Here is a 56,226-nt window from a genome sequence, read left to right on the forward strand (position 1 = left end):
ATAATCGTTGGCAAGCACACGGAGAACGATGCATTGCTCGGCGCGGTCGGCCTCGTGCTGCGCCACAACAGCCGACTGCGATGATCCGGCTTCGCATCGATCGGTGCTTTGAGACTCGTTGTTTCACATCGGTGCGCACCCGCAACACGACCAAGTCCCTCCGGCCGTTGGACTGGTTCACTCTGGCGCGTTAGAGCGTGGCTGATGATGAGCGTGCCGAGAGGTGTTATAAGGGTCGCGTGCGTTTATGGTGTTAACGGGCAAGCTTGGGAGCGGTTGTCAATGCCATATTGCTGCAGCAGGCCAAGCCCCACCCCTCGCCCGGCCGGGAAAACTGCAAGATGAAGCAGAGCGGAGTTGTCTTGCCGCACGGTGGTGGGCGGGTGGTGCCGGCTCTCGGGATCGACGTCCATGTGTGGCGGGTCGCCCTCGATGCTCCCCTTTCGCAGTCGGACCTGGCCGTGCTCAATCCAGCTGAATTGACCAGGGGCGGCCGGTTTGTTTTCGAGCAGGATCAGCGGCGCCATCTGGCAGCTCATGCCGGCTTACGCGGGGTGCTGTCCATTTACACCGGTCGGGCGCCGGGAGAGCTCGATCTGCGGCAGACCCCGCAGGGAAAGCCGTTCCTTGCTGACGGGCGCCTCTCCTTCAATCTTTCGCATTCGGGGGAGCTTGCCCTTGTGGCCGTGGCTGCCGCCGGGCAAGTCGGCGTGGATGTCGAACGCGTCGCCTCGAGGAGCGGGGAGATGTCCATTGCCCGTTCTCTGTTCGCGCCTGGCGAGATCGCACAACTTGAGTCGCTGGCGCCAGAGGCCCGCCGCCTCATGTTCTGCCGGCTTTGGACTTGTCGCGAAGCCGCGCTCAAGGCTGTCGGCGTCGGCCTCTCCGGAGAGGGACTCGAGATAGGGATGGACGGGAGCGGCGAAGCCTATATCCTTTCGCCGCCGCTGGAATTGGTTGAACCCCTCAGGCTCATTGAGTTCCGCCCAAGCGGGCACCACGTGGCCGCTGTCGCCTGGAGTGCACGCGGTCCTCAGGCCGTCGCACGCCGCTTCGATTTCGACTTGGGATTGCCTTGACGCTCCGGAACCGGATCTCGGTGACCCCTGTTGTTGGCGACGAGGATCGAGCGGACGGGTCCTCTTCAAAAGCAATCAGATCGGCTTAATAACTAGTCAAATTAGCCTAAAAAGTAGTCAGATCGGCTTAAATGACACATTTTGCGACAAAAATGCTAGGCTGGTGAATTTTGCTCTTGGACCTTCCGTTGGGACATGCACTTAAATACGCCGTGACTTAAATGCGCCGGGGGTTGGGCAATCCACGGTGTATACTAGGCGGGGGTCTGGGCATGAACATTCATCGTGGGGGCGATGCCCCTCAGCAGGTCATTGAGTCAACACAGCCAATCGCAGTTATCGGGATTGGCTGTCGGTTCCCCGGAGGGATCCAGGACGCGGACTCGTATTGGAACTTTCTCCTGGAGAAGAACTGCGGCATCGTCGATATCCCGGCAGATCGCTGGAATGTCGATGCTTTCTATGATCCGGAGCCCGATGCCCGGGGAAAGATGCGGACGCGCTGGGGTGGTTTTCTTGCCAGCGACGTTTTCGGCTTCGACCCGAGTTTCTTCGACATGTCGCCCCGCGAGGTGACAACGATGGACCCGCAGCAGCGCCTGGCGTTGCAAGTGGCCTTCGAGGCCGTGCAGGATTCCGATCTCACATTGGCCGATCTGCGCCGTGGACGCACCGGCGTGTTCATCGGCATCTCGACCAACGATTTCGCGCAGAACCTGCGCCGCGGACGTGTTGGCGGCGGCGACATCTTTGCCGGCACCGGTTCGGCGTTCTCGATCGCGGCCAACCGAATATCCCACCGTTTCGATCTGAAGGGGCCGAGTATCGCCGTCGACACGGCGTGCTCGTCGGCGCTCGTTGCCATCGACCAGGCAGTGCGCCACCTGAGCACCGGCACCTGTGAAACGGCGCTCGCCGGCGGCGTCAACTGCATGCTCGATCCAGGGCCGTTCATCGCATTCTCCAGCGCCAACATGCTCTCGCCGACCGGCGGTATCTACACCTTCGACGAAAGGGCGGACGGGTTCGTGCGCGGCGAAGGCTGCGGGTTCGTGTTGCTGAAGCTTCTCGACCGGGCAATTGCCGACGGCGACCGGATCTATGGCGTGATCCGTCATTCGATGGTCAATCAGGACGGGTATACGCCGACCCTGACGTCTCCGAGCGGGGAAGCACAGCAAGCGATGCTGGAGGCGCTGGTGGAAGGCGCCTCCATCGATCCGGCCGATGTCGACTATGTCGAGGCCCATGGAACCGGCACGCCGGTCGGCGATCCAATCGAGGCGGCTGCTATCGGCCGCGTATTCGGTGTGAATTCACGCCCAAAACCGGCCTATGTCGGATCGTTCAAGCCCAATCTCGGCCACCTCGAATCGGCGTCCGGCATTGCGGGTTTCATCAAGACGGTGCTGACGGCGGGAAAGGGCATCGTGCTGCCGAACCGGAATTTCGAGCGCCCGAATCCGAGCATTCCGTTCGACGCGCTCAACATCGCTGTGGCAACGAAGCCGACGCCGATCGACCACCACGGCCGGCCGATCCTGGCCGTCGTCAACTCCTTCGGCTTTGGCGGTACCAATGCCTCCATCGCCGTGGAAGGATGGCGGGGGTTGTCCGCCAACGCCAACCGTGCGCCAAGGCCGGTGATAGCCGGCCATCCGATAGCCGTCCCGATCTCGGCCGGCAGCACGGCGGGACTGGAACTGTGGGCCGGCCGTCTAGCCGATGCGCTGGAGCAGGGAGGCTCCCTTGCGGAGACGCCGGTCGAAGACATCACCGCCCATTTGAGCAGCGCGCGCGATAACTTCGCCCAACGGGCTGCGCTCATCGTCGAGCCGGAGCGCGCCGCGCTCCAGACCCAACTGCGCGCATTGGCTAAGGGAGCCATCGAGCAAAGCGCGGAAGGGCCAACCATCATCACCGGCAGGGCATCCAACCGTCGGCTCGCCATCGCCTTCTCGGGCCAGGGCGGCCAGTGGTGGGCCATGGCGCGCCGCCTGTTGAAGGAAGACCGTGCGTTTCGCCGAACCGCCGAGATGTTCGACGAAGTGCTGCGTCCGATGGTCGGCTGGTCGACCGTCGAGGAGATGCTGCGGGACGAGAAAAAGACCCGCATCAACGATGCCGACGTCACCCAGGCATCCATCTTCACTACGCAGATATCCCTCTACGAACGCTGGATAAAGGCCGGCGTACGGCCTGAGCTTCTGATCGGCCACAGCTTCGGCGAGGTCGCGGCCACTTACGTTTCAGGTATCATCGATATCGAGACGGCGGCTCGCATCATCGCCAAACGCGGCCTCATACCGCTGAAGAGCGAGCGGCGCGGTGCAATGGCCACGATAGGGCTGACGGTTCAGCAACTCGAACCTTTGCTCCCCGGTGACGAAAGCGTCGTCATTGCCGCCTACAACGGCCCGATCGCGCAAACGATTTCCGGCATGGAGGACGCGGTGCTTGGCGTACTGGCCAAGGTCGCGGAAGCCTATCCCGATGCGACGGCCCGCCGGATGACCATGGATTTCGGATGGCACAGCGCGCATCTGGAAGACTGCAAGGAATGGTTCCTCGGCGAACTGGGTCCGGTCGGCTGGAAAGAAGGCCGTCTGCCGATCATCTCGACCGTCACCGGCATATTCGAGACGAAATTCGACGCCGACTACTGGTGGGCCAATTTGCGCCAACCCGTCAGCTTTACCAAGGCATTGGATTTCACCCTCGATTTCGGCATCAATACTTTCCTGGAAATCGGTCCGCACCGCACGCTAACGCCGCTCATCCGAGGCATCTCGCAGGAGCGCGGCGCAGACGCCGCCGCGGTGAACTCGCTCGATCGCAAAACTGACGATTTCTGGACGCTGGCGCGGGCCGAGGGCAGCCTGCATGTTGCCGGCGTCGAATTCGACCGGCCGAAATCGTCGAGTGGCCACGTGGCCGTTCCCAAGTTACCCTGGAACAACCAGCGCCTGCTGAATACATCCGAGGAAACCAAGAGCTTCCTGTTCGAGGCACCCCGGCACGCACTGCTTGGATGGCGCGACTTCACCGCGGGGCCGTCCTGGACGAACGAAATCACGCTTAGAGGCTTCAAATTCCTGGCTGACCATCGCGTCAGCGGCGATTGCCTGTTCCCGGCCGTCGGTTACATCGAAATCATGGGGGCCGCGCTGCGCGACCATTTCGGATCTGACTCCGTGGAGCTGCGTGATTTCAAACTGTACGAAGCGCTTTCCATCGCAGAGGACGACGTCATATTGTTTACGACGACGTTCGATCCGGTCGGTAGCAGGCTGCGCATCTCCACGTTCCATCGGGGTTCGGACGACGGCTGGAGGACTCGTGCCGAAGCTTATGGCTTCAGCCACAAATATGAACTTGCACCAGCTCCCGCCGACCTCCTGCTGGATCGCCCGAACCTTGTCGAAAAGACGGAATTCTACCGTCTCGCCGAACGGCACGGGCTTGAATACGGTCCCTATTTCCAGTCGGTGAACGCACTCGACATTGTCGGCGACCGCCTAGTTGCCAGGCTGTCGAGCAAGGACCCCAACTTGTCGAAGCAGTATTTCGCCTTCCCCGGATTGCTCGACGCGGTGCTCCAGGCCGGCATCGGCCTGGCTTCGCATCGAGACGGCGTGTGGGTTCCAGGTGAATCGCTGCCGCCGGCTAATGAAGACAAGGCCCAGTATCAGTTGCGCCTGCCAACCGGCGCGCGCAAGATCCTGCTGGGCGCTCCGATGACGCCCGAGGTGATCGTCGACATCCAGCCGGGTCTCGACCCGTACTCAATGCGGTTCAGCGTATTCTCGCCGGAAGGGCAGCCGCTCATCGTTCTCGACAACCTTCAGACAAAGGCGCTGGGCAAGGTCAGGGGCAGCAGGGCCAAGCAGGGTGCCGGCTCGGGCTCCAGTGTTTTTGAGGAGCATTTCGAGAAGCAGGAAGCCAAACCCGCAGCGCCCTCATTGCGTTGCGCCCACTGGTTGGTGGTGGGTGATGGAACGCAGCGCCTCGAAACGACATTGGCTGAGTTGGTTAGCCGTGGAGCGACGGTCGAGGTCGCCAACCCGGCGCCGTTCCTGAACCTCGATGCGGATGAAGCGCTCGCCACGATCCGGGCATTCATGACCAAATCGGGTGGGAAAGGCGGCATCCTGTTCAGCGCCGCCGCCCCCGAAAAACTCGACGACAAAGCAGGCGGGGACGAGCTTCTCGCCAGGATCACGCCTATCGTCCACCAATTAATCACGCTTGGAAAAGTCATCGACCGGCTGCACAGTTCGTCCGAACCGCGGCCCGAACTGGTTGTCGTCACGTCCGGCAGCCGGCTTGTGCAAGGTGACCAGCCGATGAGCCTTTCAGGCCTGAGTGAGAGCGCCTTAATCGGCATTGCTCGCACAATGGCAAACGAGTTCAAAGGTTTGGGCATCCGTCTTATCGATGCGGATCCCACATCGCTGCACTCGGGGGTGAGCATTTCAGGTGCCGTGCTGGAGGAAACCGCAGAGACGGAATTCGTCCTGCGCGGCGCCGAACGCTACGTCCCGCGGTTGGAGCAGCTGGCTTTGCACGAAGTGGCGCCGTTGCGGCGGACGCTGGAGACGGCGCGGGATTCTTCCAACTTCGCCGCCACCATGACGGGGCCTGGTACCATCGACAACATCGTACTGCGCGAAATCGCTGATCCCGAATTGGCTTCGGACGAGGTCATGGTCGAGGTCGCCGCGGTCGGACTGAACTTCCGCGACATTATGGCGGCCACCAGCATCTTGCCGGACGAGTTGGAGAGTGACGAGGCATATTGGCGCAATCTCGGGCTGGAGTTCGCCGGCACCGTCCGCAGGGTCGGCGAACGGGTGACCAACCTCAAGCCCGGCGATCGCATCATGGGTATGGGCAAGGGCTACCTCAGGCGCTTCGCCAAGCTCCGGGCGGATCTCGCCATGCGCGTACCCGACGGCATCGATCTGATCGAGGCCGCGACCCTCCCGACAGCGTTCCTTACCGCTCACTACGCACTCAAACATATCGGCCGATTGGCACAGGACGAAATCGCGCTGATCCATCTGGCTTCGGGTGGTGTCGGCCTCGCCGCCATCCAGGTCGCGCATGATGTGGGGGCTCGAGTCTTCGGCACTGCAGGTAGCGACACAAAACGCGCCTTCCTGAAGAAATGGGGCGTGGACGAGGTCATGAATTCGCGCGCTCTCGATTTCGCCGACGAGGTGCGGTCCCTGACGCGTGGCCGCGGCGTGGACGTGGTGCTGAACGCGCTGTCTGGCAACGGCATCGACAAGAGCCTGGAGTGCCTGGCGCCCTTCGGCCGGATGGTCGAAATCGGCAAGCGCGATCTCGCCGACGACAAGCCGATCGGGCTTCGCTCGCTTTATCGCAACAACGCCTATTCGGTCATCGACCTCTCGACGCTCCCCGTGGAGAGGGAGAGCCTCTTCAGGCAATTGCTGGCGGAGGTCGAGGCAAAGGTTGCCGCCGGCGTCTACAAGCCGCTGGAGGCGACTCGCTTCCCGGCATCGCGCACGGCGGAAGCCATGCGCATGCTTTCGCGAGCGCTGCACATCGGCAAGGTGATCGTCACTTTCGACGAACCTTCCGTGGACATCGAACTTGACCTCGGCGCACAGTTCGCCGTCTCCGCTCGGGCCTCCTACCTCGTCACGGGTGGGCTCAAAGGCTTTGGCGTTGCGATCGCCGATTGGCTCAGTCAGAAAGGCGCGGGGACTATCATCCTTGCCAATCGAAGCGGTGTTCCAGATGCCGAAGCGGCTGTGGCTATCGAGATCATGGAGCAACGCGGCACGCGCATCGTTCGCGCGGCGCTGGACGTGACCGATGCTACCGCCGTTGCCAGGCTGATCGGCGAATATGCTGGGGGTGACGCTCCTCTGCGCGGCATCGTGCATGGCGCCGCAGTGATCGAGGACGCTTTCGTCTCGCAGCTCGATGCAGGCAAGATCGACCGCGTGCTGAGGCCGAAGATAGCCGGCGGGTGGAACTTGCATGTCGCCGTCGTCGAACACGATATCCCACTGGATTTCTTCGTGAATTTCTCTTCGATCGCGCAGGTTATCGGTTCGTCTGGGCAGGCCAACTACACAGCGGCCAACTCTGTTTTGAACGCAATCGCTACGTACCGCAGGGGTCGCAACCTGGCCGGCTCGTCGACCGCTTGGGGCATGATCGCCGGCAGTGGATTCGTTGCCAGGTCGGAAGCAATGACCAACTATCTCGATAGTGTCGGCATCAAGCCGGTTCAGGATTCTGAAGCGGCGGCGGCCCTGTCCTATCTCGTGCGCGCCAGATCGGAGAATCTCGGCTTTGCCAATATCGACTGGGCTGCGATCGCGCGCACGAACCCCGGCGCAGCGACGAATCCGAGGATTTCGCCGCTGCTTGGAGACAGAACCGGAGGGCGCTCTCGCATTCAGGCCGAGCTTGCAGCCGCGCCACGCGAGGCGTGGGACGACCTGCTCGCCGACATGATCCGGCGCGAAGTGGCGAAAGTCCTCAAGGTCGAGGCAAGCGCCTTGGCGGATGACCGCAAGCTCAGTGAGCTAGGTCTCGACTCCCTCTCATCATTCGAGCTGAAAAACCGCGTCGAGGCTCAGGTCGAAGTCGACATCCCTGTCGCCAAGTTCCTGCAAGCGCCGACGATCGCGGGACTGTCGCGCCTCGTCGCTTCCGCTTTCGAGGCGAAGCTGAAGGCGTCCGCCTTGCAGGTCCTGGCCGCACAATCGAGTTCCGATGGCGTTACAGCGCAGGAAGCCTTCCGGCCTCTGGGCCGCCAGGTCGATGCGATGATGCTGGATGGACGGCCTATGTCGTCGGCCGTCGCAAAGGCCGACAATCAGATCCTGGTCGAGACGAGTATTGAGCCCGGCGTGTCGCTGGCTGCGCTTGCGACAAGATTGGCGCGACTGGTCGAGAGACACGATGCGCTCCGGATGACGGGTGCGATATCGGCGTCCGGCGCCGTAGAGATCGGCTTCGAGGCTCAACCTGTTGTTGAAGTGCTTTCGCCGGGCGGTCGTTTGGGCGATGTGGCACTGCCTGGTCCGCTATGGCGGATCGGCGCGTGGCAGCGGCAGGATGGCGGTCACGACCTGCAAATCCGGGCTCATCGCGCGGCTGCCGACATGTTGTCGGTTCACCTTTTGCTCGCGCAGCTTGTGCAAGACGAAGCGGAAGCGGTCGAAGCAGCGCCTAGTTTTGCCGACTATGCGCGCGCAGTTCATCCAGTGCCCGGATCGAGCGAGTATCGTCGCGATTTCGCCTACTGGAAGGAGATCCTTCACCACGCGCCTGCGATCACACCGATCCCCGGCCGCAGTCGTGCCTCGTCTCCCGCCGGTATGGGAACGAACAGGGGCCGTGTCGGGTTGCTGGAAATTACGCTTCCCGCAGCAGCATTCGCGTCGAGATCGGAGTTGCCGTCCGCGCGCTTTCTGACCGCCTATGCCAAGGCCTTGGCAAACCGCCTCTCGCTCCAATCAATCGTCGTCGACCGCTGGTATAGCGAGCGCGGGGAGGGAGCACCAAGCGGATTGATAGGCCCCTTGGATGGGTCCTATCCGATTGTCCTGCGAGCCATGAATGAACTCGGTTACGATCTGCTGAGGAAGGTCGAGCGTGCCGACGCAAACGGCCACGCGCATCGGTCAATGGATACGTCGTCCCTGGAACTGGCGCTCGAAGAGGATCTGCGCATCCGCCATGTTTCGCTGCGCCAATTCGGCTTCGCTTTTCTCGACGGCAGCCAAGTTACGGCGCTCGCCGCCTTGGACCATCCTCTCGATGCGATCCCCGCATCCGCGCACGAGATTCAATTGTCCGCAGCGGCAAGCGACGCCGGTGTTGTCTGCCGGCTGAGCGTGGATCTCGACGTCGTCGAAGAAGCAACAGCGCGGTTGCTACTCGATCAGTTTCTGGACGAGCTTTCCTCCGAGTTCGAAACGTCAGGCCGCCTGCTGCCCACCGCAACGGGCTGGAGGCTGCGCGAGTGGTCTGGTCAGCCGAGTGGAAGCCAGGACGTCGAGCGCTCGCCGCTCGACGACGTGCCCAACGTCGAAAGAGAGATTGCTGTGACCAGCACACAACTGGGGTTACTGCGTTTCCAGGAACATCCAGACGCGACTTCGCATGCGCGTGCCGCATTCATTGTAAGCAAGGAGTTCAAGATCCGGCCGCAGATGGACGCCGATCGTCTCAGACGAGCGATCGAAACGGTCATGGCGCGCCACGAGGTGATGCGTACCCGGTTCTTCCGCAAGGGGGCTAGATACGGCGCGTATCTGGAAAGGACGCCGACCGATTTCTTCAGGGTCGAGCAAGTCGCCGACGAGGCCGAAGCGATGGAGCGCGCAACCGAACTCGCGCAGGAAGGCATAGATATCGAGGCGCCGATGTTCCGTGTCACGATCATCCGGTTCGGCTCCGAGAGCGACCTTATCGTCGCCAAGGCACATCATCTCGTCGTTGACGGCTATTCCCTCGGCCTCATCGTCGAGGAGACAGTCAAGGCTTATCTCGGGCTGCCTCTTGATCCGGTGGAAATGAGTATCGACCGGTTCATCCGGGATTTCGACCATGTCGGAAAACCCGGTTCGTTCGAGCGGCGCGACGCATTCCTGCGCAAGGTATTCGTCGAGCCCTTGCCGCAGGTTCCCAATCTCGGGCGCAAGGCGAAAGGCTGGCGGACGAATGTCAATCTGATCGATTGCAGCCTCAGCGAGGACGTGACGCTCTCGATAGCCAGCGACCAGCAGGATGCGCTGCGCAAGCGTGCCAGGGCAGCCGGCACGACGGAAACGGCCATGATCATCGCGGCCTTTGCGCAGACCATCGGGGCGCGCGGCGGCGTGGACGACATGGTGATGCAGGTTCCAGCAGCCTTGCGCCACGACCGGCGGCTGGAGAACTATGTCAATTTCGTCGCCTCGGACGTGCCCGTGCGCGTGCGGCTGTCGCGGTTCGAGACGATCGAAGCGTTAGCCGGTTCGCTCGGAGAAGGGATCGAAGAGGCTATCCATTTCGCGCCCTTCATGGATTCGAACTACTTCGGAGACGTGCATGACGATGTCGTGGCCAAGGGGTCCTATACCTCCCTCTTCGTCGCCGGCACCCAAACAGTCGACAGATGGACACGCGCCACGCAGTCGGCCCCGCTTCAAAGGGCCCATGCCAGTGGCGAGCTTGATCTCGGCATGTTCAAAGTGACGCCCCTGCCTGACATGCGACGAGAAAAACCACGTACCAGCGAGATGGATCTGCGTACCTTTCCGACCGCGAACGGTCTCGGTCTGACCTTGATATTCGACCAATTAGGCTATGACCATGCGGAAGCAGAAGATATCCTAAGGGAAGTCATCGAACGGCTGTTGGCCGGGCAACCGGCGGTCGACGCCGCCGAGCAGGCGGCGATATAGCGATGCGTCGATCCAGGATCAGCGGGGCCGGTGGAAGCCGGTGCAGGTAAAGATACGTGATTCGCTTCATCTTAATTTTGTTTGCCGTTCTGGCGGCCGTCGGGCTCTTTTCTGGTTGGTATATCTGGCCTGCTCAGGTGGAGTCCTATGTCGCCCAGCGAAGGCTGATCGCGCGTGAAATCGCCGGACCCGGCCTCCTTGGTGCAACCAACCAGGTCATCGTGACGGCACGGATCCAGGCATTCCTGGCCGACGTTCGCGTCGACCGGAATGACGAGGTGAAGACCGGCGATATCCTCGCCACGCTAAACGCGACTGAAATCGAGTATCAGCTTGCCGCCGCGGTCGCCAACGACCGGGCTGCGGCGGAGAGCGTGCGCGAGGCCGAATTGGAGCGTGACCGGCTGGCTATCGCCGCCCGTACTGCAAAGGCAGATCTGGATCGCAGGAAGAGCCTGCTCGCCAGCAAATCGATTTCTCAGGCCGAGTTCGACCTCTTCGAAGGTACCCAGAAGCAAGCCGAGGCCGCATTGGCGCGAGCGACCGCTAGCATCGAGCGCGCAAAGGCCCAGGTCGCGGCCGCCTCCGCCGAGGTCGAGCAGATACGAAGCCGTTTCGGCGAAACCTCCATACGCTCGCCTGTCAACGGGGTGGTGGTTTCCCGCAGCCGCACGGTGGGGGACCTGCTTTCTCCGGGCGTCGAACTGATGCAGATTGTCGACCCGACGTCATTGCTGGTCATGGCACGCTTCGACGAATCCGCAATGGGATCGCTTCGGCCGGGGCAAGTAGCCAAAGTCACCTTCTCATCGGATCCGCAACGACCCTACGCTGCTTCCATTGCGCGGATCGGCCGGCAGGTCGATCAAGAGACCCGCGAGTTTACGGTCGATCTTAAATTGCGTGAGGTGCCGGCGAACTGGGCTGTGGGTCAGCGTGCAAGCGTCACCATCCAAGCGGAATCGCCGTCACCAGGCATTGCGGTGCCACAGCGGTTCCTGGCGAGAAACCAGGGACGGGTGGGTGTATGGATTGCACATGACGGGCGGGCCTATTGGGCTCCTGTTTCACTGGGCTACTCCAGCGGCACCGATATCGAGATCACGCGCGGCCTAAAGGTAGGTGATGTCGTGCTCGGTCCGACAGGCCGCTTCCAGTACCAGGCGGTTAACCTCCAGGCATTGGGCAGGTGAATCTCGCGGTCAAAGATATCAGGCATAACCTGCTGAGGTTCATCCTGACCGTTTTCGGCGTCGGCCTGCTGATGGCGGCGACGATCGGCATGCTGGGCATGTATCGCGGCATCGTCTACGAAGCCTTGATCGTGATCGACGGCATTGGTGCCGACCTCTGGGTCGTCGAAGGGGGAAAGTCCGGACCGTTCGCCGAATCTTCCGCCGTTCCGGCCAATCTCGATCGCCGCGTGGCCGGTGTGGCCGGTGTGGCGGCAACGCGGCGGTTCATCCAATACAACCAGCAGTTCGAAATTGACGGGCTTCCGCTGCGCATGTCGGTCACTGGTGTGGACTATCCAAGCGACAGTGGCAGCTGGATACCGTTGATCGCCGGCCGGTACTTCCAATCAAATCGCTATGAGGCCATCGCCGACAAGACTCTCGGCCTGGTTGTGGGTGACGAGATCCGGCTTGGACGAGATAGCTATACGATTGTCGGCGTGTCGACCGGGCAGGTCGACATGGGTGGCGACGGATTGTTGTTCGTCACCATCCCGGACGCGCAGGTCATCAACCAACTGCTGCCCAGCGAGGCGATCCTCCTCAACCGTGCGGCCAAGGGCAAGACGCGCATGGGTCTCGGCGACGAGACCGGAAGTGTCGCTGCCGTCATCGTCGAAACTCTCCCGGGCGCGGACAAGGAGGTCGTGCGTGACTCGATCAAACGCTGGGGCGACGTCGAGGTCCTCACGCAGCAGGACCAGGAAACGCTTCTACTGGACGGCCGCCTCGGCAAGCTCCGCGTCCAGATCCTGGCTTTCACGACGATGACGCTGCTGATCTGCTGCGCCGTCATAGCACTGACCATCTATACGATGACGATCGAGAAGGTCGCGCAGATAGCACTTCTGAAGCTGATCGGCGCGCGTGACCGGGTGATCATCGGCATGATTGCGCAGCAGGCGGGGTTGATCGGCTTTTGCAGCCTCGTTCTGGCCATAGCCATCTCGTTTACGATCTATCCGAGGTTTCCAAGAACTGTGCTGATCACCGAATCCGATCTTGGCGTGTTGTCGTTCGTGCTGATGGCACTCAGCCTTGCGGCCAGCTGGTTTGCGATTCGTCGCGCGCTCGCGGTCCGTGCCCAGGAAGTGTTGGCCTGATGTCGAAGCGCCGCCTCGCCACGCTGGAGGTTCGGAACGCCAGCAAGGTCTACCAGAGCGGGGGCTCGCCGGTCACCGCGCTGGCGGCAGGTTCGCTGACCTTGAGCCCCGGCAGCGTTACCGGCATCGTCGGGCCCAGCGGCTCCGGCAAGACGACGCTGCTGATGATCGCCGGTCTGCTGGAGACACCGACCACGGGAGAGGTCCTGTTCGACGGCAAGGTGATTTCGCGTCCCGGTGCGAAGCTCAACGAGCTACGAGCCTTCAGGCGGAGCCATCTTGGGTTTGTGTTCCAGAAAGCGAACTTGATCCCCTTTCTCACGGCCGCCGAAAACATTGCCATCGCCATGCAGGTCAACGATGTCGGTCGCCAGCAGGCGCAGGCGCGAGCCAGCCGGCTTCTCGCCGCATTGGGCATTGAACATCGCGGCTCCAATTATCCTTCCCAACTTTCCGGCGGCGAGCAGCAGCGCGTTTCAATCGCCAGGGCCTTGGCAAACGATCCCACCGTTATTCTGGCCGACGAACCTACCGCCGCACTGGATGGTACACGGGCGGAGATGGTGATGAAGGTTTTCAGGCATCTGGCGGACAGCCGCAATGTCGCGATCTGCGTTGTGACTCACGATACGCGCTGGAAAACTTATTTCGATTCGATGCTCGAACTCGAGGATGGGCGGGAACGAGCGCCGTCTCCCTTTGGCTTGATGGCTGAACGGCATTAATCAACGGGCGGCGTGGGCCAAGGCGCGGTACAGAGCCGGCTTCAATGATCCGGCTTCGCTTCGGGTGGTGCTTTGATTCTACGAACTGCTCGCCGAAGCGGCGGAACTGATGTTTGCCTAAGCGACACGCACCGTGCGCTGCCTCGGCTTGATCGCGGTGGCGAGCAGCAGGCCGGCGACGATGAAGGCGGCGCCGGCGAGATCGTAGTCGTGCAAGCTTTCGCCAAGGAACAGATAAGCGAGCACGGCGACGAAGGCGGTCTGCAGATAGAGCAGCATGCTGGCGCGCCCGGCGCCAAGCGTCTCGACGCTGCGGTTGTAGAGATAGTACATCAGAGCGCCGCCCGGGCCGGCAACATAGGCGAGGGCCAGAAGGCCGTTCGCATGCAGCGCCGAACGATCCCCGGAAAACAGTTCCCAGAGATAGAGAGGCAGTGCGGCCAGCGCGCCGGCTCCCAGCAGCAGGACCACCATCGGCAGAAGCTCAATGCCGAATTTCGCGCGACGCAGCAGCACGGTGTAGAGGCCCCAGCAAAGCGCGCTGCCGACGATCCACAACTCGCCGGGATTGAACCGTAGCTGCATCAGCGCGGCAAGGTCGCCGCGCGCCACGATCACCACCATCCCAGCCAGAGCGACCGGCGCTCCAAGCGCTTTCCAGACACCGAGGGGCTCGCCAAGCACGAAGCGGGCAAGCACCATGGTCATGATCGGCGACAGCGCCATGATGATGCCGGCGGTTGTCGCGTTGGTGTAGTTGAGGCCCGTGTAGATCATGCCCTGACACAAGGTCAGCCCGATGGCGCCGATGGCCAGCACCTCGATCACCCGGGATTGGATCAGCACGAGCATCGCCCCGTGATGACGATGGACGATAGGCAGCAGGATCGCGCAGGCGAGCGTCAGCCGCCAGAAGCAGAGCGCCCAAGGCGGCATCTCGGGGGCAACCCACTTGGCGGCAATATAGACGCCGGCGGACAGGAGCCAGCAGAGCGTCGCGAGGGAATAGGCGAGCGGAAGTGATGCGCCGGGTGTCGCCTTAGCTACATTTGGCTGTGCTATCGGCAGTGATTGGATATCCGTCTCCTCCCATCGCAGACTTTAGCAGATTTGCAGCGTCTTGCTAAGCAGCAACAACAGCTGGTTCACCGGCTGGTGCAATCGGTGGGTCATTGTGGGTCCCGCCGTTCACGGTCTCGTTCCATTCGAACGCATGTTGGCCCATGAGCAACTCGATACCGAAAAGCGCAAGCCGTATCGATTTCGCGCGATACGAATCTGAGATTCATATTGCGCGACAGATATTCGCGCGGTTGCCACAATCTTCTCGCGCCATATTTCTGCCGAGAGCAGATCTGTCGCGAATTCCTGGCCCTCGGATCCGAGCGCCGCTGTTTTTTTCGAAGCAATTGGAAGAATAAGCCACTGACTTCCGTTTGCACAAAGAGCGCGACACATATCCATGCGGAGGACGTCCGATGCATGCCGGCTTCCGAGGGAGCGTACTCGTAGCGGTGTTGGGCGCCGTCATGGCAAGCTGCGCCGGCATCCCGGCGCAAAAAACCGGGGCAATAACCGGCTATGGCCCCAACCCCACTTTACCGAAACCAAGACCGACGCTGATCCCGACTGTTAACATCGCCGAGGCGAAAGGCTGGCAGAAAGGAGGTATGCCGACCCCGGCGAAGGGGCTGACAGTGAACGCCTTCGCCACCGGCCTCGACCATCCGCGCTGGCTGCATGTGCTTCCGAACGGCGACGTTCTGGTTGCTGAAACCAATGCCCCTGCCAAGCATGACGAAGGCTTCAGTCTTAGAAAGGTCTTCATGGACCTGGCTATGAAGCGGGCTGGCGCCGCGACCAAAAGCGCCAATCGCATCACGCTGCTGCGCGACACCGATGGCGACGGCATTGCGGATGTGGGCACGACGTTCGCGGAAGGCCTCAATTCGCCCTTCGGCATGACGCTGTCCAAAGGCAAGCTCTTTGTCGCGAACACCGACGCGCTCGTCGCTTTCCCCTACTCCAATGGCCAGACCCGAGTCAGCACGTCGCCGGAAAAGATCATCGACTTGCCGGCCGGGGACCTCAACCATCATTGGACCAAGGACGTGATCGCAAGTCCGGATGGACGCAAGCTCTATGTCACCGTTGGTTCCAACAGCAACGTTGGAGAAAACGGCATAGCCGCGGAGAAGAACCGCGCCACTGTCCTTGAAGTGGATCGGTCGACCCGCCGCACGCGGGTCTTCGCCTCGGGCCTGCGCAACCCGAACGGGCTCTCCTGGAATCCTGAAACTGGCGAGCTTTGGGTCGCCGTGAACGAGCGTGACGAGATCGGCGACGATCTCGTGCCGGATTACATGACCTCGGTTCGTGACGGCGCTTTCTACGGCTGGCCCTACAGCTACTACGGACAGAACGTCGACGAACGCGCTAAGCCGCAGCGCCCCGATCTCGTGGCGACGGCGGTCAAGCCCGATTACGCCCTGGGCTCTCATACCGCCTCGCTGGGACTGACCTTCTCCAAAGGCGCCCGGCTCGGTCCGACCTACGGCAACGGCGCCTTCGTCGGCCAGCACGGCTCGTGGAATAGAAGCGTGCACAGCGGCTACAAGGTGATCTTCGTGCCGTTCCATGGCGGCAAACCGAGCGGTCCTCCGAAAGATGTGCTCACTGGCTTCATCGGGCGTAATGGCGAGGCGATGGGCCGTCCGGTCGGCGTTGCTATCGATCAGACTGGCGCACTGCTCGTCGCCGACGACGTCGGTAACGTCATCTGGCGGGTCCGCCGGGCGAATGGCCGTTGAGCGCAGGTGCCTTTCTGATTCCGACCTCACCAGCCTTCGGCTACAGCGCCACGCCCGATATGGCTGCATTCGGCTACGATCTCGATGCATATGGCAGGCTGAGCGACCCGAGACATAGGTGACATTTTGTACCGGACACATGGGTAACACTTTTGGCTTTTGGCCGGAGGCATTTGGCTCGTCAGCTTCATGCACTATGATCTGGGATATCTCGACCTGGAACAGAGGACGTTGCAGACCATCGGCAATCCGTTCGGCACGAGATTGTCACCCATGTCTTAGGTACAAACTGTTACCCATGTCTCCGGGCTGGACAAATATCTGAATTTGGTAGCGGGAGACCGCTACATCGCAATACCCACTATCGAAGACGCGTCTTCCATTTTCGCCGGCATGCGGCGTAGCTGCAAACTACGAATCTGGGGTCAGGAGTTCGAATCTCTCCGGGCGCGCCAACATTTCAATGACTTAGAAGGACATCGCAGACTAGAGAGAGAAATTAGTCTGCGATTTAGTCTGCGGAGTTCATCGTCTTTCTCTGGTCTCGACATGTGAACGACGGAGAGTTCCTAGCCAAGGGTCCAGTCGCTAGGCTGATGCGCTCACCTCTCGACGTGAACGGTGCGCTGAGGCTTCTAACCAGGATTACACCTGCCGTAGCAGTAGGGAAGCTGAACGTCCGAAGTTGGCGCAATCGCGCAGTTCCCGAAACGAAAAGTCTGACCCGCAGACGACGAACGTCTGCCGCGACGTCAATGTCGGCTTTGCGGGGGCCTCGCCCTACGCCGGAATCCGTTTCGGCAACAAGGCACGAGCCCGGGATCCCAAATAACAACTGCAGAGGAGAGCGCTTTGATCCGGCGTTGCGTACAGGATCGAATGACGCAACGGATCGACAGCCGCACACTTGTGCCAGGAAGCGGATCGCCAGATTTGGCTCGAGAGCAGGCATTTCGGACTTTTGGGATAAGTCCGGTTCGGGGCATAGTTCATGCCGATGCTCGCGGGGCGCTTGAAGGTCTGGCTCTGACCTTCCGAGCCACGGAGCCGCAACTCCACTTTCGGCTACAGAACTGCTGGCCAACTCCAAGTTCAGATTCTGCCCAAAATGAGCGCCGCCAAGGAGAAGATGACCTTCGCCGATCTGGAGCCGCTGATCTGTGACGCGGACAACGTGGCCGACGTCTTGCTGACCATGCTGGAGGTCTTTTCCACAGTACCTGACGGGAATTTCGTTCTGACCCAAGCGAGGGGGAGCGCCTTTTCTTCATTGCCACCATTGCAGAGCAGATGACGCGGAAGGTTAAGAACGCCTACTACGAAACCCTCGGGGGCGCCGCCTCATGACCGCGCCTTCAGATGACCTCGACGACCTGCAATTCGATACTGGGAACCTGCACCACTTGCTCGAAGTGCTCTATGGCCAGACCATGGAACAGGAGTTCGAGCGCGACGGGAAGAGGGTCGCTTTGGCGGACCAAATAAGCGCGCTGGCCATGATCGCCCGCGACCTCGCCGAACGTCTGAACGAAGCGGCTGGAGCGTGTATCGACAACGCGATGGCCGACGCCAAGGCCAGAAAGGCGGCATCATGAGCGCCGTCCCGACCGTCGAACCGTTCTGCGTCTCTGACACGTTCGTCACTGGTGCCGGCCCACTCCAATTTATGGGCGACAATCTCAGGCTGACGCTGCATGTCCTGCAGCGCTCGACTTATGACGGCGGCACAGAAAATGCCGTGGTATCAAAGATTGTTGGAAGTCGCACCGATATGCTGAAAATCGCCGCCGCCATTCTCAGTGCTTGCAACTCCCGGTCAACGCCAGCGGACAGAGCGGTGGAAAACTTCATGGAGTTCCTTGAAGGGCCCGCTGGGCGCCACTGAACCGGCACCCAGACGGAACTGCTAAGCCGCCGCCTCACGGTGGCGGGCTTTTTCCTTGCGTGTTCCTGTCGCTTTTGTCACTCCCCGCCTGCAGCAGCGTATTTTTTCGCCACTAAATCTCCGTCCTTAAGCTTCTTAACGGTAGTGGTAACATACCCGCTCTTTAGATCCGGCTTTGATCCATCATAGTGGACAGACCAAAGGTCATATATCCTTTTTCCAGAACGCCAAAATTTGTTGCAGTCCCTGTAGATTTTTGGATCACCCTTTGGCTTATTCTTGGCGCACATCTCATTACCACTTACGCTCCAAGTGCCCTTAAAAGTTGCCGTTACCTTAGGTTTGCCAAAGATTCCTTTGGTTGTGCCGTCAGATGCATAGTAAATGCTAGAGACGTCATAAATACCGGTCTTGCCTGAATATATCGCCTTGACCTCGGCTGCGGTTAATTCGACCGCGTCCTTCGGCAGCTTGCCGGCCCATGCGGACGCACACACAAAACTAGTCAAAGCGCCGCCTAACAGAAAAATTGCAAATGCACGCATAAAGACCTCCCTCTCTTTGCCCAAGCAATGACTAATTTAGCATTTCCTCAGAGGAGAATCGAGGCAGGAAATCGCCGACGTGAGGCACTTGCGCTGGCACACCCCGCTGCGCTGCGGCGCCTGCGGGTCGGGCATATCGGTCAAGGACAGGATGGGTCGCCTGACGCGCATCATGTGCACGCGCGCCAAGGAATCGCGCTCATGCACCAATGTCAGGCCCTATGCGCTCGATCATATCGAAGCGACGGTCATCGACGGGTTGCGCGCCAGGTTGAACGACAAGGCGCTGATCGACCACTATGTCGCTGCCTACAATGACGAGCATCAAAAGCTCTATTCGGGGCAGGGCGCCTCGCGAAAAGGCCGCCCAGCGGCTCGACGCCGCCAGGCGCGAATACGACCGCGTGCTGAACGCCTATGTCAAAGGCATGATTTCGGAAGCCGAAGCCGAGCAGCGCTTGCCAGTGCTACGCGAGGAGCGCCAGCACCTCGAGGCCGAGCTCGCCGTGCTGCCGCAGCCGCCGAAGGTCGTGACGCTGAAGCCGGCGCTTGTCGCCCGCTACATCCGCGATCTGGAAGCGCTCGCCGCCGCGATCGGAGAGAATGGCTTCGTCTCGGAAGAAGCCAAGAAGATCGTCCGCGACGTCGTGTCGACCGTGACAGTCTACCCGCCGAAGGCAGGCGAGCAGCCATCGATCCTGATTGATGGATACCTGTCAAACATGGTCGACCAAGGCCTTGGCCACCTCGTCTCCGTTCGGGGGGAGCGATGGTAGCGGGAGAGCGCTACCGCCTTTCCCCAGACCCTATAATTTACCAGTTCAGGCTTCGTTGCTGCGGTTGAGTAGAGCCGTCTGCTGGGAATCAAATTCGGGGGTCAGCAGTCTAATCTCTTCGGTCGTGCCAGATATCTTAAACGAATCAAAATCCAGCGCTTTGGTCCGGTGTTGAAAGGCAGCTTCGCGCCTGATTTCGGTCATAGAGATCAGCTTCGCCGCGTCCTGAAAGCAGACATCGCAAGCGAGGACTCCGGAGGTCGCGGTTGTCGCGCAGATCGTGGCCGTTACCGCGCCGCCGATTTTCTGGAGTGATAAGCCGCGCCCGACGCGGCGAATTCGTAACCCTACTCGGCGGCCGTCTCCGATGGCGCCTCTGCCGGCCCCGAAGGCTCGGCCTCGGCACGGGGCTTGCGCCGTGAAAACAGCGACCTGAGCGTGACGTAGAACACCGGCGTCAGGAACAGGCCGACGAAGGTGACGCCGAGCATGCCGGAGAACACCGCGGTGCCCAGCGACTGGCGCATTTCTGCGCCCGGGCCCGTTGCGATCATCAGCGGCACGACGCCGAGGATGAACGAGAAAGCGGTCATCAGGATCGGCCGCAGCCTGAGCCGGCAGGCTTCGACGGCAGCCTCGGCGGCCGACAGGCCGCGTTCCTGCGCCTGGCGCGCGAATTCGACGATCAGGATCGCGTTCTTGGCGGCAAGCCCGATCAGCACGATGAGGCCGATCTGCACGAGGATGTTGTTGTCCAGCCCTCGGAAAGACACGCCGAGCAACGCCGCGAGCACGCCGAGCGGCACCACCAGCACAATGGCGAACGGCAGCACCCAGCTTTCATATTGCGCCGCCAGCGCCAGGAACACGAACAGCACCGACAGTCCGAAGATATAGACAGCGGCATTGCCGGTGTTGCGCTCCTGATAGGCGAGCTCGGTCCATTCATAGGAGGTACCGGCCGGCAGCGTCTTTGCCGTGATCCCTTCCATCAATGCCAGCGCGTCGCCCGTGGAAACGCCGGGCGCGGCGTTGCCCTGCAGCGGCACCGAGACGTACATGTTGTAGCGCTGGACCAGCGCCGGGCCGGTGACGTCGCGGATCTCGATCAACGTGCCGAGCGGAACCAGCGCGCCGGTCGCCGAGCGCACCTTCAGTTTCAAGATGTCGGCGCGATCGAGGCGGAACGCCTGGTCGGCCTGCGCCCGCACCTGGTAGACGCGCCCGAAAGCGTTGAAGTCGTTGACGTAGGCGGTGCCCAAATTGATCGACAGCGTCTCGAAGATGTTGGGGATCGGCACGTTCAGGATGCGCGCCTTGTCGCGATCGATCGCCAGGAAGAATTGCGGGCTCGACGCGGAGAACGTGGTGAACACGCCCGTCAGCCCCGGCGTCTTGTTGGCCATGCCGGCGATTTCGTTGGCAAGCGCCAGGATCTGCCGCATGTCGGCGCTGTTGCGCTCCTGGATCTGCAGCTTGAAGCCGCCGGCATTGCCGACGCCGCGGATCGGCGGCGGCGGCAGTGCGATAATGAAGGCTTCCTTGATGCTTTGCAGGCTGCCGAACAGATTGCCGATGACCTGGGTCGCCGACTGGCCGGCTTTCAGTCGCTCGTCAAACGGCTTGAACCTGGCGAAGATCACGCCCGCGTTGCTGGCGTTGGTGAAGGTCGCGCCGGAGAAGCCGGCGAAGGCGACTGCGTAGTCGACGCCTGGCGTTTTCTGGATGATCTGCGACGCCTGCTGGATGACCGCATCGGTCCTCGACAGCGAGGCGCCGTCCGGCAACTGGACGACGACGATCGCATAGCCCTGGTCGAGCGACGGAATGAAACCGCGCGGCACCGCCTGCACCATGTAGACCGTGGCGTAGATGAGGGCCGCGAAAACGGTCAGCATGGCGGCGATCGTTATCCACGACCCGACTAGCACGCGGATGATGCTCGAATACCAGTGGGCGACCCTGTCGAAGCCGCGATTGAAGCCGTCGGCGAGCGCCCGTCCGAACCGCGCCAGGAAAAAGCGCGGCGGCGCCGCCGCAGCGTGATGCGGCTTGAACAGCAGTGCCGCCAGCGCCGGCGAAAGCGTCAGCGAATTGAATGCCGAGATCGCCGTCGACACCGCGATGGTGATCGCAAACTGCAGGTAGAACTGCCCAGAAATGCCGGGGATGAAGGCTGTCGGTACGAACACGGCTATCAGCACCAGCGAGATCGCGATGACCGCCGTTCCGACTTCGTCCATGGTCAGGTGCGACGCCGGATTGGGCGCCAGCCCTCTGGCGATATTGCGCTCGACGTTCTCGACCACGACGATCGCATCGTCGACGACGATGCCGATCGCCAGAACGAGGCCGAACAGCGTCAGCATGTTGAGCGAGAAGCCGGCGGCGTAAAGCACCGCCAGCGTGCCGATCAGCGACACGGGGATCGCCACGATCGGCACGATCGCCATGCGCCACGATTGCAGGAAGACGATGATGACGATGATGACCAGCAGCATCGCCTCGAGGATTGTCTTGTATACCTCCTGGATCGACTCGGCGACGAACTCGGTCGGATTGTAGACGATGTCGTAGCTCAACCCCTTCGGGAAGTCGCGGGAAAGCTCCTTCATCTTGTCCTGGATCTCCGCGGCTGCGGCGAGCGCATTGGTGCTCGGCCGCTGGAAGATGGCGAGCGCCACGGCCGGTTTGCCGTTGAGATAGGAGTTGGTGACGTAATCCTTGGCGCCGAGCTCGATGCGCGCCACGTCCTGCAGCGAGATCAGACGGCCGTCGTCGGTCGATTTGACGATCACGTATCGGAAGTCGCGTGCGTCGTTGAAGCGGCCTTGCGTGGTGACCGTGTACTGGAACGCCGTGCCGGTGCGGGTCGGCGGCGCGCCGATCGAGCCACCCGACACCTGGACGTTCTGGTCGCGCAGCGCCTGCACCACATCGCCCGAGGTCATCCCCAGGGCGGACAGTTTTTCCGGATCGAGCCAGATGCGCAGCGAATATTCGCGTTCGCCGAAGATGATGAGGTCGCCGACGCCGTCGAGTCTGAGCAGTATGTCGCGCACCCGCGAGCGGGCGTAGTTCGAGACGTAGAGCTGGTCGTAGGTATTGTCGGGCGACAGCATGTGCACGACCATCATCAGGTCGGGCGAGGTCTTGGTGGTGGTGATGCCGAGGCGGCGGACTTCTTCGGGCAGGCGCGGCTCGGCGACCGACACGCGGTTCTGCACCAGCACCTGCGCCTGGTCGAGATCGGTGCCCAGCTTGAAGGTGATGGTCAGCGCCATCGCCCCGTCGCCCGATGAATAGGACGACATGTAGAGCATGCCCTCGACGCCGTTGATCTCCTGCTCGATCGGCGTTGCCACCGTCGCTGCGACCGTCTCGGCGTCGGCGCCCGGATACTGCGCGCGAACGACGATGGTCGGCGGCGCGATCTCGGGATATTGCGCGACCGGGAGCTGGGTATAAGCAATCCCGCCGAGGATCAGCAGGACGATCGAAACGACCGATGCGAAGATCGGACGGTCGACGAAGAAATGTGCGAACCTCATTGCTGCAACTCGGCGGTCTCGGCCTTGGGCGGCAACGTCACCATCTCGACCTTCACCTTGGTGCCGGGCCTGGCGTGCATCAGCCCGTTGACGATGATCGTCTCGTCGCCGGTCAGGCCCGCGCGGATCACCCGGTAGCCGTCGAGAAGCGGGCCGGTGCGCACAGGCTTGGCCGACACCATCCCGGCCTCATCCACCAGGAACACGATGCGGCGATCCTGATCGGCGCCGATCGCCTTGTCGGGCACCAGCACGCCGCTATGCGGCAGCGACCCCGGCACGTTGATGCGCCCAAACATGCCTGGCTGGAGAATGCCGTCGGCGTTGGGAAAACTTGCACGCACCCGCATGGTGCCGGTCGCGTTGTCGATCCGGTTCTCGGCAAAATCGAGCTTGCCTTTGAATACCGCCTCCGCGCGGTCGGCGACGCGAACCACCACCTCGAGCCCGCCGGCGCCTTCCTGCATGCTGCCGCCACGCTCCTTCGCGTCGCGGGCGTAGCTGAAATACAGGCGCTCATCGACGTCGAAATAGAAGTCGATCGGATCGCGCGTAACGATGGTCGTCAGCAAGGTAGAATCCGGCTGCACGAGGTTGCCGACCGACACCAGCCGGCGGTCGATGCGGCCGGACAAGGGCGCCTTGATCTCGGTGAATTCCATGTTCAGGCTGGCCGTCGTCAGCGCAGCCGTCGCGCCCTGCATCTGCGCCTGCGCCGAAAGGTATTCCCGCCGGCGGTCGTCGACCGTCGCGGTTGAGATATTGCCGGTCTTGGCGAGTTCGTCGGCGCGATCCAGCTGCATCTTGGAGAATTCGAGCAGACTCTTGGCGACGTCCACTTGCGATTTGGCGGCATCATAAGCCGCCTGGTACGGACGCTGGTCGATGGTGAAGAGCAGGTCGCCCTTGTTGACCAGTGCGCCGTCCTGGAAGCTGACCTTGTCCAGATAGCCGCTGACGCGCGAACGGATGGCGACCTGGTCGACGGCTTCGAAGCGCCCGACGAACTCGTCGTCCTCGACGATTTCACGGACCACCGGCTTGGCCGCCGTCACCGCGGGAAGCTGCTGGTCCTGCGCAAACGCAGTGCTGCTGAAAGCCATGCCGAGCAGGAATGCCGTCGACATGGCGGCGCGGGCAAGCCAGCCGGCCGATCGACGGGGTCGCCCGCCCGCGTCGCGATGCAATTGCCCATTCTCTGGGGTGTCCATTTGCGTCCTCGCTCGCTGGACCGGAGGTCGGTTGATCCGCTTCTACGCTCAGGCTTCTCGTCGAGATCAGAGCACTGCAGTGTTGTGCATGGCAACATGATCATTTTCCATGTGGGCTGAAATGTCCACCCTGTGGCTGCCCCGCCACCGGGCTAAAAGTCAGTCGCGAATTAAGGGATTCAGGATTCCTTTGATGGACGGCCTATGATTCATATTGGTCGAAGGAGACCGATATGGGCATTACCACGCCGGCCGGATTCTAATGGACTGCAACACTTCGGCATCGAGCAGTGCGTTGACATATCCCTCCCGCTGCAGCCGTTGTTCCGTCTCGCTCGTTGAAGACGATACATCGACACAAAGAACCAGTTCGAGATCCACCGAGGAAACCTGCTCCGCCGTGGCCGACAGCGACGTTGTCAGGCTCACCGCCACAGCGAATAGCACGCCTCGTGCCCGTTCGGGTTTTCTCCGACCAGCGAAGCGTGGAATGAAGGACATCATCTCGGCGCGTCCATCCGGTTGGTCAAACGGGAGGATGCTGCGGCGGCAATTGCACGCGGCGTCAGCCGCGAAACCGCGCGCACCAACTCGGCGACGGAAATGAAAAACCCGCCAAGGGGCGGGTCTAAATTACGTTTATGGTAGCGAGAGCCCGTTTTGCTGCTTCCCCCCCGAATGTTCCAATACCATTCGGCTGGCAGGACTCGGTCAGGAAGTAAGACCTCCATGCGCCTTCAGAATCCTGGCTTCTTGCAGCAGCGATGCACGATCGGTGCCAACCATGTCGATCAGGTCTCGAGCAAATCAGTTATGTGCGCGGCCGTCTCAACATCGTGCCGATGCGGAGGCGGACATGAGCGTGGCCCTACTGATGCCGCGCGAGCCGGTCCATGGGTGCGTTTGCTTCGGCCAACCTAGCCAGCGCTTGCTCGACTTTTTGAGCCGAGGCGTCTGTGCGCTGGATATGCCTCACCATTTCCCGCCTCAGCTGCGCGAGCCTTGCTGCGCGAAATACGTCGCCGTATCTCGCAGTTTCAAGGTGGAGGGTCGCGAGCCTCATGGGCGACGATTCCAATTATCTCGCAGTAGAATTCGCGGAGCCGACTTTCGTTCCGATGTCCGACCTTACGCTCGCAAAGGGCTGGCCGGAAGGCCGGGACGAGATCGTCCGATGATGCTGCTCAGTCGACCTGCTCAATCTCCGGACCTGGTTCAGTCGGCAGACCTGCCCGCAAAAGGCAAAGACAAACCTTCCGACCAGTGGAAGACCGTGACGCGGGAACGTGTCGAGCGGCTCGTCAACGCCTATCGCTCGGCAGAAAAGTCAGGCAACTAGAAAGCGCGTTCTGGTCTGCGGTCCAAGTCGAGATGATCAGGCAGTCCTGTCGTGGCAGTCAGCCCGGAGGGACCGCTGCGTGACCCGTGCGAACTCTGTCAGCGCTGCAGGGATCGATCTTCGTCAGCCGCGATCTCGCCTCTACCACGCGCCGTTGCGCGGCCTGTATTCTTCTGCACATCGCGAGATTCTCGGCCAGCATTTCTTCAGTGCGTTGAAGCGCGAGCTCGGTCCGGTGAATGCGCTGCCTGGCGTTGGCAACTTCTGACGTCAAAATATCGGCCGCCATCCCGTGGCCGTGGGGTTCCATAGTGTCCATTGATTTCTAATACATGGGGGCCGATATCGTTCCCTGATTTCGGGCGAAACGGCGGGCCGCAGACGGGCGGCGACACATTTTGAATCATTACCGTTAGGAGCCCGGAAGAAGAAAGTAGACGACGAAGTGATTGTTCGCCTCATTGATAGGTTGTCCGTTTAGCCCGCACTAGGCTGTGTCAGAGCGGGGCGGTTAGAATGCCGGCGTGACAGGCCAGTGAAAAGGCCATTCTGATCAACGACAGTTTCGATTGTTCGTCAGGCCGAATTCGCACGAAAATGGACAAAAGTTGAAACCAGAACCCCCAGGCCATGGTCTATCAAAGACCGAGGCCAGTGTTAGCGGCAATCAATCTTCGACCATCTCAAAATTGGAGCCGGAGATGTTGCGAACTCGCCAGTTGTGGCCTGCATTAGCCAATTCTGTGTTTAGCCACTTGGCAGGAGGAAGCTCTAGTCCTGCCATCATACGAGAAGTTATGCCGTCGTGGCTTAGGACGTACAGTCCGGCAAATTGCCGGACGATTTCAACGCGATTGGCGATTAGGTCCTTTTGAGCAGCATCCTTATCAACGGCCTTCGTCGTCGCGCTCAATCTCTCTTCAACTTCGGCCTGCAGTTTCGCGGGCACAGTAAGAAGTTTCGACACAAAGAAAATCGCCGCCAGCACCGTTGTCATACCTACGGCCGCCACAAGCTTTACTAGCGCTCCGGACATATCGCCAAGGAAATACCAAGTGGCAAAAAACACAGCGAAAAGCGGAGCCAGAGTAACTAGAATGCGCTCCCAATTGTTCCATCTGACCGATGCGAGACTTTCCCGCCAGGCGCGCTTTGCAATGGTCTTCCAGTAGGTCTTGGTCATTGCCGGTTCATAGCAGAATCGAGTTTCCAATTCAAACTGAGGGCAGATAGGCGTTCAGCTTGGGAAGCTAGCCCTTTCGACCCGATTCCAAGGACTTGCCTGTAAAACAGGCGGAAAGTCGCTTGTATGATATCAACGGGTTACGGCGGGATTGTAAAACCGTCGCGGCATCAGCACCGGTACTTATCAGTCTCGGCGATGAAGCACGTGAACTCGCGCTCGACCTCGAAGGCCGCCTCGTCTCTTGTGGCGGCGGTTCCTCGTCTCTTGTGGCGGCGGTTCCTCGCTGCCCGCGGCGCTGGCGCGCCTCGTCGAGGCCCTTGCGCGTCAGGCGGCGCGCGACGCTTATGAGCGCCGCCAGGAGAACACCCATGAAACGAGCGGCACTCTATGCCCGCTATTCAAGCGACCTGCAGACCGACAGGTCGATTGAGGACCAGGTAGCGCTCTGCTCGGACTATGCCGCCAAGCAGCAGCTGACCGTCGCCACCGTCTTTCACGACCGCGCCCGCTCCGGCGCCTCGATCATGGGCCGCGACGGCGTGCTGTCGATGATGGACGCCGCGCGCGACGGCCTGTTCGACGTCCCCATCGTCGAGGCGCTTGACCGCCTGTCGCGCGACCAGGAAGACCTCGCCGGCATCTACAAGCGGCTCACCCATCTCGGCATCGAAATCCGCGCCGTGCATGACGGCCGGGCAGACATCGTGCAGATCGGCATCCGCGGCCTGGTCGGCGCGCTATATCTACAGGATCTTGCGCAGAAGGTGCGGCGCGGCATGGCCGGCGTGGTGCGCGACGGCCGCAGCGCCGGCGGCAAGGCCTATGGCTATGCGCCGGTGCCGGGAAAGCTTGGCGAACTGTCGATCTTGCCGGAAGAAGCGGCGATCGTGCTGCGCATCTTCGAGGAGTATGCGGCCGGCCGAACGCCGCGCGACATCGCCGGCGGGTTGAACGATGACAACATTGCCCCGCCGCGCGGTCGCTACTGGTCGGGTGGGACTATCAACGGCAACCCAAAGCGAGGCTACGGCATTCTGCAGAATGCCATCTATGACGGCCGCATCGTCTGGAACCTTGTCCACATGGTCAAGGATCCGGATAGCGGCCGGCGCCAGTCGCGCGTCAATCCGAAGTCCGAGTGGCAGGAGCATGCCGCCGAGCATCTGCGCATCGTGCCGGCCGAGCTGTTCGCCGCGGTCAACAACCGCAAGCCGCGCAATCGTTGCGAGACGCCGCAGCGCAAGAACACGCGGCTGCTTTCAGGTCTGCTTCGCTGTGGCGCCTGCGGCTCGGGCATGTCGGTGAAGGACAAGATGGGACGGCTGACCCGCATCGTCTGCACGCGCGCCAAGGAATCGCGCTCGTGCACCAACACGCGGCCCTATGCCGTCGATCATATCGAGGCGACGGTGCTGGACGGTTTGCGCGCCAGGCTGAACGACAAGGCGCTGATCGACCACTATGTCGCCGCCTACAATGATGAGCATCAAAAGCTCTATTCGGGGCAGGGCGCCTCGCGCGAAAAGGCAGCGCAACGGCTTGACGCTGCCAAGCGCGAATATGACCGGGTGCTGAACGCCTACGTCAAAGGTATGATCTCCGAAGCCGAGGCCGAGCAGCGCCTGCCCGAGCTGCGCGCTGAGCGCCAGCGCCTCGAGGGCGAGCTCGCGGTGACGCCGCAGCCGCCCAAGGTCGTTACGCTGAAGCCGGCGCTGGTCACCCGCTATATCAGAGATCTCGAAGCGCTCGCCGCGGCGATCGGCGACAACGGTTTCGTCTCTGAAGAGGCCAAGAAGATCGTCCGCGACGTCGTGACCACAGTGACGGTCTACCCGCCAAAGGCGGGTGAGCAGCCGTCGATCCTGATCGATGGATATCTGTCCAACATGGTCGACCAGGGCCTGAGCCACCGCGTCTCCGTTCGGGGGGGAGCGATGGTAGCGGGAGAGGGACTTGAACCCCCGACCCCAGGATTATGATTCCCGTGCTCTAACCAACTGAGCTACCCCGCCAGGGCGGCGAAGGCCCGAAATCCAGCTTAAATCGGCAGGCATATCGGCGCGTTCGCCAAGGTCGCGCGGATATAAGGTTGCGAGGCCAAGCCTGTCAAGCATCGAAGTGGCTGCCGCGCCGGCATATTGCTGGCGCCTAAAGCTTTGCCGGGCAGACATTTGGGCGCACAGGCCGGGGTTGAGTTCGGCGAGGCACGTCGCTATGTCTCGCCCACGAAAGCCATGGTCAGAAATTGATGAAACCGCGCATTGCAGTCCTCGGTTGCGGATACTGGGGCAGCAACCACATCCGCACCCTCAAGGCGCTCGGCGCGCTGCACGCGGTTTCGGACGTCAACCCTGCGCGTGCGGAAGGTTTTGCCAGTGAGCAGGATTGCCTGGCGATCGAGCCGGAGGCGCTGTTTGCCCGCGACGATGTCGACGCCATCGTCATGGCGCTGCCGCCGCAGTTCCATGCCGACATGGCGGTGCGCGCCGTGCTCGGCGGCAAGGACGTGCTGGTGGAGAAGCCGATCGCGCTGACGGTGCCCGACGCCGAGCGCTCGGTGCAGGCTGCCGCCGACAATGGCCGTGTCTTCATGGTCGGCCATGTGCTGCGCTTCCATCCCGCCTTCGAGACGCTGAAGGCGCTGATCGACAATGGCGAGCTCGGCGAGGTCCGCTACATCCATTCGCATCGGCTCGGCCTCGGCAAGTTCCACACCGAAAACGACGCGTTGTGGGATCTGGCGCCGCACGATCTGTCGATGATCCTCGCCATCACCGGCACCGAGCCGGTCGAGGTGCGCGGCGAAGGCGCTGCCCTTCTCGACAATCTCAGCGACTTTGCGCATCTGCACATGCGCTTTCCCAACGGCCTGCGCGGCCATCTGTTCGCCTCGCGGCTCAACCCTTACCGCGAACGGCGGCTGACCGTGGTCGGCACCAAGGCGATGGCGGTGTTCGACGATGTCGAGCCGTGGGAGCGCAAGCTTGCCGTCTACCGCCACGCGGTGTGGCAGGACAGCGGCCAATGGGCGTTCACCGCCAACGAGCCGTCCTATGTGGCGGTCGGCGAGGGCATGCCGCTGACGCGCGAGCTGGAGCATTTCATCCACTGCATCGAGACGCGGGCCGAACCGCGCACCAGTGGCGAGGAAGCCATCAGGGTGCTGCGCATCCTGACCGCCGGCACCGTCGCCCACACCAGGCCCTAAGCGAAAAACGCCGTCTATTCGGCGGGAACCCGCGCCGGCTGGACGGCAAGCCGCGTCAGCATCGCCTCGGCTTCGGCGCCGCGCTCGGAGCGCTCGATGAAGCCGCCGCCGAACACGCGCGCCTCGTTGCCGTCGTCGGAATAGAGCACGCAGGCCTGACCGGGGGCGATGCCGGACTCGCCGTCGACCAGCTCCACCGAAGTGACGCCGGCGCGGTGATGCAGCACCGCCGGGCGCGGCGGCCGCGTCGAGCGCACCTTGGCGAAAAGCTCAAGCCCGGCCGCCGGGATATCGGTTAGCGGGCCATCGCCCAGCCAGTTCATATTGCGCAAGAAGATCTTGTGGGTTTCCAGCGCCTCGCGCGGGCCGACGATGACGCGGGCCCGGTCGGCGTCGAGATGGACGACGTAGAGCGGCTCACCGGAGGCGATGCCGATGCCACGGCGCTGACCGACGGTATAGCGCAAAATGCCCTCGTGGCGGCCAAGCACGCGCCCGTCTATATGGACGATGTCGCCCGGATTGGCGGCAGCCGGCTTCAGCTTGGCGATGATGTCGGAATATTTGCCCTGCGGCACGAAACAGATGTCCTGGCTGTCCTGCTTGGCGGCGACCGTCAGTCCCATCTCCTCGGCGATGGCGCGAACCTCAGGCTTCGACAGGCCGCCGAGCGGAAAACGCAGATAGTCGATCTGCGCCTGGGTGGTGGCGAACAGGAAGTAGCTCTGGTCGCGGTCGGCGTCGACCGGCCGGTAAAGCGCGCGGTGGGCGCCATTGGCGCCGGAACGGATGTAGTGACCGGTGGCCAGCGCGTCGGCGCCGAGTTCCTTGGCGGTCGCGAGAAGATCGGCGAATTTCACCGTCTGATTGCAGGAGACGCAAGGGATCGGCGTTTCGCCGGCGACATAGCTCTCGGCGAACGGGTCAATCACCGCCTTGCGGAAGCGCTCCTCGTAATCGAGCACGTAATGCGGGATGGCGAGCGTCTCGGAGACGCGGCGGGCATCGTCGATGTCCTGGCCGGCGCAGCATGAGCCGGCCCGGTGCGTTGCCGCGCCGTGGTCGTAAAGCTGCAGCGTGACGCCGACGACGTCGTAGCCCTCGTGCTTTAAGAGACCGGCAACAACCGACGAATCGACACCGCCCGACATGGCGACGACGACACGGGTGTTTTCGGGGCGTCCAGGAAGATCGAGGCTGTTCATGGTTCTTTCGTTCTGCGCGGCGCTTCAATGCCAATGGCCGGAATATAGGTCAAGCGTCCCGGCCGCGCCAGCTTTGCAGGCCGGCTCATTTTTCCAGCCGGGTTCAATGCGCGTGCCGGCAGATATCTCAAATGCCGATGAAAAGACTAACGCGGCGTTCATGATCCTTACCTATCCATTAGGGTCTGCTTAGCCAAATTTTAAAGCTGTGGCGGTAATGTGGTGGGGATTGGGTCTTTGAGTTTTTTGTAGAGAGTACGATGACCGATCTAATTAGACCGCGAGTCAAATACGTTATCGGGCCTGACGGCAGCCCACTTACCATCGCCGATCTGCCGCCGACGAACACACGTCGCTGGGTTATCCGGCGCAAGGCGGAAGTGGTGGCGGCGGTGCGTGGCGGGCTTTTGAGCCTGGAAGAGGCGTGCCAGCGCTACAAGCTCACCACCGAGGAATTCCTGTCCTGGCAGGCGTCGATCGACGAATACGGCCTTGCCGGGCTGCGCACCACGCGCATCCAGCAATACCGGCATTAGTCCGATAAGGGCGCTGATCCGCGCCCTTAAAGTTTGCCGGAGCGACGATCTGGGATTTCAGACCGTCAGCACCACCTTGCCGATCGGCCTGGTGGCGAGAAAGGCATGGGCGGCACCGGCCTGTTCGAGCGGAAACGCCTTTGCCACGTGGACGGCCAGCTTTTTCGCGTCGATCAATTTGCCGAGTTCCACCAGAGCGGCACGGTCGGGCACCACGGACATGCGCTCGACGCGGATGCCTTGCGTCCTGGCCTTTGCCTTGGTGGCATCGCTGACATCGAGCAGCGACACCAGAACACCGCCGGCCTTGAGCACTTTTAGCGATTGCTCCGCATGCTCGCCGCCGAACGGCTCCAGAACGAGATCGATGTCGCGAGCCTTTCCGGTGAAATCATCCTCTGTGTAGTCGATCACCTCGTCGGCGCCGAGCGAGCGGACGAAATCGAGCTTTTCCGGGCTGGCGGTCGCGACGACGTAAGCACCGCGCGCCTTGGCGATCTGCACCGCCAGATGGCCGACGCCGCCGGCTCCGGCGTGGATCAGCACGCGCTGGCCAGGATTGAGCCGGCCATGGCGGACAAGGCCTTGCCAGGCCGTCAGGCCGGCCAGCGGCAGCGCGGCGGCTTGGGCGTGGTCTATGCCTTCAGGTTTCGGCGCAAGCTCATCAGCCGGGACAGTGGCGAGTTCGGCGTAAGCTGCCGCCTGTTTGGGAAAGCGCGACATGCCAAAGACGGCATCGCCGACCTTAAGGCCGGACAGGCCGGAGCCCAGCGCCTCGACAGTTCCCGAAACGTCCCAACCAAGGATGAAGGGCGGCTCGCCAAGCAGCGGATAGTGGCCGCCGCGCACTGCGCCGTCGACCGGATTGATGCCGGCCGCCTCGATGCGGACCAGCACTTCGCCGGCCTCGGGTGATGGCGCGGGACGATCGGCAATGACGAGGACGTTGGGTGCGCCGAAGGAATTCTGGATAATGGCACGCATGGGAGGCTCTCTCCTGCTGGTTTGATATGCCACTATCATTTGGATAGTAATATTCTCTTGTCTAGTATGTACCTTTTTGATATATACGCACCTCATGGATAGCGAAGATTGTTTCCCTTCCGGTTATGACGCGTTCCGACGGACGTGCCCCTCGCACGCGGTGCTTGAGACGCTCGCCAGCAAATGGGTCCACCTGGTGATTTGTGCGTTGCGCCGGGGCCGGCTCCGCAACGGCGAATTGGCGCGCAAGCTCGAAGGCATCACCCCGAAAATGCTGACGCAGACGCTGCGTATCCTGGAACGCGACGGCCTGGTGCGGCGCGAGGTGTTCCCGGTCATTCCCCCGCGGGTCGAATACGAGCTGACCGAACTTGGCCAGAACCTGGCAGGACTGCTCAATCAGATCAGGGCCTGGTCGGAGCAGCATGTGCCCGACATCAAGGACGCCCGCGCGCGGGCGGCCGAACAGCAAGAAGATCTGGATGCCTGAGGCCGGCACCGTTCGGTGCACAGCAATAGCGCTCAAGCGCGACGCGCGTTAAAGCCTTGTTTTCAGCCGATCATGGCGCTGCGGCCGCCGGCTTCCGTGTCGCGCGCCTTGGTGTCGCGCGATTCGAGCATCTCGGCCTTGGAAAGCTCCGCTTCGGCTTCGCTCAGCAATGATTCGGCGACATTTCGCTGCTGGGCGAGGTCGCTTTGCGAATTTCTGAGGTTGTCGCGGCGCAGGCGTGCCGCCTTGGCGAAGGTCGGATAGGCAAAATGATTGATGTCGGTGATGCCGGCCTTCTTCTCTTCGGCCGCGATCTGAAGTTCCAGCTCGACGGCCATGCGCTCGAACTCGGCGATCATCATGTCGAGCTGCAGCAGCTGCCGCCGCTTCTCGCTCACCTGAAATTGCTTCAGCCGAACGAGGTTTTCACGTGACTTCATGATTCGGTACTCCCGGAAACGCACACCTGCACATATCGTCCAATTCACCCGGCAAGGCCCAGGCTTCACCCGTTTCCACCGGCTTTCCCGGAACTATGGGAAACAAACTCCTAAAGTTTTTTGCCGGCGGTAACCATTCGTTTACGGGCATTGTTAATCATACGGCTCAGGACTTAAGGGCGGGTAAAAATTCTGCTACTCGTCGCGAAACCCGGCCAACGAGTCCGAAGAGTCACTTAGTCTGGCTTATTAATGTGCTGCATTAACGGTTTTGGTCTGTGATTCATTATTGGATTCAACAAGGTGTAGAAAGGGGTTAAAAAATCTGATACCGTCATGGACGGGGAATTAGGTTTTATTAACCATTCGATGGCAGCCTCTGCTCAGGCAATCACTGCTCCGGTCCTGGACGGGTCGTGAAATGGTCCGGCGGCAGAAAAGGGGAATGAAATGCGCGTTCTGCTGATAGAAGACGACAGTGCAACCGCACAAAGCATCGAGCTGATGCTGAAGTCGGAAAGTTTCAATGTCTATACGACCGACCTTGGTGAAGAGGGTGTCGATCTAGGCAAGCTTTACGATTACGACATCATTCTCCTCGATCTCAATCTCCCCGACATGTCGGGTTATGAAGTTTTGAGGACACTTCGCCTGTCCAAGGTGAAGACGCCGATCCTCATCCTCTCCGGCATGGCCGGTATCGAGGACAAGGTGCGCGGCCTTGGCTTCGGCGCCGACGATTACATGACCAAGCCCTTCCACAAGGACGAACTGGTCGCCCGCATCCATGCCATCGTGCGGCGTTCCAAGGGCCATGCCCAGTCGGTCATCACCACCGGCGACCTGGTGGTCAATCTCGATGCCAAGACCGTTGAAGTCGGTGGCCAGCGCGTGCATCTGACCGGCAAGGAATATCAGATGCTGGAGCTGCTCTCGCTGCGCAAGGGTACCACGCTGACCAAGGAAATGTTCCTCAATCATCTCTATGGCGGCATGGACGAACCGGAGCTGAAGATCATCGACGTCTTCATCTGCAAGCTGCGCAAGAAGCTCGACGCCGCATCGGGCGGGCAGAATTACATCGAGACCGTCTGGGGCCGCGGCTATGTGCTGCGTGAGCCGGAAGATATCCGCGTCAGCGCCTGATCCCGAAAAGTGGATGCCGGTTTTCGGAAAAGAACACAGTAAAACAATAGGATAGAGCCTCATCCCGATTTCATCGGAATGGAACGACCCCTGATCAGGCGGCAATCTTCAAGGCGCGGAAGCACTCGAGCAATTGCGGCCGGTTGAACGGCTTCAGCAGGTAACCCTGGGCGCCGGCGCGTTTTGCCCGCATGATCGCCCCGACGTCGACCTCGACCAGCGAAATCAGAACTTGCGGCAATACCGGGCTTTCCATGGAGCGCACGCGGCGGATGAGGTCCTGCGCCTGCATGTCCGGCAAGGCGCCGTCGACGACGATGATGTCCGGCATGTCGGCAGTGCACATCTCGATCGCCTCATGGCCGCTGGCGGCTTCGATCACCATCATGCCGGAGCCGCCCAGGATACGCTTTGCAACCTTCCTGATGACGCTCGAATTGTCGACGAACATGCAGCGTTTCATTCCCGGACCCTCTTTGCCATGCGGCGAACCGGCAGCGTCGTGGCATCTGCCGGGGAACATAGGCCGATCTGGTAAAGAAGCCGAAAAGCCGTTAGGTAAAATTTTCCTGAAGGTGTTGTAAGCGAAATCTTCTTTCGCAATGCTTCATCCAATCAATCCGCAAGCCCGTCTCGCAGATGTTAAGACAGTGCCGCAAATATGACCTGGAGAAATACTTCGCGCTCTTTTGGAGAACTTCAGGCTACGGAAAGGACGATCTCGTCGGCGGTCGCATGGATCGATATCGTCATGTTGGCTTCGCGGGCCAAAAGCAGCGTGTAATAGGGTTGCACCGAATGCGCGTCGATCGGCTCTTCCGGTCTGTGGCCGGAATGCAATTCCAGGAATTTGGGCGGCACGCGCAGCATCGGGCCGCTCGCCGCGAGCGCAAAGCGCGGCTCGGTCTCGAGGTTCTCCAGCGTGACCACCAGCCTGCCGCCGCGCGGAATGGCGGCGTTGGCGACGAGGATGAGGTTGAGCAGCAGCTTGACCTTGTTCTTGGGCAATAGGGCGCGGGTTCCGTTCCAGACCAGTTCCGGCTTCTCGTTCTTCAGGAAGGCGATGGCCACGGCCTCGGCGTCCCCGGTGTCGATCAGCATGCCGGCCGAACCGGCGGCGCCGAAGGCGATGCGGGCGAATTGCAGGCGGGCGGAGGCGTTTTTGGCGCTTTGGCGGATCAGCTTCATGGCGTCTTCGTCGGCGCCGCCTTCGTCGAGCAGCTCAAGCCCGTTGTTTATGGCGCCGACCGGCGAAATGATGTCGTGGCAGACCCGGCTGCACAGCAGCGCTGCCAGGTCGGGTGCGGAAAGGGTGAAAAGCTCGGCCATCGGCAAAAATCCCTGCAAATTTCACAACAAAATGACCGGGCGATCATGATCACGCCTGTCCACACGAATCACCCTCTCTCCCAAGCATTGTGAATACACAGCGCTTGTGCGTGCAGCAACAAATCCAAAATTATCATTGTCGAAAATGGTGTGTTCACGCAGCCTGGCTGCTGCGCGGGCATGCGAAAACAGCCTTCGAACCGCCATGTTCATGTGAGAGTTTAATGGTTGAAAAAGGATTACGGCATAGTTTGCCCCTAACAGTCATCCTTAACGGCCGCCAAAGAGCCGTACGGGTGCGAGGCGTCGGCGAAAGTGCTCCCTGACGGAGATTGGAAGCATGGTTTCCCGATTCTACGACCGGACTTTTTTCCGTGTCATCTCAATGACGATCGCGCTCATCGGCCTTGTCGCCTTTTCGACATCGGCCGCGCGGGCGCAAGAGTACACCGCCCAGGAGATCGTTGATTCCGGTCATAAATTCTTCGGCGCGACATCGGGTGGGCTGGCCACGGTCGTCGAGAAGATTTTCGCCACCTATGGCCTGCCGAACGGCTATCTGCTCGGCGAAGAGGGGTCCGGGGCGCTGATCGGTGGCCTGACCTATGGCGAAGGCACGCTCTACACCAAGAATGCCGGCGATCACAAAGTGTTCTGGCAAGGCCCGTCGCTCGGCTGGGATTTCGGCGGCGAGGGCTCGCGCGTGATGATGCTGGTCTACAATCTCGACGATGTGAGCAGCCTCTATAACCGCTTTGGCGGCGTCGCCGGCTCTGCCTATGTCATCGCCGGCGTCGGTTTCAACGTGCTGAAGAACAACAATGTGCTGCTCGTGCCGATCCGTACCGGCGTCGGCGCCCGTCTTGGCGTCAATCTCGGCTACCTCAAGCTCACCCAACGCGCGACCTGGAATCCGTTCTGACCTGCACGATGGCGCCACTGCGGTTGGCCCTGTGATCCCACGGTCTGAGCTTTGCCGCGGCAGACCCTTGCCGCGGCGCCGGATTTCCGTCATGCGAAGATGGCAAAGTCGAACTTTGACCATTGCCTGCCGCCCATAACGGCCGGCCATGCATAACGGATAGTCATCTTGGTCCAGTCGATCCTGTTCTTTGTCCTCGGCTTTCTCTGCGCGGGCTTTCTGGCGCTGATGATTGCCCCGGCCGTCTGGCGGCGGGCGGTGGCGCTGACGCGCAGGCGCGTCGAGGGTTCGATGCCGCTGACGCTGGCCGAGATCCAGGCGGACAAGGATCGCGTCCGCGCCGAGTTCGCCGTTTCGGCGCGCCGGCTCGAAATGACCATCAAGTCATTGCGCGAGAAAGCCGCCGAACAGCTGGTCGAGATCGGCCGCGACCGCGAAGCCCTGAAGGAATTGGCGGCCGAGCGGCAGGACAAGAACCGGGTCGTCGCCGATCTCACAACCAGGAGCGAGGAGCTTCGCAAGCGCGATGAGCAGCTGCAGCAGCTGTCGGAGAGGCTTGCGGAGACCGAGCGCGCGCTCGAAAAGCGCGGGCTCGAACTGCGAAAACTGGAGCACATGTATGACGACGCCAGTTTTTCGTCCAGCAGCCGGCAGATCGAGTTGGTGGCGCGCGAATCCGAGCTGCAGAAGCTGGCAAGCGACATTTCGCTGCTGCGCGGCCAGCGCAAGGAGGCGGACAGGCGCAGCCAGGAATTGACAGCCGAAAGCAAGGTTTTGCGGGACGCGCTGAAGGCCGAGAAGAAAAGAACCGGCGACTTGGAAAAGAAGGTCGAACGCCTGCTCGCCACGTTGGCCGATCGCGAGGACAGGCTGGAGCGCCGCGAAAAGGAACTGGTGCGCCTTCGCGAAAGGGCGAAAGGCGCTGAAAGCCCGCCTGCGGCGGCCCTTGCCGGCATGCCAGGAAGCCAGGTCAATGCGACCGCCAACGGCGACATCGAAAAGGCAAGCGCCAAGCTCGATGCCGACCGCGAGCGGCTGGAGGCCAGGCTGACATCGCTGGCACGCGAGAACAGGAGGCTGAAGACAGATCTTGCTGCCGTCGAAACATCGAAATCACACGCCGGAGACGATACCGGCAGCGCCAGCGCGGCATTGCGCGAAGAGATGAACGATCTGGCAGCGCAAGTCGTCGCCTTGACGGCCAAGCTCGACGGCCCGGATTCGCCGATCGCCCAGGCGCTTGCAGCGCCTGAGGATGCGCGGCCGGAGAGCGGCGGACGCAGCCTTGCCGATCGCGTGCGGGCGCTGCAGAAGGCCGCATCGACCAACTGAGACGCCGCAAGCGCAAGAGCGAGACGCCCGGCTCTAAAGCGCGTCGTGTTCGACCGGCCTCATGCGACGCGCTTTATGTTCTTGTTTTGATGCATGTCGTTACCGCAAAACCGCTGCACACTTTTGCGCGACATGCATCAGGCCCCGGAAAAATGATGAAGTGCGATGGCTGACGCCGCTGCGACATTCAGGCTGTCGAAATCCTGCGCCATACCGATCCGCAGCGTCTGCAGGCGAGCAAGCAGGCTTTCCGGCAGGCCTTCGCCCTCGGTGCCGAGATAGAGAGCCAGCCGCTCGTTTCTCTTGGCATCGCGAATGTCGATTTGCCCGTGCGGCGACAACGCGAATTGGCTGAAGCCTTGCTGGTCGAGTATGGCGATGCAGCCGGCGGCGTCGGCAAAGGAGGCGAAGGGGACTTTCAAGGCGGCGCCCACCGAGACGCGGATTGCCTTGCGGTACAGCGGATCGCAGCAGGTCGGATCGAGAAGCACGGCATCCGCGCCAAAGGCGGCGGCATTGCGGAAGATCGAGCCCATATTGTCATGATTGGCGATGCCGACCAGCACAACGATCAGCGCGCGGGCGGGCAGCGCGCCGAGCAAGGCCTCAGCGGAGATGGCCGCACCTTTGCGGCCGATCGCCAATATGCCGCGATGCATGTGGAATCCGGCGATCCTGTCCATGATTTCGCTGGATGCGACATAGATCGGGAGCCCGGCAGGCGCCTTGCGCAGGACGTCATCGAGGCCGGCCAGCCGGTTTTCGAGTACCAGCACCGATTCTGCCTCGAAGCGCCGGGCGGCGAGCAGCGTGTCGAGCACCACCTTGCCTTCGGCGACGAAACGGCCTTGCCGGCCGGCAAGATCTCGCTCCCGGATGTCGACATAGGCAGCGACGCGGGGATCCTGCGGGTCGTCTATGCGGATCGGATTCATGGCTTCCTCGGCCGACCATGGCATCGGCCGCGAATCGGGATTCGGTTTCGGAAGGCATGATGCCGGATCCGAAGCTCGCACCGTATCTCAGCGTCCAAATGGATGCACGCCGTTCGAACGGTCAAGCTCAATCACTGGACGCCGGGCCGAGCCCCCCGACGACGAGAAATACTTGATTCCCGCGGCACAGCCCTTCGGCCAAGCCGCTTCAATTCAGAATTTCGATCGGGCGAAGGAACCACACAGGGCCATGCCGCGTCATAGAAGCGGGCTCCTGCTGCAGTCCTGGGAGGACATCGATGATCAGGCTCCTCCTCGTCTTCGCCGCCACGCTTGCCCTCGCATGCGGCGTGGCTCGCGCAGCCAAGCTCGATCCAGCCACCGTCAATCAGGCCCAATTCACTATCGGCGAACCGAAGGGTGTCGATCCGATGCTGCTGAAGGCGCAGATCCTTCTGGATCGCGCCCGCTTCTCGCCGGGCCTGATCGACGGTCGTCTTTCCCAGAACTTCGCCAAGGCCGTCGCCGCGTTTCAGGCGGCAAACGGACTTCCGCCCGACGGCAAGCTCGATCCACAGACCTGGAGCAAACTCATCGCAACCTCCGCCAGGCCGGTGCTGGTGACCTATGAGGTGATGCGCAAGGACGTGCGCGGACCTTTCACCAAGCGTATTCCGGCCCGCTTGGAGAGGATGGCCCGCTTGCGGCGGCTCGGTTACCGCAATGCGGTGGAGAAGTTGGCCGAGCGCTTCCATATCAGCGAACAATTGTTGAGAATGCTTAATCCTGGCACCAGTCTCAGGAAACCAGGCAGGACGTTGGTGGTGCCTGATGTCGGCAGGGGCGACCCTGCCGCCGGGGTTGCCGCCGTCGAGATCGACAAGGGCGCTCGCCTGGTGCGTGTGCTCGACCGTGCCGGCAAATGGCTGGCGGTCTACCCCGCCTCGATTGGGAGCGACGAGAAACCGGCGCCAAGCGGCACGGCAGAGGTCAAGCGCGTGGTGCACAACCCTACCTATCACTATGATCCGGACTTCGCTTTCAAGGGGGTCAAGACCAAGCGGCCCTTCACTATCGCTGCCGGGCCGAATAATCCGGTGGGATCGGTCTGGATCGATCTTTCCATCGAAAGCTACGGCATCCACGGCACGCCGGAACCGGGCAAGATCGGCACGACCTTTTCCCATGGCTGCATCCGGTTGACCAATTGGGATGCCGAAGACCTCGCCTCCATGGTGCAGCCTGGCACGAAGGTCGAGTTCAAGGACGAGATTGCGCAGGCCGCCGAAGAGCGCGCTCAGTAGCAGGCGGACTTGGCAGCAAAGCGGACTTGCCGGCCAAACGGACTTGCCGGCCAAACGGACTTGGCGACCAAACGGACTTGGCGGGGCGTTCTCCGCCCCGGCCAATCAGGTCCCGGCGCGACGCAGCCGGTGAGCCATCTGCGACAGTTCACCTTCGCCGAAAATGCCGTCCAGCATGTGCAGCAGTTCGCGTACCGCGCCGGATTTGCAGGAATAATAGATCATTTGCCGGTCGCGACGGGTCTCGACAAGGTCGGAAGCCCTGAGCTTGGCCAGATGCTGCGACAAAGCGGATTGGCTGAGCGACACTTTCTCGGCTATGGCGCCGACCGACATTTCGCCCTCGGCCAGATAGCTCATGATCAACAAACGTTTTTCGTTGCCCATCAGCGTCAGAAACGCGGCCGCGGCTCCGGCGTTGGCGACTAGCTTGTTCGAGACCATAGATCCCCCATGCCTTCCTGCTCATCCGCCGCTATGGGGGCAATAGCGTCGGATTCCATAGACTTTCCCTATAGATGCACGCCAGCGATTCAGCGTCACTCGCAAAGGTAGAACATTTCGCTCAAATCTCAAGGCTTGCTTTCCATGCAAGCCGATTAACTGTGCGGCTGTGATCAATTTGCCGATCGGGCAGCCTTTGCCATGTCGACCAGGACAGGCCTGAGGTCGCGTGCCGCCTGCAGCGGATTGGGAAAAAAGACCCGGCAGACATTGTCGCCGGATACGAGATCCATCCCGTCGGCGTCGAAGCCGGTGACGATCCAGCCGTCGCGCTCGGCCCCGCCGAAATGACTTGCGTAGAGGGCAATCGCATCGAGATGGTCGGCGTTCATGTGGTCGAGTGCCGATTGCTCGCCGGCGGCAAGCTCTTCAACGATTGCTCCCGTCGCGACCAGATCGGCGCGTTCGAGCAGATAGGCCTTGCCGAAGCCGCCGTTCAGGCTGGCGCGCTCCGGTTCCAGCCGGAAGATCGAGAAGTCGCCGAGCCCGGCATAGAGCTTCGCCTTGGGATTGCGGTTGAGGTAGCGCCGCTCGGCGCGGGCGTGTTCGTTCGATCCGCGTTCGAGCCGTACGGCGCGGCAGACGAGCGTCAATCGCGGATGCGCCAGCGGATCGCCCTTGCCGGGTTCGCCGACGAGCAGCGAGCAGCGCGGGTCGGCAAGGATAGCGCCGGTATGGGCGGACAGCATCGACACCAGGATCAATGGCGTGCCGTCGATGTCGGTGGCGACACCGACCCTGCTGGCCAGCGGCGAACCGGTTCCTGGCTCGAGCACTGCCAGCGCGCCGAAACGGGCGCTGCGGATCAGCGTCTTTGCCAGCCTGATCGCCTCGGCGTCGGTCGCGCGGATCACGTCTTTCCTGGGTTCGTCCAAAGCACCACCGTCGCGTTTACTTCGGCGCCATGCGGATGGCGCCATCGAGGCGAATGGTCTCGCCGTTGAGCATCTGGTTCTCGATGATGTGCAAGGCAAGTGCGGCATATTCCGAAGGCTCGCCCAAACGGGAAGGGAAGGGCACTGCCGCACCGAGCGAATCCTGCACCTCCTGCGGCATGCCGGCCATCATCGGCGTCCTGAAGATGCCGGGCGCGATGGTGCAGACGCGAATGCCGGAGCGGGCGAGATCGCGCGCCACCGGCAGCGTCATGCCGACGACGCCGCTTTTGGATGCCGAATAGGCCGCCTGGCCGATCTGGCCGTCATAGGCGGCGACCGATGCGGTGTTGACGATGACGCCGCGCTCGCCGCCCTGCAGCGGCTCGAGCTTCGCGGTCCGGTCGGCAACCAGGCGGATCATGTTGAAGGTGCCGATCAGATTGACCTCGATCACCTTGCGGTATTGGTCGAGCGGATGTGGTCCGTCCTTGCCGATCGTCTTCATGCCGATAACGATGCCGGCGCAATTGACCAGGATGCGCGGCTCGCCGAGCGTCTCAGCCACTTCCGCGACAGCAGCGGCACCGCTTTCCGCGTCGCTCACATCGCATCGGACGGCAATGCCGCCGATGTCGGCCGCCACCTTGGCCGCCCGCTCGATGCCGAGATCGAGGACGGCAACCCTGGCGCCGCCGGCGGCAAGAGCGCGCGCCGTCGCCTCGCCAAGGCCGGAGCCGCCACCGGTGACGATCGCAATCTGGCCGTTCGGGTTCATCTCGACGTCCTCCTCCGAGCCCAGACTATTCTGCCAAGCCACCGTGCGACAGCGCCGGCATGGTCACGCCATCGCCGCGATGTGCTCGCCAATCCTCGCCTGGTCGGCGTGGCAAACCTCGCCCACCAGCCTTGCCACTGCGCCCGGCACGATCTCGTGCGCCAAAAGCCGGTCGAGGTCGACCGGACGCGGCATCGAGATCTGCCCACGCGGCAGCCTCTTGAAACCGAGCGGACCGTAATAGGGTTCGTCGCCGACCAGCATCACGGCCGGCGCGCCGGCTTTGGCAGCGGCTTCGAGCGCGATTGCCACCAGCCGGCGGCCGATGCCGAGGTTCTTGAAGGCCGGCTGCACGGCGAGCGGCCCTAGCATCAGCGCGCGGCCGGCGCCCGCGGCGATGCGTGTCATCCGTACCGAGGCGACGACGGTTGCGCCGTCGACGGCCACGAAGGACAAAGCCCGTTCATGCGGGCCACCTTGGCGGATCCTGTAGGCAGCAAGCACGAAACGGCCCGGCCCGAAGGCTTCGTCATTGATGGCTTCGATTTCAGGATCATGCGCCGGAGTTTCCGGCAGGTATTTCACGTCGGCAAGGCTCATGGTCTTTGCGTTCCGGTATGCGAGGAAAGGTTTGCTGCAAGCGGCAGCGTTCGCCAGTCAGCGCTTCATCAAGCGCGGGCGCTCTTTCGTCGTCGGTCGAACCGGATCAGGGCAAAGTCGAACATGCGGATTGTCCGCTAGCACCAATTTTCAGCCGCCGCAATCGGCCGGTTGCGCTCGACGACGCAGCTGTTGACGATCTGTTCAGCGCTGGCGATTTCGGCAGGTCCATTTCATGCCCTACATCAGGCAGGAACGCGAAAGGACATTTCATGGGATTGCTAGTCGAAGGCCAATGGCAGGACCGCTGGTACGATACCGGGGAGAGCGGCGGCAAATTCGTGCGGGCGCAGTCGCAGTGGCGCGACTGGGTGACCCGCCACGGCTTCCCGGCCGAAGGGCGAAAACGTGGCTTCAAGGCCGAGCCCGGCCGCTATCACCTCTATGTCTCGCTCGCCTGCCCGTGGGCGCATCGGACGCTGATCTTTCGCGTGCTCAAAAAACTCGAGGACGTGATTTCCGTCTCGGTCGTCCATCATTTCATGGGCGCCGACGGCTGGACGTTCCTGGCCGAGGACGGCGCGACCGGCGACACGCTCTACGGCCTCGATTTCCTGCACCAGATCTACACCAGGGCCGATCCCGGCTATTCGGGCCGGGTCACCGTTCCCGTGCTGTGGGACAAACGCGAGCAGACCATCGTTTCCAACGAATCCTCCGAGATTATCCGCATGCTCAATTCGGCCTTCGACGAATGGGGCGATGCCAAGCTCGATTTCTATCCGCAACCGCTGCGCGGCGAGATCGATGCGGTCAATGCGCTGGTCTATCCCGCGGTCAACAACGGCGTTTATCGTGCCGGCTTCGCCACCACGCAGCCAGCCTACGAGGAGGCGTTCGGCGAATTGTTCTCGACGCTCGACATGCTGGAGGACCGTCTGTCAAGGCAGCGCTATCTCGTCGGCGGCCGCATCACCGAGGCGGATTGGCGGCTGTTCACGACACTGGTCCGCTTCGACCCGGTCTATGTCGGCCATTTCAAGTGCAATCTGCGCCGCATCGCCGACTATCCGAACCTGTCGAATTATCTGCGCGACCTCCACCAGGTGCCAGGCGTCGCCGGCACGGTGAATTTGCACCACATCAAGTCGCACTATTACGGCAGCCACGAGACCATCAACCCGACACGCATCGTGCCGGTCGGGCCTGAGCTCGACTATGGCGCGCTGCACGACCGCGACAGGTTCAGGAAGGCGGCGTGAGACCGGCGCCCTAGCGGAAGGTTTCTGAGTCCATCTTTGCCCTTCTGACGAGATCAGCTTTCAATGTGGTATTTCCAAATCGATTGGAGTAGCCGAGCGACGTTGCCAGGAACGCCACGATGCCGCCGATCATGACGATCTGGACCGACATCTGGAGCGGGATTGCGCGAAACGATCCCGACAGCAGAAGCACGGCCATTCCCAAACCCATTTCTATCAGGCTTGAGAAGCCGACCATTTTCCAGAATTCAGTGCGAGTAAAAAGCCGAGCATGTCGCTTTATAAAAACAAAATATGTCACGAATGCCGCAAAAAGTTGTATTGCGAACTGGATGCCTCTTCCACTTTTTTCCAACCTTGATGGATCTATCCCAAGGACCATTGTCGAAATTAAGGCTGTAGCAAGAATTGTTGTCACAGTAATTACCGTGTAAAGTGAGATATATAGTACGATTCTAAACCTGTCGTTTTGGCTATGTTTCATTTTTCTCTTATCGCCTAATATATATAGTTCTCTCGGAGAACAATGGATGTTGCCGGCCTAAACCGAAGCAGCCAAAGCTGTTGGAGAGATGATCTACCAGTAAGGCGATGCCGAATTCCCCTCAAAAACTTCGGCAATCCGCCGCAGCGTCGCCGGTGTCGTGCCTTCCGGCAAGCGGTCGAGCGGAAAGAAGCCGGCTTCGGCGATCTCGCGGTCGGGCAGCTTGGGTGCTGGCTGGTCGAACTCCTCGACCAGATAGAGACCGACATGATCGCGGCGGCTGGCGCGGCGGTTGAAATGCAGGGACTTCAGCACCGGCGGTCCGGTCAGCGCGATGTTGCCTTCCTCGAAGACTTCGCGCGTCAGCGCTTCGATCATCGTCTCGCCCAACTCGACGCCACCGCCGGGCAGGTGCCAGCCAGGGACATAGGTGTGGCGGATGAGGAAGATGGAATTGGAGGGGCGGTCGTGGATCAAGCCGCGCACGCCGAGCGTCATCGGCCGCCGCAGTACGAAGTACAGGTGAAACAGCCTTGCCCTGAAGCCTGGCCAGCCGGTCTGGCGCAGGGCTTGCTCCGGATCCGGCGTCATCGTCCGCGAAACCGTGAGTGGAAAGCCGCGCGCGCCTCGCCTATGAAGAAAAGATGTTCAGGCTCGCGCATATTTCCGATGTCCATCTGGGGCCGCTTCCCGATGTAACCTATCGCGATCTCGCCTCCAAGCGCGTGGTCGGTTACGTCAATTGGCAGCGTAACCGCCGCCGCCACATGCACGACGCCGTCATCGACACGATCGTCGCCGACATGAAGGCCAGCGGGCCGGACCATCTCGCCATCACCGGTGACCTGGTCAATCTGGCGCTCGACGGAGAGATCGAGATGGCCAAGCACTGGCTGGAGACGCTGGGCTCGCCGAATGACGTGTCGGTCGTGCCAGGAAATCATGATGCCTATGTGCCGGGCGCCTTCGACAAGACCTGCCGGTCCTGGGCAGCATGGATGACCGGCGACGGCGTCAATACGCCGGTCGACCGCAACACCTTTCCCTATCTGCGCGTGCGCGGCGATGCTGCGCTGATCGGCGTCTCCACGGCGCGCGCCACGGCTCCGTTCATGGCCAACGGCTTCTTTCTGGAAGGCCAGGCGGAAAGGCTGCGCGACATGCTCGACGCCACAGGCAAGCGCGGCCTGTTCCGGGTGATCATGATCCACCACCCGCCGGTGCGCGGCGCCGTTTCGCAGAACAAGCGGCTGTTTGGCATCTCGCGCTTCCACAAGGTTCTTCACCGGCACGGCGCCGAGCTTGTGCTGCACGGCCATTCGCATGTGCCGTCGCTCTTCTTCATCGGCGCCCGCAAGGCCAAAATCCCGGTGGTCGGGGTCGCCGCCGCCGGGCAGGCCCCCGGCAGTTCGCATGCACCGGCGCAATATAATCTGCTCGACATCGACGGTGAAAAGGACAATTGGCGGATCAGGCTGACGCGCCGCGGCCTGACCGGGCCGGCATTGCCGCCCAGCGACCTGCAGACAATGGAGCTTGGCGTCGAAGCCGAGGCGTCGATGGCTGGAGCAATTCCAGGAAAAGTGTGAAACGGTTTTCCGTCCGGAATTGCGTCAAAACAAAGAGATAGAGCGGTTCAGCGTTTCCGTGAAACGCTGAACGGCTCTAGAAGCTGATTTTCATTGCGACAATACGGTCCCAGAACAGCACGAGCGAAATCGCCAGGCCGACCAGGGCGCCGGCGGCGATCAGGCCCAGGCCCGAGAAGAAGGCCGACCAGCCGTTGCTGCGCGCAGGGACATGCAGCGGCGGCTCGGCTTCCACCACTAGGGCGCGTTTCAGGCCGGCGACGGCCTGCTCGATGCCGCCTTCCATCATCCTTTGGCGTTCGACGACGCGCTCGGCGACATAGCGCGTCACCTGATCGGCAACGACCTTCATCTCGGTCGACTCGGCGAGCACGACGCGGCCGATGCGCGTGTCCTTGAGAAAGCGGTAGGTGCGGCGGTCGCGTCCCATGGCGACATGGCTGACGGCGTCGATCCACAGCCTTGGCTGCAGGCCGGACGAGACGGCGAAGTCGAAACTGTCCATGTCGGTGGGTACGTCGCCGAACACCGGGGCGAGTTCGGCGGCAAGCAAATCGAGCCGCATGCGATGCGCTTCGCGCATGTCAACGACGACGTCGTCGCGGTCGGCGAAGGCGTTCTTGACGTCGCGAATGGCATCGGACAGTTTTCGCGACTGATCGATCTGGGTGATGTTCTCGCCTGCATCCTTCATCGGCGTTGCCTCGCGGGTTGGTTAACACCGAATTAACACAGCCGCCGGCAAAATGCACTTGCGAGATCGATGGGTGGGCAAGGGTTCGCTGGAGCAGCACCAGCGCCGCCGCCGTGCCTGTGCGAAGACCGATTAGCTCGCCGCAGCGGCGAATCCCGGACGAAGCCGCCTGCTGCGGCGTCGCATATTGCGACGGATGGCCGCGGCGATCAGGCCGGGCGCTTCCTCGACCAGCATATGGCCGGCTTCCAGCACGTGGTGCAGATGAAAACGCTTCGGCAGGCCGTCCGCTTGGCTGACAGGCAGCACCGCGTCGTCCGTCCCCCAAACCACCATCACCGGCATGTTCAGCGTTTCAAGCCGTTCGCTCGGGATGACACCTTGCCGATCATCCCTGGTCATTGCGGCTGCGAGCTCGACAAGTGTCCCCAACTGGCCGGGACGCTGGCGCATCTCGTTGAGGAGATCGACCCGGTGCTGCGGGGGCTGGCTTTGCGGTCCCGACATGGCGGCAAGGCAGGCGCGGATTTCGTCGGTGCCGGCAGCGGCGGCGTAGCGGCGCAGCAGCGGGCCATTGATCTCAGGACCAAGACCGCCCGGTGCCAGCAGCGTCAGCGAGGCCATTCTTTCGGGCTCGCTCAATGCCATCAGGGCGGCCACGGCGCCGCCCATCGAATGGCCGACGAGATGGGCCCGCTTTATCCCGCGTGCGGAAAGGTCCGCAAGGACGGCACTGGCTGCGATCCTGGCCGGACCGCCGCCCGGAAAATCGAACGACAAGCCATGACCCGGCAGATCATAGGCCAAGGTCCGCGCGCCCGGAGCCAGAGGCGCGACCACATCGCGCCAGTCGTCGTGGCAGCCACCGAAGCCATGCAGGAAGACAATCGTCGTCGGGCCGGTGCCCCGTTCGGCAGCGTAAAGGGATCGGGTCATGCAAACTTAATGGGTTTGTGCCGGGATCAGTCCGGATGCCGGGGGGATCAGTCTTTGTGCCGCGATTGGTCTTTATGCCGCGATGGGTTTGGGCCGGTTCAATCGTGTCTGAATTGCGCTTTGGCCGTGCGGATGGCCAGTAAAATTTTCGCGATCAGCTGACGTCGTGCACGCGCCGGAAGACGTCAGCTGGCACCGCCAAGCCCGGCGGCGCGCAGGGCCTCTACCAGCCGGTTGGTCAGATCGGCGGGATATCTTCGCTCGACGAACGTTGCACGCGGATCGGCTGCGAATTTCGGGAATTTGGTGGTCAGTTCCTGCAGCAGCCTGCTTGCCAGCTTTTCGCGGCCGGCAGTGTTGGCACCGATCAGCCGCGCCGCCAGATAATGCGATTTCATTTCCGTCGTTCGCAAGCCGTCGCTGGCAAGCGTCGCCTTGTTCATGTCGCCCATCATGAACTCTCCTGCGAACAGCCCGTAATCCCACCATGTCGGATGGGCGCTGGCGATATCCACCGCGTGAGCAAGGATCGGGGTGCCCTCGCTGTACCTGCCGGCGAAAACGAGCCCGTAGCCATAGGCGGCGGCCATTGCGAGATCGTAGGGATTGAGTTCGTAGGCCTTGCGCATCCAGCGGATCGATTCCTCGGAATTGCCGATGCGCGAGTTGAGATAACCAAGGGCGCGGTGCGCATAGGGGCTGGTGGGGCCCATCTGAATGGCGCGATGGGCAAACATCATCGCCTTTTCCATCGTCGCGTCGGCGGGGTAGGGATAATGGTCGGTGACCGCCTCCAGATGCAAGGACGCGAGTTCCGAATAGACGAGCGATGACTTCGCCTCCCGGTTGGCAAGATCTTCGAGGCAGCGGTAGGCGGCTTCGTGCGTCTGCGCGTTCTGGTCGAGATAATATTTGCCGTTGAGCACCAGACACGCCGTCAGCCCGGTCTGGATGCCGCTCTGCTCGATGTAATTGTAGATCGTGCCCGAGGCGGGAAGAGCCGAGCTCAAAATGCCGGAGATTTGGTCCTCGATAGCGGTGTTTGCGCTGTCGCCGGCGGTCAGGTTGCGTGACAGCAGCACGCGGCCGGTCGCCACGCTCTGCAGCTCGAGCATAGTGTCGCCGCTGCGCGGCCCGGGCAGGACATCGAACACGAAGCTGGCGGCGTCGGTAAGTGGATCGGGCGGGCTGTCGGCATCACGACCGATGAAGTTGATGGTATCGAAGCCGCTAAGGCCGGCGCGCAGTGATGCAGCGACACGGCGAGCCACGTCGCTGTCGGCCTTGATGGCAATGTAAACCTGGGGGAGGGTTTCAACCGGAGGCGCCGCTATGCTGCCGGTCGCCACCGCGGTCTCGACCGCCGTGTCGCCGCCGGTCAGCAACACCACGCTGCCCTGGCGAAGGATCAGCACACCCAGCATGAGGATGACCAGCGCGATCGCCAGCCAGAAGAACTGCAAATGGCGCTGCAGCGACGGTGCAGCGGGGCTGAGCGCTGGAACGCTCAGCAATGCAGCCGGATGTGCCCGGTTGCGGGCATCCTCCGAGGATCCGGGCGGGGCGCTCGTCGCCGCGTCCTCTGTCGCCGGCTGCGGCTTGCTCTCTGCCTCGGCCTCCGCCGGCAAGCGAATGGCATTGAGTTCGTAGGATGGAACATAGCCGCCGCGCGGAATGGCGATGCGGACCGGTTCGGCAACGCCCTCGTTGGCGAAGTACTGCTGTAGAAGCTCGCGCAGCCTGCCGGCCTGCACCCGCACCACCGCATCGGTCGACGGATCGAAATCGCCGTCCTTGCCAAAAACGTCCATCGCTATGGAGAAGCCCTTGAGCCGGTCGGCTTCGCCTGCCTGCTCGCGCTCGACCAGGTAGCGGAGCAGCTTGCGCGCGCGCTCGGATCGTCCGAACGTTTCGCTGGCCAGCAATCGCTCCAACGTTTCGCGCACTGCGGGGGCGGCAGGCGTGGTATGCTGCAAGTGTCGATCCCTTCGAATTCGGCACAGGTTGAGGTACGATCATATAGCGCTGGCGCCGCCTTACAAGCATGTGCTTATGGTGCGATAGCGTACCCACCGGATAAATATCCGGTGGCTGATGGCGCGGGCCTGGCAGTTTCGGCTAGCCGCCCTTCCGGCCGACGATGCGGTTGGCGGCCGAAACCACGGCTTCGAGCGAGGCGGCGACGATATTGGTGTTGATGCCGGCGCCGAACAGCTTGCCGCCCGGATGTTCCATCTCGACATAGGAAATGGCCGAGGCATTCGAGCCGCGCTGCATGGAATGCTCGGAATAATCGAGCACCGACATCGGCACCCCGACATGGCGCGACAGCGCATCGACGAAGCCGTCGATCGGGCCAGTACCGGTGCCGGATATGGTCACCTCCTTGCCCCCGTCGAGGATCACCGCTTCGACCACGCGCCGGCCCTTGACCTCGGTGTCGGGGTAGGTGTGGTGGTCGAGGAACTTCAGCCGCGCGCCGGGCTGGTCGACATAGGTGTCGAGAAAGCGCTCGTAGATGCGCTTGGCCGGCACCTCCTTGCCTTCGGCGTCGGTGATCGCCTGGATGGCCTGGCTGAACTCGATCTGCAGGTTGCGCGGCAGGTTGAGGCCGTAATCCGCATGCAGCACATAGGCGATACCGCCCTTGCCGGACTGCGAGTTGATGCGGATGATGGCTTCGTAGCTGCGGCCGACATCGGCCGGGTCGATCGGCAGGTAGGGCACCTCCCAGTGCGGCGTGTTGGCCTTGCGCAGCGCCTTCATGCCCTTGTTGATGGCGTCCTGGTGCGAGCCGGAAAAGGCGGTGTAGACGAGCTCGCCAACATAGGGATGGCGCTCGGGGATCTTCAGCTGGTTGGAGTATTCGTAGACGTCCTTCATGCGGTTGATGTCGGAGCAGTCGAGCCCGGGATCGACGCCTTGCGTGTACATGTTGAGCGCCAGCGTGACGATGTCGACATTGCCGGTGCGCTCGCCATTGCCGAACAACGTGCCTTCGACGCGGTCGGCGCCCGCCATCAGGCCGAGCTCGGTGGTGGCGATGCCGGTGCCGCGGTCATTGTGCGGATGCAGCGAGATCAACAGGTTCTCGCGGTTGTCGAGATTGCGGCACATCCATTCGATGCGGTCGGCATAGATGTTGGGCGTCGACATCTCGACCGTGGAGGGCAGGTTGATGATCAGCTTGTTTTCAGCCGTCGGCGTGACGATCTCGGTGACGGCGTTGCAGATCTCCAGCGCCACGTCGAGCTCGGTGCCGGTAAAGCTCTCCGGCGAATATTCGAAACGGTAGCCGCCGCCGGCCTTCGCCGCCATGTCGGTGATCATCTTGGCCGCATCGGTGGCGATGCGCTTGATGCCGGCGACGTCCTTCTCGAAGACGACGCGGCGCTGCAGCTCGCTGGTCGAGTTGTAGAAATGGACGATCGGGTTGGTGGCACCCTTGAGCGCCTCGAAAGTGCGGGTGATCAGTTCCGGCCGGCACTGCACCAGCACCTGCAGCGAGACGTCGGCGGGCACGTTGCCTTGTTCGATGCACCAGCGGGCGAAATCGAAGTCGGTCTGCGAGGCCGACGGGAAGCCGATCTCGATCTCCTTGAAGCCCATGTCGAGCAGCAGGGCGAACATGCGCGCCTTGCGTTCCTGGCCCATCGGATCGATCAGCGCCTGGTTGCCGTCGCGCAGGTCGACCGAGCACCAGATCGGCGCCTTGTCGATCACTCTCGAAGGCCAGGTGCGATCGGCAAGGCCGACGGTCGGATAGGGCTGGTATTTGCGGGCGGCGTCCGGCATGCCCTTTACCGCAGGCTTGCTGATTTCCTCTACATTCAGGCGGATATCTTCTCGTGCGTTCATCGTCGTTTCTCCCGGCGGCTCGCGGATCCAGCTTCAGGCGGATTGGTGGCGAGCGGCGCCTTTACCAGAATTTCGTTCGCTTGATGTGACGTGCCAATTTGTGACTGGCCAAGGAGCGTGCGCGTGAGCGGCAATTCGACCGCCGGGCGCTCCTTCAGCGAACCCGGCGATCGCCGATAAGGCCGAGAAGCAGCAGGGTGGAGGCAAGCGCGCGAACGGTCTGGCCGGCAATGCCGGTCGGGCGGGACGCAAAAGAGGTGGCGCGCGGGCTCATGGCGGATTTCATACAGGAGCGGGCAAAGCGAGGCAAGTGGGAGCCTCGCCGTCGCAGAAGCTGCCGATCTCCCCCCGCAAGGGGGAGATTGGATGTCGCCTTGGTTTTCGCCAACATTCAAAGTTGAGGGTGGGGCAACTTTGTTCTTGCTTTGTGCCGGCAGCTATGCTACTAATCTGGCTATGGTGCTGATTGGCGCCGAGGACCCGCCGTCGAGGCGGGTTTTTTATTTCCGGCACCTCCCAGGAGGAAACATGACCGCACCCGATCCGATCCGCCGCTTTGTCGAAGCCACCAATGCCGGCGATAGCGAAGCCTTCCTGGACAGTTTCACGCCCGACGCCTTCCTGAGCGACTGGGGCCGGTCGTTCCGGGGCCGCGAGCAGATTGCGCGCTGGAACCAGTCGGACAATATCGGCGTGCAATCCAGGCTCCGCATCGTTCGCGTTGCTCCGGCGGGCGAGAGCTATCACGTGCGCATTGCCGTCACAGGCAACGGCTTCAACGGCGAGGGCGACATGGCGTTCACCCTGGACGGCGAGCGCATCTCCAGCCTGGTGATCAGCTGACGCGCTGCCCGGCTGGTCTTTACTCCCGAAGGCTTCTCGCCACCAGCCGCGCCACGCTTGGGCCGACCAGAAGCACAATCAGGAAGCGTGCCGATTGCAGCGCCATGACGAAGGAGATGTCGACATGCTGCGCGGCGGCGGCGATGATAGCGACGCTGTCCATGCCGCCGGGGCTGGTCGCCAGATAGGCGGTCAGCGGATCGATGCCGAGCAGGCGGCTGATCAGGAAGGCGAGGCCGCCGCAAAAGACGATCAGGGCAATGATCGAGCCGACGATCTGCGGCAGCGCGCGGGCCGCGTGGCGCAAGATGGCCCTGGTGAAATTCAGGCCGATGCTCCAGCCGATTATCGTATAGCTCAAGGCGAGCAGCCAGGGCGGCAGCTGCATGGTCACGCCGAGCCCGAGATGGATCACGGTGCCGAAAATGAAGGTGCCGAGGAAAAACGGCGACGGCAGCCGGAAAAGCTTTCCCGCGAGGCCGCCGACCAGCGCCACGCCGAACGTCGCGGCCAAGCCTTGCGGATCGACCGGCGGGAACCAGACGATGGCCGGCACCTCGATGCCTGAGGTGTCGACCCAAAGCTTGGCCACCAGGGCTGCCGTCATCGAGACGCAGATGACGCGCAGATAGAGCATGAAGGCGACGAGGCGCTGGTCGGCCCCGAAGGCACCGGCCATCAGCACCATGGCGGTGGCGGCGCCCGGCGACGAGCCCCAGACGGCGGTGGTGCCGGGCAGGATGCGCCAGCGGCTGATCAGCCAGCCAAGCAGGCTGGATGCCGCGACCGTCGCCATCACGACGCCGAGGAACAGCGGCCATTCCTTGTAGAAGACGGGAAAGATATCGGCCGAGATGGAACTGGCGACCAGGCAGCCGACGACCGCCTGGGCGGAGCCGAACAGAACCCGCGGCACGCGCACCGTGGCGCCGTTGGTGCCGGCAGCGATGGCCGCCAGCATCGGTCCGATCAAGAGCGCGGCGGGAAGGGCGGCGAGTTCCAGCGCGCCGGCAAACAGCACCGAGACCACCACCAGGACCGGCCACTGCCAGCCCTTGTGGATCCGCGCCAGATGCTCGATGGCCGGCGGGTTCGGGGAAGAATCCATAGATCGGCTCTTAGACCGGTCGCGAAAAAATGCGAACCTTTTTGCGGGGGAAAAGGGCTTGGGTGGTAATGGCACCAGCCATCCGTAGCGATCCTTCGCGCCCCCCTCTGTCCTGCCGGACATCTCCCCCTCTAGTGGGGAGATTGGATGTCACGTCGGCCTTCGCCAATCTCCAAAAAGAGAGCTGTCGGCGAAGCTGCCAATCTCCCCACTTGAGGGGGAGATGGCCGGCAGGCCAGAGGGGGGCGCTGTCCCGCCGGCCTCTCCTCTATCCCGCCTTCACCGCCGGCAACCCAAACCCACCAACCGGACGCGTTTCCACCTGGAACTCGAAGCCGGCGATGATCGGCCGTGCCTTGGCGATTGCCGCCTGGACTTCGGGCAGCTGCAGCGAAGCCTTGTGGCTTTCGGCGTCGGTCCACACTTCGGTCACCCAGATCGCGTCGGCGTCGACCGGGTCGGTGGCGATGATGTAGTTCAGGCAGCCGGGCATGGCGCCGGTGCTGGCGAGCAGGACCTCCATGACCGCGTCGCGCTGGCCGCGCGTCGCCCGCATCTTGCCGATCAGTCCGTACATTCGCTTTGCTCCGTTGAGATTACGCAACCAGGAGTATGCAGTTCGCCGTCTACGGCATCAACTGGCCGCCATTCACCTCGATCACCTGGCCGGTGATGTAGCCGCTCAACAGATCGGAGGAGAGGAACAGATAGGCGCCAACGCAGTCCTCGGCGGTGCCGGCGCGGCCCTGCGGGATGGTGGCGATCATGCCTTTCATCTGGTCGTCGGTCGAGTAGCGCTCGTGGAAAGGTGTCGCGATCGTGCCGGGCGCCACCGCGTTGACGCGGATGTTGAAACCGATCAGCTCCTTGGCCATGCCGCGCGTGACGTTGGAGACGAAGGCCTTGGCGGAGCCGTAAAGGCCGGCGCCGCCACCGGCGCCGTTGCGCGCGGCGATCGAGGAGGTGTTGACGATGAAGCCGCCCTGCCGCTTCAGCCATGGGATCGCCTTGCGCGAAGCTGTCAGCACGGAACGCGCGTTGAGGTCCATCACCGCGTCGTAATGCGCCTCGGTCTGCTCGGCATAGGGCACGCGGCCGAGCATGCCGCCGGCATTGTTGACGAGGCCGTCGAGCCGGCCGAAATGTTGCGCACTGTCCTCGACGACGCGCTCGACATCGGCGGGGATCGAGAAATCGCCCTGGGTCAGGAACACGTCGCCGCCACCGTTGCGAATGGTCGCCGCCAAGTTTTCGGCAGCCACCCGGCTCGAATTGTAGTGCAGTGCGACGCGACATTTCTGCGCGGCATAGGCAAGTGCAAGCGCCGCGCCGATGCCGGTCGACGCGCCGGTGACCAGCACCGCCTTTCCGGCAAGGTCGGGGATGACCAGAGAGGGGCTGACAAGGGTGGTGGTGGCTGGCACGTCTATTCCTCCGGGGGACTCGGCCTGCTCTTCGTAGGCCCTCGCAGTCCTCGCGTTCAAGTCCGTAAAAGCCTATGGCCTGAGATAGGCGTAGCCCTGGCGCTGCAATTCGGCGAGCTTGACGACACCGCCTCTGTCGGCTGCATGGAAGCCGTCGAGCAGGTCGGCCAGGCCGATATCCATGCCGTGCATGGTATTGGCGCAGGCGTGCGGGCTGAGCCCGTCCTGGACAAGGCCGGCGAAACGCCCGGAAATGGCGGCGGATATGCCCTTCGACTTGAAGGCAGCAAGTGCTGGGCCGTGCACGACAAGCGCGATGTCGACCTTGCCGTCGGTACCTTCGAAGTGGTTCTTGATGTTGCCGAGCACGAAATTGACCTTGTCGAGATCGCTGAGGTGATAGGCGACCTTTTGCCTTTCCTCTTCGACGGGCTTGACTTCAATGGCTGCCGCCTTGGTGGGGCGCAGCCCGAAAAGCCCGGCGGCCCCGGCAAGACCGACGCGGAAAATATCGCGGCGTCGCATGGCTTCATCTCCCATTTAGCCGGCCCGCGC

50 protein-coding genes, 1 tRNA gene and 2 pseudogenes are annotated in these 56,226 nt (G+C 62.1%); 25 read left to right on the forward strand and 28 right to left on the reverse strand.

Annotated features, from left to right (window positions below):
• Positions 1-341 precede the first annotated feature (341 nt).
• The 5 genes from NKH63_RS24430 (at position 342) to NKH63_RS24450 (ending at position 13,582) form a co-directional block, all read left to right on the forward strand.
• Positions 342-1,079, forward strand: coding sequence for a 4'-phosphopantetheinyl transferase family protein (locus NKH63_RS24430; RefSeq protein ID WP_352642734.1), 738 nt, complete (start codon positions 342-344; stop codon positions 1,077-1,079).
• Positions 1,080-1,351: 272 nt separating this feature from the next.
• Entirely contained in the window at positions 1,352-10,519 is a 9,168-nt protein-coding gene (locus NKH63_RS24435; RefSeq protein WP_352918987.1) for an SDR family NAD(P)-dependent oxidoreductase, read from the forward strand.
• A gap of 56 nt (positions 10,520-10,575) precedes the next feature.
• The gene (locus tag NKH63_RS24440; protein ID WP_352918989.1) at positions 10,576-11,712 is read left to right on the forward strand and encodes an efflux RND transporter periplasmic adaptor subunit; all 1,137 of its coding nucleotides are present in this window, start codon (positions 10,576-10,578) and stop codon (positions 11,710-11,712) included.
• The gene (locus NKH63_RS24445) at positions 11,709-12,857 is read left to right on the forward strand and encodes an ABC transporter permease (RefSeq protein ID WP_352858854.1); all 1,149 of its coding nucleotides are present in this window, start codon (positions 11,709-11,711) and stop codon (positions 12,855-12,857) included. The genes NKH63_RS24440 and NKH63_RS24445 overlap by 4 nt, the downstream gene beginning before the upstream one ends.
• A 101-nt stretch (positions 12,858-12,958) precedes the next feature.
• The gene (locus tag NKH63_RS24450) at positions 12,959-13,582 is read left to right on the forward strand and encodes an ABC transporter ATP-binding protein (protein ID WP_352715402.1); all 624 of its coding nucleotides are present in this window, start codon (positions 12,959-12,961) and stop codon (positions 13,580-13,582) included.
• Between the two features lie 117 nt (positions 13,583-13,699).
• Here the strand turns inward: NKH63_RS24450 and NKH63_RS24455 are convergent, their stop codons facing one another.
• On the reverse strand, positions 13,700-14,659 hold the full coding sequence (locus NKH63_RS24455) for a DMT family transporter (protein WP_352919015.1): 960 nt from the start codon (positions 14,657-14,659) through the stop codon (positions 13,700-13,702).
• 401 nt (positions 14,660-15,060) lie between these two features.
• On the opposite strand from NKH63_RS24455, the gene NKH63_RS24460 reads away from it, so the two are divergent.
• The 5 genes and pseudogenes from NKH63_RS24460 (at position 15,061) to NKH63_RS24475 (ending at position 18,277) form a co-directional block, all read left to right on the forward strand.
• On the forward strand, positions 15,061-16,392 hold the full coding sequence (locus tag NKH63_RS24460) for a PQQ-dependent sugar dehydrogenase (RefSeq protein ID WP_352918991.1): 1,332 nt from the start codon (positions 15,061-15,063) through the stop codon (positions 16,390-16,392).
• Positions 16,393-16,560: 168 nt separating this feature from the next.
• A pseudogene (locus NKH63_RS31390) lies at positions 16,561-16,674 on the forward strand (transposase); the annotation flags it as partial.
• 826 nt (positions 16,675-17,500) lie between these two features.
• A complete protein-coding gene (locus NKH63_RS24465) occupies positions 17,501-17,686 on the forward strand; it encodes a hypothetical protein (protein WP_023720306.1) in 186 nt (61 codons plus the stop codon).
• Positions 17,687-17,735: 49 nt separating this feature from the next.
• Complete coding sequence (locus tag NKH63_RS24470; RefSeq protein ID WP_352482027.1) at positions 17,736-17,987, forward strand: hypothetical protein; 252 nt, start codon at positions 17,736-17,738, stop codon at positions 17,985-17,987.
• Positions 17,984-18,277, forward strand: coding sequence for a hypothetical protein (locus tag NKH63_RS24475; RefSeq protein ID WP_352482028.1), 294 nt, complete (start codon positions 17,984-17,986; stop codon positions 18,275-18,277). Before NKH63_RS24470 ends, NKH63_RS24475 begins: the two co-directional genes overlap by 4 nt.
• A 77-nt stretch (positions 18,278-18,354) precedes the next feature.
• Here NKH63_RS24475 and NKH63_RS24480 read toward each other — a convergent pair whose 3' ends face one another.
• On the reverse strand, positions 18,355-18,822 hold the full coding sequence (locus NKH63_RS24480) for a DUF995 domain-containing protein (protein WP_156948081.1): 468 nt from the start codon (positions 18,820-18,822) through the stop codon (positions 18,355-18,357).
• A gap of 79 nt (positions 18,823-18,901) precedes the next feature.
• On the opposite strand from NKH63_RS24480, the pseudogene NKH63_RS24485 reads away from it, so the two are divergent.
• Together NKH63_RS24485 and NKH63_RS24490 are read left to right on the forward strand one after the other, a co-directional pair.
• Positions 18,902-19,075: pseudogene (locus tag NKH63_RS24485) on the forward strand (recombinase zinc ribbon domain-containing protein); the annotation flags it as partial.
• Between the two features lie 61 nt (positions 19,076-19,136).
• The gene (locus tag NKH63_RS24490) at positions 19,137-19,598 is read left to right on the forward strand and encodes a hypothetical protein (protein ID WP_023719289.1); all 462 of its coding nucleotides are present in this window, start codon (positions 19,137-19,139) and stop codon (positions 19,596-19,598) included.
• A gap of 45 nt (positions 19,599-19,643) precedes the next feature.
• Here NKH63_RS24490 and NKH63_RS24495 read toward each other — a convergent pair whose 3' ends face one another.
• The 4 genes from NKH63_RS24495 to NKH63_RS24510 all read right to left on the reverse strand — a co-directional run bounded on the left by NKH63_RS24495 (position 19,644) and on the right by NKH63_RS24510 (position 24,864).
• Entirely contained in the window at positions 19,644-19,802 is a 159-nt protein-coding gene (locus NKH63_RS24495; protein ID WP_352482029.1) for a hypothetical protein, read from the reverse strand.
• Between the two features lie 143 nt (positions 19,803-19,945).
• Entirely contained in the window at positions 19,946-23,149 is a 3,204-nt protein-coding gene (locus NKH63_RS24500; RefSeq protein WP_352482030.1) for an efflux RND transporter permease subunit, read from the reverse strand.
• The gene (locus NKH63_RS24505; protein WP_352482102.1) at positions 23,146-24,276 is read right to left on the reverse strand and encodes an efflux RND transporter periplasmic adaptor subunit; all 1,131 of its coding nucleotides are present in this window, start codon (positions 24,274-24,276) and stop codon (positions 23,146-23,148) included. Before NKH63_RS24505 ends, NKH63_RS24500 begins: the two co-directional genes overlap by 4 nt.
• A 324-nt stretch (positions 24,277-24,600) precedes the next feature.
• Positions 24,601-24,864: a DUF1194 domain-containing protein gene (locus NKH63_RS24510; RefSeq protein ID WP_352482031.1), complete on the reverse strand. Its 264-nt coding sequence runs from the start codon at positions 24,862-24,864 to the stop codon at positions 24,601-24,603.
• A 670-nt stretch (positions 24,865-25,534) separates the two neighbouring features.
• Here NKH63_RS24510 and NKH63_RS24515 point away from each other — a divergent pair.
• Both NKH63_RS24515 and NKH63_RS24520 read left to right on the forward strand, forming a co-directional pair.
• A complete protein-coding gene (locus NKH63_RS24515) occupies positions 25,535-25,699 on the forward strand; it encodes a hypothetical protein (protein WP_023719283.1) in 165 nt (54 codons plus the stop codon).
• 79 nt (positions 25,700-25,778) lie between these two features.
• A complete protein-coding gene (locus tag NKH63_RS24520; protein WP_352482032.1) occupies positions 25,779-25,967 on the forward strand; it encodes a hypothetical protein in 189 nt (62 codons plus the stop codon).
• Between the two features lie 399 nt (positions 25,968-26,366).
• Here NKH63_RS24520 and NKH63_RS24525 read toward each other — a convergent pair whose 3' ends face one another.
• On the reverse strand, positions 26,367-26,882 hold the full coding sequence (locus NKH63_RS24525) for a hypothetical protein (protein ID WP_023719281.1): 516 nt from the start codon (positions 26,880-26,882) through the stop codon (positions 26,367-26,369).
• 371 nt (positions 26,883-27,253) lie between these two features.
• Between NKH63_RS24525 and NKH63_RS24530 the strand changes: the two genes are divergently transcribed.
• Complete coding sequence (locus NKH63_RS24530) at positions 27,254-28,864, forward strand: recombinase family protein (protein ID WP_352482103.1); 1,611 nt, start codon at positions 27,254-27,256, stop codon at positions 28,862-28,864.
• Here the strand turns inward: NKH63_RS24530 and NKH63_RS24535 are convergent.
• Positions 28,821-28,897 (reverse strand) — tRNA-Met (locus NKH63_RS24535). The two genes, NKH63_RS24530 and NKH63_RS24535, sit on opposite strands and share 44 nt — an antisense overlap.
• 236 nt (positions 28,898-29,133) lie before the next feature.
• Between NKH63_RS24535 and NKH63_RS24540 the strand changes: the two genes are divergently transcribed.
• Complete coding sequence (locus tag NKH63_RS24540; protein ID WP_352482033.1) at positions 29,134-30,093, forward strand: Gfo/Idh/MocA family protein; 960 nt, start codon at positions 29,134-29,136, stop codon at positions 30,091-30,093.
• Positions 30,094-30,107: 14 nt separating this feature from the next.
• Here NKH63_RS24540 and mnmA read toward each other — a convergent pair whose 3' ends face one another.
• A complete protein-coding gene (mnmA, locus tag NKH63_RS24545; protein WP_352918994.1) occupies positions 30,108-31,298 on the reverse strand; it encodes a tRNA 2-thiouridine(34) synthase MnmA in 1,191 nt (396 codons plus the stop codon).
• A 260-nt stretch (positions 31,299-31,558) separates the two neighbouring features.
• On the opposite strand from mnmA, the gene sciP reads away from it, so the two are divergent.
• Entirely contained in the window at positions 31,559-31,834 is a 276-nt protein-coding gene (sciP, locus tag NKH63_RS24550) for a CtrA inhibitor SciP (protein ID WP_023679563.1), read from the forward strand.
• Between the two features lie 57 nt (positions 31,835-31,891).
• Here sciP and NKH63_RS24555 read toward each other — a convergent pair whose 3' ends face one another.
• A complete protein-coding gene (locus tag NKH63_RS24555; protein ID WP_023719277.1) occupies positions 31,892-32,818 on the reverse strand; it encodes an NADP-dependent oxidoreductase in 927 nt (308 codons plus the stop codon).
• Positions 32,819-32,912: 94 nt separating this feature from the next.
• Here NKH63_RS24555 and NKH63_RS24560 point away from each other — a divergent pair, with 94 nt between their 5' ends.
• Positions 32,913-33,308 carry a winged helix-turn-helix transcriptional regulator gene (locus NKH63_RS24560; RefSeq protein ID WP_023719276.1) on the forward strand — a complete coding sequence of 132 codons (396 nt, stop codon included), beginning with the start codon at positions 32,913-32,915 and terminating at the stop codon, positions 33,306-33,308.
• Positions 33,309-33,370: 62 nt separating this feature from the next.
• Here NKH63_RS24560 and NKH63_RS24565 read toward each other — a convergent pair whose 3' ends face one another.
• Positions 33,371-33,748 (reverse strand): flagellar export protein FliJ, encoded by a 378-nt coding sequence (locus tag NKH63_RS24565; protein ID WP_023719275.1) that lies wholly within the window; start codon positions 33,746-33,748, stop codon positions 33,371-33,373.
• Positions 33,749-34,198: 450 nt separating this feature from the next.
• Here NKH63_RS24565 and ctrA point away from each other — a divergent pair, with 450 nt between their 5' ends.
• A complete protein-coding gene (gene ctrA, locus NKH63_RS24570) occupies positions 34,199-34,894 on the forward strand; it encodes a response regulator transcription factor CtrA (RefSeq protein WP_006203583.1) in 696 nt (231 codons plus the stop codon).
• Positions 34,895-34,988: 94 nt separating this feature from the next.
• On the opposite strand, the gene NKH63_RS24575 is transcribed toward ctrA, so the two are convergent.
• Both NKH63_RS24575 and chpT read right to left on the reverse strand, forming a co-directional pair.
• On the reverse strand, positions 34,989-35,357 hold the full coding sequence (locus NKH63_RS24575) for a response regulator (RefSeq protein ID WP_023719274.1): 369 nt from the start codon (positions 35,355-35,357) through the stop codon (positions 34,989-34,991).
• Positions 35,358-35,593: 236 nt separating this feature from the next.
• The gene (gene chpT / locus NKH63_RS24580) at positions 35,594-36,223 is read right to left on the reverse strand and encodes a histidine phosphotransferase ChpT (RefSeq protein ID WP_023719273.1); all 630 of its coding nucleotides are present in this window, start codon (positions 36,221-36,223) and stop codon (positions 35,594-35,596) included.
• 385 nt (positions 36,224-36,608) lie between these two features.
• On the opposite strand from chpT, the gene NKH63_RS24585 reads away from it, so the two are divergent.
• A complete protein-coding gene (locus NKH63_RS24585; protein WP_245278600.1) occupies positions 36,609-37,145 on the forward strand; it encodes a DUF1134 domain-containing protein in 537 nt (178 codons plus the stop codon).
• 168 nt (positions 37,146-37,313) lie between these two features.
• Complete coding sequence (locus NKH63_RS24590; protein ID WP_352482035.1) at positions 37,314-38,477, forward strand: coiled-coil domain-containing protein; 1,164 nt, start codon at positions 37,314-37,316, stop codon at positions 38,475-38,477.
• Positions 38,478-38,614: 137 nt separating this feature from the next.
• Here the strand turns inward: NKH63_RS24590 and NKH63_RS24595 are convergent, their stop codons facing one another.
• A complete protein-coding gene (locus NKH63_RS24595; protein ID WP_352918996.1) occupies positions 38,615-39,412 on the reverse strand; it encodes a TrmH family RNA methyltransferase in 798 nt (265 codons plus the stop codon).
• Between the two features lie 299 nt (positions 39,413-39,711).
• Here NKH63_RS24595 and NKH63_RS24600 point away from each other — a divergent pair, with 299 nt between their 5' ends.
• On the forward strand, positions 39,712-40,716 hold the full coding sequence (locus NKH63_RS24600) for a L,D-transpeptidase family protein (RefSeq protein WP_023719269.1): 1,005 nt from the start codon (positions 39,712-39,714) through the stop codon (positions 40,714-40,716).
• Positions 40,717-40,821: 105 nt separating this feature from the next.
• Here NKH63_RS24600 and NKH63_RS24605 read toward each other — a convergent pair whose 3' ends face one another.
• From NKH63_RS24605 to NKH63_RS24620, 4 genes are all read right to left on the reverse strand, one after another.
• Positions 40,822-41,160 (reverse strand): ArsR/SmtB family transcription factor, encoded by a 339-nt coding sequence (locus tag NKH63_RS24605; protein ID WP_023719268.1) that lies wholly within the window; start codon positions 41,158-41,160, stop codon positions 40,822-40,824.
• A gap of 173 nt (positions 41,161-41,333) precedes the next feature.
• Positions 41,334-42,140 carry a HugZ family pyridoxamine 5'-phosphate oxidase gene (locus NKH63_RS24610; protein ID WP_198030492.1) on the reverse strand — a complete coding sequence of 269 codons (807 nt, stop codon included), beginning with the start codon at positions 42,138-42,140 and terminating at the stop codon, positions 41,334-41,336.
• On the reverse strand, positions 42,112-42,873 hold the full coding sequence (locus NKH63_RS24615; protein ID WP_352642757.1) for a 3-hydroxyacyl-CoA dehydrogenase: 762 nt from the start codon (positions 42,871-42,873) through the stop codon (positions 42,112-42,114). Before NKH63_RS24615 ends, NKH63_RS24610 begins: the two co-directional genes overlap by 29 nt.
• Before the next feature lie 63 nt (positions 42,874-42,936).
• Positions 42,937-43,473: a GNAT family N-acetyltransferase gene (locus NKH63_RS24620; protein ID WP_352482039.1), complete on the reverse strand. Its 537-nt coding sequence runs from the start codon at positions 43,471-43,473 to the stop codon at positions 42,937-42,939.
• Between the two features lie 272 nt (positions 43,474-43,745).
• Here NKH63_RS24620 and NKH63_RS24625 point away from each other — a divergent pair, with 272 nt between their 5' ends.
• Positions 43,746-44,735, forward strand: coding sequence for a glutathione S-transferase family protein (locus NKH63_RS24625; RefSeq protein WP_352884451.1), 990 nt, complete (start codon positions 43,746-43,748; stop codon positions 44,733-44,735).
• A 10-nt stretch (positions 44,736-44,745) separates the two neighbouring features.
• Here the strand turns inward: NKH63_RS24625 and NKH63_RS24630 are convergent, their stop codons facing one another.
• Complete coding sequence (locus tag NKH63_RS24630; protein WP_352591686.1) at positions 44,746-45,219, reverse strand: ABZJ_00895 family protein; 474 nt, start codon at positions 45,217-45,219, stop codon at positions 44,746-44,748.
• 93 nt (positions 45,220-45,312) lie between these two features.
• Positions 45,313-45,810 carry an NUDIX domain-containing protein gene (locus tag NKH63_RS24635; RefSeq protein WP_023719262.1) on the reverse strand — a complete coding sequence of 166 codons (498 nt, stop codon included), beginning with the start codon at positions 45,808-45,810 and terminating at the stop codon, positions 45,313-45,315.
• A gap of 53 nt (positions 45,811-45,863) precedes the next feature.
• Here NKH63_RS24635 and NKH63_RS24640 point away from each other — a divergent pair, with 53 nt between their 5' ends.
• Positions 45,864-46,808, forward strand: coding sequence for a metallophosphoesterase family protein (locus NKH63_RS24640; protein WP_023719261.1), 945 nt, complete (start codon positions 45,864-45,866; stop codon positions 46,806-46,808).
• 76 nt (positions 46,809-46,884) lie between these two features.
• Here NKH63_RS24640 and NKH63_RS24645 read toward each other — a convergent pair whose 3' ends face one another.
• From NKH63_RS24645 to leuA, 4 genes are all read right to left on the reverse strand, one after another.
• The gene (locus tag NKH63_RS24645; RefSeq protein ID WP_023719260.1) at positions 46,885-47,502 is read right to left on the reverse strand and encodes a hypothetical protein; all 618 of its coding nucleotides are present in this window, start codon (positions 47,500-47,502) and stop codon (positions 46,885-46,887) included.
• A 132-nt stretch (positions 47,503-47,634) separates the two neighbouring features.
• Positions 47,635-48,438: an alpha/beta fold hydrolase gene (locus NKH63_RS24650; protein ID WP_352918998.1), complete on the reverse strand. Its 804-nt coding sequence runs from the start codon at positions 48,436-48,438 to the stop codon at positions 47,635-47,637.
• 185 nt (positions 48,439-48,623) lie between these two features.
• Positions 48,624-50,414, reverse strand: coding sequence for a tetratricopeptide repeat protein (locus NKH63_RS24655; RefSeq protein WP_352919000.1), 1,791 nt, complete (start codon positions 50,412-50,414; stop codon positions 48,624-48,626).
• Between the two features lie 142 nt (positions 50,415-50,556).
• On the reverse strand, positions 50,557-52,233 hold the full coding sequence (gene leuA, locus NKH63_RS24660) for a 2-isopropylmalate synthase (RefSeq protein ID WP_352919018.1): 1,677 nt from the start codon (positions 52,231-52,233) through the stop codon (positions 50,557-50,559).
• A 591-nt stretch (positions 52,234-52,824) separates the two neighbouring features.
• Here leuA and NKH63_RS24665 point away from each other — a divergent pair.
• Positions 52,825-53,139 carry a nuclear transport factor 2 family protein gene (locus tag NKH63_RS24665; protein WP_023719256.1) on the forward strand — a complete coding sequence of 105 codons (315 nt, stop codon included), beginning with the start codon at positions 52,825-52,827 and terminating at the stop codon, positions 53,137-53,139.
• A gap of 19 nt (positions 53,140-53,158) precedes the next feature.
• On the opposite strand, the gene NKH63_RS24670 is transcribed toward NKH63_RS24665, so the two are convergent.
• The 4 genes from NKH63_RS24670 to NKH63_RS24685 all read right to left on the reverse strand — a co-directional run bounded on the left by NKH63_RS24670 (position 53,159) and on the right by NKH63_RS24685 (position 56,196).
• On the reverse strand, positions 53,159-54,247 hold the full coding sequence (locus tag NKH63_RS24670) for an AbrB family transcriptional regulator (protein ID WP_023719255.1): 1,089 nt from the start codon (positions 54,245-54,247) through the stop codon (positions 53,159-53,161).
• A 268-nt stretch (positions 54,248-54,515) separates the two neighbouring features.
• Positions 54,516-54,824, reverse strand: a complete 309-nt coding sequence (locus tag NKH63_RS24675) for a putative quinol monooxygenase (RefSeq protein WP_023719254.1) — start codon at positions 54,822-54,824, stop codon at positions 54,516-54,518.
• A 49-nt stretch (positions 54,825-54,873) separates the two neighbouring features.
• Positions 54,874-55,671, reverse strand: coding sequence for an SDR family NAD(P)-dependent oxidoreductase (locus NKH63_RS24680; protein WP_023719253.1), 798 nt, complete (start codon positions 55,669-55,671; stop codon positions 54,874-54,876).
• A gap of 72 nt (positions 55,672-55,743) precedes the next feature.
• Positions 55,744-56,196: a DsrE family protein gene (locus NKH63_RS24685; RefSeq protein WP_023719252.1), complete on the reverse strand. Its 453-nt coding sequence runs from the start codon at positions 56,194-56,196 to the stop codon at positions 55,744-55,746.
• Positions 56,197-56,226: the final 30 nt, after the last annotated feature.

Source organism: Mesorhizobium sp. M0960 (assembly GCF_040319055.1).
Lineage (GTDB): Bacteria > Pseudomonadota > Alphaproteobacteria > Rhizobiales > Rhizobiaceae > Mesorhizobium.

Coding starts and splice junctions, on each gene's coding strand:
- NKH63_RS24430 (WP_352642734.1), top strand. CDS start 342: ATGAAGCAGAGCGGAGTTGTCTTGCCGCACGGTGGTGGGCGGGTGGTG.
- NKH63_RS24435 (WP_352918987.1), top strand. CDS start 1,352: ATGAACATTCATCGTGGGGGCGATGCCCCTCAGCAGGTCATTGAGTCA.
- NKH63_RS24460 (WP_352918991.1), top strand. CDS start 15,061: ATGCATGCCGGCTTCCGAGGGAGCGTACTCGTAGCGGTGTTGGGCGCC.
- NKH63_RS24465 (WP_023720306.1), top strand. CDS start 17,501: ATGAGCGCCGCCAAGGAGAAGATGACCTTCGCCGATCTGGAGCCGCTG.
- NKH63_RS24470 (WP_352482027.1), top strand. CDS start 17,736: ATGACCGCGCCTTCAGATGACCTCGACGACCTGCAATTCGATACTGGG.
- NKH63_RS24475 (WP_352482028.1), top strand. CDS start 17,984: ATGAGCGCCGTCCCGACCGTCGAACCGTTCTGCGTCTCTGACACGTTC.
- NKH63_RS24480 (WP_156948081.1), bottom strand. CDS start 18,822: ATGCGTGCATTTGCAATTTTTCTGTTAGGCGGCGCTTTGACTAGTTTT.
- NKH63_RS24490 (WP_023719289.1), top strand. CDS start 19,137: ATGACGAGCATCAAAAGCTCTATTCGGGGCAGGGCGCCTCGCGAAAAG.
- NKH63_RS24495 (WP_352482029.1), bottom strand. CDS start 19,802: ATGACCGAAATCAGGCGCGAAGCTGCCTTTCAACACCGGACCAAAGCG.
- NKH63_RS24500 (WP_352482030.1), bottom strand. CDS start 23,149: ATGAGGTTCGCACATTTCTTCGTCGACCGTCCGATCTTCGCATCGGTC.
- NKH63_RS24505 (WP_352482102.1), bottom strand. CDS start 24,276: ATGTCGACGGCATTCCTGCTCGGCATGGCTTTCAGCAGCACTGCGTTT.
- NKH63_RS24510 (WP_352482031.1), bottom strand. CDS start 24,864: ATGATGTCCTTCATTCCACGCTTCGCTGGTCGGAGAAAACCCGAACGG.
- NKH63_RS24515 (WP_023719283.1), top strand. CDS start 25,535: ATGATGCTGCTCAGTCGACCTGCTCAATCTCCGGACCTGGTTCAGTCG.
- NKH63_RS24525 (WP_023719281.1), bottom strand. CDS start 26,882: ATGACCAAGACCTACTGGAAGACCATTGCAAAGCGCGCCTGGCGGGAA.
- NKH63_RS24530 (WP_352482103.1), top strand. CDS start 27,254: ATGAAACGAGCGGCACTCTATGCCCGCTATTCAAGCGACCTGCAGACC.
- NKH63_RS24540 (WP_352482033.1), top strand. CDS start 29,134: ATGAAACCGCGCATTGCAGTCCTCGGTTGCGGATACTGGGGCAGCAAC.
- mnmA (WP_352918994.1), bottom strand. CDS start 31,298: ATGAACAGCCTCGATCTTCCTGGACGCCCCGAAAACACCCGTGTCGTC.
- sciP (WP_023679563.1), top strand. CDS start 31,559: ATGACCGATCTAATTAGACCGCGAGTCAAATACGTTATCGGGCCTGAC.
- NKH63_RS24555 (WP_023719277.1), bottom strand. CDS start 32,818: ATGCGTGCCATTATCCAGAATTCCTTCGGCGCACCCAACGTCCTCGTC.
- NKH63_RS24560 (WP_023719276.1), top strand. CDS start 32,913: ATGGATAGCGAAGATTGTTTCCCTTCCGGTTATGACGCGTTCCGACGG.
- NKH63_RS24565 (WP_023719275.1), bottom strand. CDS start 33,748: ATGAAGTCACGTGAAAACCTCGTTCGGCTGAAGCAATTTCAGGTGAGC.
- ctrA (WP_006203583.1), top strand. CDS start 34,199: ATGCGCGTTCTGCTGATAGAAGACGACAGTGCAACCGCACAAAGCATC.
- NKH63_RS24575 (WP_023719274.1), bottom strand. CDS start 35,357: ATGAAACGCTGCATGTTCGTCGACAATTCGAGCGTCATCAGGAAGGTT.
- chpT (WP_023719273.1), bottom strand. CDS start 36,223: ATGGCCGAGCTTTTCACCCTTTCCGCACCCGACCTGGCAGCGCTGCTG.
- NKH63_RS24585 (WP_245278600.1), top strand. CDS start 36,609: ATGACGATCGCGCTCATCGGCCTTGTCGCCTTTTCGACATCGGCCGCG.
- NKH63_RS24595 (WP_352918996.1), bottom strand. CDS start 39,412: ATGAATCCGATCCGCATAGACGACCCGCAGGATCCCCGCGTCGCTGCC.
- NKH63_RS24600 (WP_023719269.1), top strand. CDS start 39,712: ATGATCAGGCTCCTCCTCGTCTTCGCCGCCACGCTTGCCCTCGCATGC.
- NKH63_RS24605 (WP_023719268.1), bottom strand. CDS start 41,160: ATGGTCTCGAACAAGCTAGTCGCCAACGCCGGAGCCGCGGCCGCGTTT.
- NKH63_RS24610 (WP_198030492.1), bottom strand. CDS start 42,140: ATGGCGCCATCCGCATGGCGCCGAAGTAAACGCGACGGTGGTGCTTTG.
- NKH63_RS24615 (WP_352642757.1), bottom strand. CDS start 42,873: ATGAACCCGAACGGCCAGATTGCGATCGTCACCGGTGGCGGCTCCGGC.
- NKH63_RS24620 (WP_352482039.1), bottom strand. CDS start 43,473: ATGAGCCTTGCCGACGTGAAATACCTGCCGGAAACTCCGGCGCATGAT.
- NKH63_RS24625 (WP_352884451.1), top strand. CDS start 43,746: ATGGGATTGCTAGTCGAAGGCCAATGGCAGGACCGCTGGTACGATACC.
- NKH63_RS24630 (WP_352591686.1), bottom strand. CDS start 45,219: ATGAAACATAGCCAAAACGACAGGTTTAGAATCGTACTATATATCTCA.
- NKH63_RS24635 (WP_023719262.1), bottom strand. CDS start 45,810: ATGACGCCGGATCCGGAGCAAGCCCTGCGCCAGACCGGCTGGCCAGGC.
- NKH63_RS24640 (WP_023719261.1), top strand. CDS start 45,864: ATGTTCAGGCTCGCGCATATTTCCGATGTCCATCTGGGGCCGCTTCCC.
- NKH63_RS24645 (WP_023719260.1), bottom strand. CDS start 47,502: ATGAAGGATGCAGGCGAGAACATCACCCAGATCGATCAGTCGCGAAAA.
- NKH63_RS24650 (WP_352918998.1), bottom strand. CDS start 48,438: ATGACCCGATCCCTTTACGCTGCCGAACGGGGCACCGGCCCGACGACG.
- leuA (WP_352919018.1), bottom strand. CDS start 52,233: ATGCCGGACGCCGCCCGCAAATACCAGCCCTATCCGACCGTCGGCCTT.
- NKH63_RS24665 (WP_023719256.1), top strand. CDS start 52,825: ATGACCGCACCCGATCCGATCCGCCGCTTTGTCGAAGCCACCAATGCC.
- NKH63_RS24670 (WP_023719255.1), bottom strand. CDS start 54,247: ATGGATTCTTCCCCGAACCCGCCGGCCATCGAGCATCTGGCGCGGATC.
- NKH63_RS24675 (WP_023719254.1), bottom strand. CDS start 54,824: ATGTACGGACTGATCGGCAAGATGCGGGCGACGCGCGGCCAGCGCGAC.
- NKH63_RS24685 (WP_023719252.1), bottom strand. CDS start 56,196: ATGCGACGCCGCGATATTTTCCGCGTCGGTCTTGCCGGGGCCGCCGGG.